The organism is Paraclostridium sordellii, assembly GCF_000953675.1.
In the GTDB taxonomy this organism is placed as follows: domain Bacteria; phylum Bacillota; class Clostridia; order Peptostreptococcales; family Peptostreptococcaceae; genus Paraclostridium; species Paraclostridium sordellii.
On sequence record NZ_LN679999.1, the window covers coordinates 1 to 57,671 of the forward strand.

Annotated in this window: 47 protein-coding genes and 2 pseudogenes (1 of these 49 running past the window's edge); 37 read left to right on the forward strand and 12 right to left on the reverse strand. The window is 25.7% G+C overall.

The features are described from left to right. Positions 1-110: 110 nt before the first annotated feature. The 4 genes from ATCC9714_RS16755 to ATCC9714_RS16770 all read right to left on the reverse strand — a co-directional run bounded on the left by ATCC9714_RS16755 (position 111) and on the right by ATCC9714_RS16770 (position 3,869). On the reverse strand, positions 111-308 hold the full coding sequence (locus ATCC9714_RS16755; protein WP_021122184.1) for an antidote-toxin recognition MazE family protein: 198 nt from the start codon (positions 306-308) through the stop codon (positions 111-113). Positions 309-318: 10 nt separating this feature from the next. Beyond that, positions 319-1,656 (reverse strand): ParB/RepB/Spo0J family partition protein, encoded by a 1,338-nt coding sequence (locus ATCC9714_RS16760; protein WP_054630241.1) that lies wholly within the window; start codon positions 1,654-1,656, stop codon positions 319-321. Between the two features lie 2 nt (positions 1,657-1,658). After that, positions 1,659-2,411 (reverse strand): ParA family protein, encoded by a 753-nt coding sequence (locus ATCC9714_RS16765; protein ID WP_021127576.1) that lies wholly within the window; start codon positions 2,409-2,411, stop codon positions 1,659-1,661. A 795-nt stretch (positions 2,412-3,206) separates the two neighbouring features. After that, a complete protein-coding gene (locus ATCC9714_RS16770; protein WP_021122189.1) occupies positions 3,207-3,869 on the reverse strand; it encodes an N-acetylmuramoyl-L-alanine amidase family protein in 663 nt (220 codons plus the stop codon). A gap of 557 nt (positions 3,870-4,426) precedes the next feature. On the opposite strand from ATCC9714_RS16770, the gene tcsL reads away from it, so the two are divergent. Continuing rightward, positions 4,427-11,521: a glucosylating lethal toxin TcsL gene (gene tcsL / locus ATCC9714_RS16775; protein WP_021122190.1), complete on the forward strand. Its 7,095-nt coding sequence runs from the start codon at positions 4,427-4,429 to the stop codon at positions 11,519-11,521. A 210-nt stretch (positions 11,522-11,731) separates the two neighbouring features. Beyond that, on the forward strand, positions 11,732-12,157 hold the full coding sequence (locus ATCC9714_RS16780; RefSeq protein WP_021122191.1) for a phage holin family protein: 426 nt from the start codon (positions 11,732-11,734) through the stop codon (positions 12,155-12,157). An 826-nt stretch (positions 12,158-12,983) separates the two neighbouring features. On the opposite strand, the pseudogene ATCC9714_RS17995 reads toward ATCC9714_RS16780, so the two are convergent. From ATCC9714_RS17995 to ATCC9714_RS16805, 5 genes and pseudogenes are all read right to left on the reverse strand, one after another. After that, a pseudogene (locus ATCC9714_RS17995) lies at positions 12,984-13,064 on the reverse strand (hypothetical protein); the annotation flags it as partial. A 60-nt stretch (positions 13,065-13,124) separates the two neighbouring features. Next, a pseudogene (locus ATCC9714_RS17810) lies at positions 13,125-14,450 on the reverse strand (TcdA/TcdB catalytic glycosyltransferase domain-containing protein). Positions 14,451-14,568: 118 nt separating this feature from the next. Continuing rightward, complete coding sequence (locus ATCC9714_RS16795; RefSeq protein WP_057577629.1) at positions 14,569-15,090, reverse strand: sigma-70 family RNA polymerase sigma factor; 522 nt, start codon at positions 15,088-15,090, stop codon at positions 14,569-14,571. Between the two features lie 1,279 nt (positions 15,091-16,369). After that, complete coding sequence (locus ATCC9714_RS16800; RefSeq protein WP_021122196.1) at positions 16,370-16,552, reverse strand: hypothetical protein; 183 nt, start codon at positions 16,550-16,552, stop codon at positions 16,370-16,372. Positions 16,553-16,718: 166 nt separating this feature from the next. Then, on the reverse strand, positions 16,719-17,942 hold the full coding sequence (locus ATCC9714_RS16805) for a replication initiation protein (protein WP_021122197.1): 1,224 nt from the start codon (positions 17,940-17,942) through the stop codon (positions 16,719-16,721). A gap of 912 nt (positions 17,943-18,854) precedes the next feature. Here ATCC9714_RS16805 and ATCC9714_RS16810 point away from each other — a divergent pair. From ATCC9714_RS16810 to ATCC9714_RS16835, 6 genes are all read left to right on the forward strand, one after another. Continuing rightward, a complete protein-coding gene (locus ATCC9714_RS16810; protein ID WP_057577631.1) occupies positions 18,855-19,241 on the forward strand; it encodes a hypothetical protein in 387 nt (128 codons plus the stop codon). Between the two features lie 614 nt (positions 19,242-19,855). Next, complete coding sequence (locus tag ATCC9714_RS16815; protein WP_021122200.1) at positions 19,856-20,968, forward strand: hypothetical protein; 1,113 nt, start codon at positions 19,856-19,858, stop codon at positions 20,966-20,968. Between the two features lie 117 nt (positions 20,969-21,085). Beyond that, positions 21,086-21,493 carry an NUMOD1 domain-containing DNA-binding protein gene (locus tag ATCC9714_RS16820; RefSeq protein ID WP_021122201.1) on the forward strand — a complete coding sequence of 136 codons (408 nt, stop codon included), beginning with the start codon at positions 21,086-21,088 and terminating at the stop codon, positions 21,491-21,493. Between the two features lie 202 nt (positions 21,494-21,695). Further along, positions 21,696-22,772: a recombinase RecA gene (gene recA, locus ATCC9714_RS16825; protein ID WP_196333225.1), complete on the forward strand. Its 1,077-nt coding sequence runs from the start codon at positions 21,696-21,698 to the stop codon at positions 22,770-22,772. A 21-nt stretch (positions 22,773-22,793) separates the two neighbouring features. Beyond that, entirely contained in the window at positions 22,794-22,940 is a 147-nt protein-coding gene (locus ATCC9714_RS16830; RefSeq protein ID WP_021122203.1) for a hypothetical protein, read from the forward strand. Positions 22,941-22,962: 22 nt separating this feature from the next. Continuing rightward, a complete protein-coding gene (locus tag ATCC9714_RS16835) occupies positions 22,963-23,265 on the forward strand; it encodes a hypothetical protein (protein WP_021122204.1) in 303 nt (100 codons plus the stop codon). Positions 23,266-23,349: 84 nt separating this feature from the next. Here the strand turns inward: ATCC9714_RS16835 and ATCC9714_RS16840 are convergent, their stop codons facing one another. After that, positions 23,350-24,327 carry an XRE family transcriptional regulator gene (locus tag ATCC9714_RS16840; RefSeq protein ID WP_021122205.1) on the reverse strand — a complete coding sequence of 326 codons (978 nt, stop codon included), beginning with the start codon at positions 24,325-24,327 and terminating at the stop codon, positions 23,350-23,352. Between the two features lie 246 nt (positions 24,328-24,573). Here ATCC9714_RS16840 and ATCC9714_RS16845 point away from each other — a divergent pair, with 246 nt between their 5' ends. Both ATCC9714_RS16845 and ATCC9714_RS16850 read left to right on the forward strand, forming a co-directional pair. Next, positions 24,574-25,062, forward strand: a complete 489-nt coding sequence (locus ATCC9714_RS16845; RefSeq protein WP_021122206.1) for a hypothetical protein — start codon at positions 24,574-24,576, stop codon at positions 25,060-25,062. A gap of 66 nt (positions 25,063-25,128) precedes the next feature. Continuing rightward, the gene (locus ATCC9714_RS16850; RefSeq protein WP_021122207.1) at positions 25,129-26,154 is read left to right on the forward strand and encodes a CAP domain-containing protein; all 1,026 of its coding nucleotides are present in this window, start codon (positions 25,129-25,131) and stop codon (positions 26,152-26,154) included. Positions 26,155-26,974: 820 nt separating this feature from the next. Here ATCC9714_RS16850 and ATCC9714_RS16855 read toward each other — a convergent pair. Then, positions 26,975-27,508: a hypothetical protein gene (locus ATCC9714_RS16855; RefSeq protein ID WP_021122209.1), complete on the reverse strand. Its 534-nt coding sequence runs from the start codon at positions 27,506-27,508 to the stop codon at positions 26,975-26,977. 40 nt (positions 27,509-27,548) lie between these two features. On the opposite strand from ATCC9714_RS16855, the gene ATCC9714_RS16860 reads away from it, so the two are divergent. From ATCC9714_RS16860 to ATCC9714_RS16990, 27 genes are all read left to right on the forward strand, one after another. After that, complete coding sequence (locus tag ATCC9714_RS16860) at positions 27,549-27,983, forward strand: hypothetical protein (RefSeq protein WP_021122210.1); 435 nt, start codon at positions 27,549-27,551, stop codon at positions 27,981-27,983. Between the two features lie 268 nt (positions 27,984-28,251). Continuing rightward, positions 28,252-28,479 carry a helix-turn-helix transcriptional regulator gene (locus tag ATCC9714_RS16865; RefSeq protein ID WP_021122211.1) on the forward strand — a complete coding sequence of 76 codons (228 nt, stop codon included), beginning with the start codon at positions 28,252-28,254 and terminating at the stop codon, positions 28,477-28,479. 2 nt (positions 28,480-28,481) lie between these two features. Continuing rightward, entirely contained in the window at positions 28,482-28,712 is a 231-nt protein-coding gene (locus ATCC9714_RS16870; protein WP_021122212.1) for a hypothetical protein, read from the forward strand. A 15-nt stretch (positions 28,713-28,727) separates the two neighbouring features. Next, a complete protein-coding gene (locus ATCC9714_RS16875) occupies positions 28,728-32,792 on the forward strand; it encodes a SpaA isopeptide-forming pilin-related protein (RefSeq protein ID WP_021122213.1) in 4,065 nt (1,354 codons plus the stop codon). Positions 32,793-32,852: 60 nt separating this feature from the next. Continuing rightward, on the forward strand, positions 32,853-33,176 hold the full coding sequence (locus tag ATCC9714_RS16880; RefSeq protein ID WP_021122214.1) for a hypothetical protein: 324 nt from the start codon (positions 32,853-32,855) through the stop codon (positions 33,174-33,176). A gap of 58 nt (positions 33,177-33,234) precedes the next feature. Next, positions 33,235-33,852 (forward strand): hypothetical protein, encoded by a 618-nt coding sequence (locus ATCC9714_RS17650; protein WP_057577633.1) that lies wholly within the window; start codon positions 33,235-33,237, stop codon positions 33,850-33,852. Positions 33,853-33,969: 117 nt separating this feature from the next. Further along, a complete protein-coding gene (locus ATCC9714_RS16890; RefSeq protein ID WP_057577635.1) occupies positions 33,970-36,072 on the forward strand; it encodes a DNA topoisomerase in 2,103 nt (700 codons plus the stop codon). 138 nt (positions 36,073-36,210) lie between these two features. Further along, a complete protein-coding gene (gene mobL / locus ATCC9714_RS16895; protein ID WP_054630248.1) occupies positions 36,211-36,714 on the forward strand; it encodes a relaxase MobL in 504 nt (167 codons plus the stop codon). 71 nt (positions 36,715-36,785) lie between these two features. Beyond that, positions 36,786-36,950, forward strand: coding sequence for a hypothetical protein (locus ATCC9714_RS16900; protein ID WP_021122221.1), 165 nt, complete (start codon positions 36,786-36,788; stop codon positions 36,948-36,950). A gap of 139 nt (positions 36,951-37,089) precedes the next feature. Next, entirely contained in the window at positions 37,090-37,320 is a 231-nt protein-coding gene (locus ATCC9714_RS16905) for a hypothetical protein (RefSeq protein ID WP_021122222.1), read from the forward strand. A 326-nt stretch (positions 37,321-37,646) separates the two neighbouring features. Then, positions 37,647-40,175: a VirD4-like conjugal transfer protein, CD1115 family gene (locus ATCC9714_RS17655; protein WP_457852422.1), complete on the forward strand. Its 2,529-nt coding sequence runs from the start codon at positions 37,647-37,649 to the stop codon at positions 40,173-40,175. A gap of 80 nt (positions 40,176-40,255) precedes the next feature. After that, complete coding sequence (locus ATCC9714_RS16915) at positions 40,256-42,352, forward strand: pLS20_p028 family conjugation system transmembrane protein (protein ID WP_054630250.1); 2,097 nt, start codon at positions 40,256-40,258, stop codon at positions 42,350-42,352. 3 nt (positions 42,353-42,355) lie between these two features. Next, the gene (locus tag ATCC9714_RS16920) at positions 42,356-42,649 is read left to right on the forward strand and encodes a DUF5592 family protein (RefSeq protein ID WP_021122230.1); all 294 of its coding nucleotides are present in this window, start codon (positions 42,356-42,358) and stop codon (positions 42,647-42,649) included. 3 nt (positions 42,650-42,652) lie between these two features. Continuing rightward, the gene (locus tag ATCC9714_RS16925; protein ID WP_054630251.1) at positions 42,653-43,258 is read left to right on the forward strand and encodes a hypothetical protein; all 606 of its coding nucleotides are present in this window, start codon (positions 42,653-42,655) and stop codon (positions 43,256-43,258) included. A gap of 470 nt (positions 43,259-43,728) precedes the next feature. After that, on the forward strand, positions 43,729-45,636 hold the full coding sequence (locus ATCC9714_RS16930; protein WP_054630252.1) for a VirB4 family type IV secretion system protein: 1,908 nt from the start codon (positions 43,729-43,731) through the stop codon (positions 45,634-45,636). Positions 45,637-45,754: 118 nt separating this feature from the next. Next, positions 45,755-45,919 carry a hypothetical protein gene (locus ATCC9714_RS16935; RefSeq protein ID WP_021127609.1) on the forward strand — a complete coding sequence of 55 codons (165 nt, stop codon included), beginning with the start codon at positions 45,755-45,757 and terminating at the stop codon, positions 45,917-45,919. 194 nt (positions 45,920-46,113) lie between these two features. Then, on the forward strand, positions 46,114-46,779 hold the full coding sequence (locus ATCC9714_RS16940; protein ID WP_021122236.1) for a hypothetical protein: 666 nt from the start codon (positions 46,114-46,116) through the stop codon (positions 46,777-46,779). Positions 46,780-46,787: 8 nt separating this feature from the next. Then, on the forward strand, positions 46,788-47,966 hold the full coding sequence (locus ATCC9714_RS16945; protein ID WP_243114994.1) for a C40 family peptidase: 1,179 nt from the start codon (positions 46,788-46,790) through the stop codon (positions 47,964-47,966). A gap of 121 nt (positions 47,967-48,087) precedes the next feature. Further along, a complete protein-coding gene (locus tag ATCC9714_RS16950; protein ID WP_021121825.1) occupies positions 48,088-48,465 on the forward strand; it encodes a single-stranded DNA-binding protein in 378 nt (125 codons plus the stop codon). 22 nt (positions 48,466-48,487) lie between these two features. Then, a complete protein-coding gene (locus tag ATCC9714_RS16955) occupies positions 48,488-49,390 on the forward strand; it encodes a coiled-coil domain-containing protein (RefSeq protein ID WP_054630253.1) in 903 nt (300 codons plus the stop codon). 379 nt (positions 49,391-49,769) lie between these two features. After that, positions 49,770-50,003 (forward strand): hypothetical protein, encoded by a 234-nt coding sequence (locus ATCC9714_RS16960; RefSeq protein WP_054630254.1) that lies wholly within the window; start codon positions 49,770-49,772, stop codon positions 50,001-50,003. 15 nt (positions 50,004-50,018) lie between these two features. Continuing rightward, complete coding sequence (locus tag ATCC9714_RS16965) at positions 50,019-50,288, forward strand: ribbon-helix-helix domain-containing protein (protein ID WP_054630255.1); 270 nt, start codon at positions 50,019-50,021, stop codon at positions 50,286-50,288. Positions 50,289-50,298: 10 nt separating this feature from the next. Then, entirely contained in the window at positions 50,299-50,727 is a 429-nt protein-coding gene (locus ATCC9714_RS16970) for a hypothetical protein (RefSeq protein ID WP_021121840.1), read from the forward strand. Further along, entirely contained in the window at positions 50,727-51,887 is a 1,161-nt protein-coding gene (gene mobP2, locus ATCC9714_RS16975; RefSeq protein ID WP_054630257.1) for a MobP2 family relaxase, read from the forward strand. Before ATCC9714_RS16970 ends, mobP2 begins: the two co-directional genes overlap by 1 nt. A gap of 34 nt (positions 51,888-51,921) precedes the next feature. Next, complete coding sequence (locus ATCC9714_RS16980) at positions 51,922-52,164, forward strand: hypothetical protein (protein ID WP_054630258.1); 243 nt, start codon at positions 51,922-51,924, stop codon at positions 52,162-52,164. Positions 52,165-52,280: 116 nt separating this feature from the next. After that, positions 52,281-54,389, forward strand: coding sequence for an LPD25 domain-containing protein (locus tag ATCC9714_RS16985; RefSeq protein ID WP_057577637.1), 2,109 nt, complete (start codon positions 52,281-52,283; stop codon positions 54,387-54,389). A 971-nt stretch (positions 54,390-55,360) separates the two neighbouring features. Beyond that, entirely contained in the window at positions 55,361-56,743 is a 1,383-nt protein-coding gene (locus ATCC9714_RS16990; RefSeq protein ID WP_054630261.1) for a KAP family P-loop NTPase fold protein, read from the forward strand. 621 nt (positions 56,744-57,364) lie between these two features. On the opposite strand, the gene ATCC9714_RS16995 is transcribed toward ATCC9714_RS16990, so the two are convergent. Next, a protein-coding gene (locus ATCC9714_RS16995; protein WP_021121829.1) for a hypothetical protein crosses the window boundary here: on the reverse strand, positions 57,365-57,671 show its 3' portion. 23 nt of this gene lie beyond the right edge of the window; 307 of the gene's 330 nt are visible here — the last part of the coding sequence; its start codon lies off the right edge, out of view — the gene reads right to left on this strand; its stop codon occupies positions 57,365-57,367.

Below are 57,671 nucleotides of genomic sequence, written 5' to 3' on the forward strand. Positions count from 1 at the left end.
ATTTAATTATTAAGAAAATAGGCCTAAGAATATATGTGATCATAAAATCATAATTATAGAAACAGTAAAATTTAACATATCAAAAAATGTGCCCCCGGGGGGCACATTTTCTAATCTTTTTTATTTACAGGCTCTATAACTATCTTCTTCCCATCATAGGTTATCTCTACCTCTCTATTATCAACTGTGAGTCCTAAATCTCTAATCCACTTAACTGGTAATGCTATCCTAGTAACCTGTGCATTTTTAGATGCAGTTCCTCCAGACTTACTAAACATTATTTTTAAATTCCTCTTTTCAATACTCATATGAATCTCCTTAATTCATCTTGCCTTGATTTATATATATATTAAGTTGTTCATTTAAAAACTCCAATTCACTTTTTAGGCTATCTATTTCCTTTAAAGTAACTTCATCAATTATTGTGTTGTTAGCCATAAGACCTGTCACTTTATTCATTTCTCGCCTTACATTTTTAAGTCGTATTTTTAATTCTTGATTTATAGATATTACACTTTCATCTTGTTTTATACTTTCAAGTTCTTTTTTTAATTCTTTATTTTCTTTCTCTATTGTACTCTTGTCTCTCTCAAATCTAGTAGCTATTTCTTTCGCCTTTTCATTAGCTATTTTATTAACCTCATTGTCTAAGTTTTGACTAGCTGTATTTAACTTCTCAATTAAATTAGATTTTTCTTTTTCTAGTTCCCATTTATCATTTTCAAGTTGAATTAATTTTTCTTCTTTTAACTCTATTTCATCTTTTATATCTATATTTTCATTAGTATATTTTTTATCTAATTCATCTTTTATTTTTTCTATTTCTTTATTTATTTCATCTGATTTTTTTTCATTTTCACTGCTTAGTTTTTGAATTTCTTTTAAATATTCTTCTCTCTGTTTTAATAAGTCTTCCTTTTCTTTCTCTAACCTCTTAAATTCATTTTTAAGATTATTTGCCTCATTTTTTGAAATACTTACTTCACTATTTATAATATCTAATATTACACGTTGATTTTCTTCACTTAAAACTGCAAATTCACTTGCATTATTTATAGTTAATTTTCCTTGCTCTAAAACTGACTTTAATTCTGGTATTAAATTTTTATTTATAGTAGTATACCTACCTACCTGTGTAGGACTCAGTCCAGTATCTTTAGATATAATTTCTCTGATTCTACCTACAGTCTCACCTTTTTGCTTTTTTAATTTATATAATTCAGTTAATCTTTGAACTTGTTTTAATTTATCAGTTTCTGAAAGTTCTCTACTTTGTGCATTAGACTGTATTAACACTATTTCACTATCTAAGTCATTTAAATCAGAAATTTTACAAGGAACTTTTTTAAATTTTTCATCACCTTTGTCTACTAATTCTTTTAGCGCTGTATATCTTCTCTCTCCACTTATAATCTCATACTTTCCCTCTTTTATAGGTCTAACTACTAAGTTATGGTTAAGTCCGTTTATAGATATATCTTCAGCTAAATCTTCTATATCTACTATTTCATAAAAGTTCTTTTCATTTCTTACTATATTATCTATATCTATGTATTCAATCTTAAAATTTTCCTTTGCCTCAAGAGTTGAAAGTTTTTCAGTATTTTTTGATATCCCGTTTAACATACCTTCACTTAAACTAAATTTTTTGGCCATATTTAAAATACCTCCGCTACTAAATCTTTATAATCTTTACTTGCATTTGAATTTTTCTTATAATGCACTACAGGTATTTGTTCAAATGATGCTTCTGTAACTGATACATTTTGACGTATTGATGTATTAAACATTTTGTCTTTTAATATACTTTTTAATGCTTTTTTTATTTCTTTATTTACAGTTGTTGCTGTATCCATAGTTACAAAACAACCCTTAAATTGTAAGTTTGGATTAAACTCTTCTTTTATTTCATCAATACTTTCAAGTAAATATTCTAATCCGTCTAATGCAAATTTATCTATCTTTATAGGAACTATCACTTCATCACTCGCTACTAATGCATTTATAGTAATCATATTTAAGCTAGGAGGACAATCTATTATACAATAATCATATTTGTCTTCTATCTTATCTAAGACTCTCTTTAATCTATTTTGTTGATTTCTAGTTACATCCAATAATATTTTCTTTTCTGTAAAAGCTAAAGATATATTACTTGGAAGTATATCTATATTTTCATACTCTGTTTTCTTAATTACACTATCTATATCTATCTCTTTATCTAGTAAAATATCAGATACGCTAAGAGCATCTATATCATAAGCCTTAAACGACATAGTTAAGTTTGATTGTGCATCTACATCAACAACTAAAACTTTATTTCCTTTTTCTGAAAGTATTGCAGCTAAGTTTATAGCGCTTGTTGTTTTTGCTACACCGCCCTTTATATTAAGAACACTTATTTTTTTCATATTTACATTACTCCTTTTAGTTTTAATTTAATTATATTTATATAATACACTATTGGGTGCAAATATACAATATGTTATTTTCAAATAAAAATGTGTCCCCGGGGGACACATTTTATAAATTTTTATTATAAATAGTAGTATATATAATCTACCTATATTATATTTTTTATATATGGTAATTTCATAAATTTAAGTAATTTATATAGTTTATATATATGATCTATACGTATATATTATACGATACGTACTATTCTAACTAATCAATTAGATTAACTATATATACTAATTTCTAATTTGTGTTTTTTAATAATATTTATAATTTAGTTAATATACTTTCTTAAAATTATAAAATATTTTGCCAACTTATTTTAATTTTTATGTAAACCTTAGCTAATATATGTATACTTCCAAAAGCAAACAAATTAAAAAAATAAGATTTGACCTTCTTAAATTTTATTTCTTCTTTTTTATACTCAGAAATAATTTTATATTAGAAATAAAATTAGAGCCATTAAAATCTATTTTTTTGGATTTTAACGGCTTTTTTACTAGATACCTTTAAATGTGTTTTTAAAGAACTAGTTGGAGTGTCTAGTGAATTAAGAAATTATTTTACTAATTCAAAGAATAAAAGTCATAGTCAGAGAAATTTATAGAAAATATAAGGACTAATCTAATCCTTATATTTTAATCTCATTATTAAGTCTGGATATTTAATGTTAAATACTTTTTTAATATGTTTTTACCTTCTTTATCAAATCTAGTAAAATATTATTAATTAAATGTTTTTTACAACTATATTATATATGCATTTGCAAATCCTTTATCTTTAGCTAATTTAACTTGATTCATAGCATTATTTTTATCTTTATATGCACCAATACAAACTTTATATAACATATCATTTGTAGGTAATTCTAATTCAAGTAACTTTATTAAATTGTTTCTAATTGCTAAAGCTATAGCTTTGATATTATCATTAACATTTAAATCTTTTTCTGCATCTATATTAGATATAAAATCGACTTCAATTAAAGATGCTGGCATCTTAGTATTTTTTAAAACTGAAAGTTCTTTGCTTAATTTAACTCCTCTATTTCTAATATTAAAAATCTTTGAAATATCTTCACATACTCCACTAGAAAACTTATTTAATTTATCATTTTCATTTGAATACTGCCAAACCTCAACACCTCTAACGCTCTTGTTTTCTGTTGAATTAATATGAATAGACAAAAAATAGTCTGCTTTAAAATCATTTGCAATTTTTGCTCTTTCCATAAGTGAAATATTTCTATCTGATAACCTAGTAAACTTAAAATCTAAATCATAACTTTTTAGTAGTTCATTAAGAATCTTTCCTATATCTAAAACTTTATCTGCTTCATGAGTTTTATTTTGTCCAACTGCTCCTGGGTCACTTCCTCCATGACCTAAATCAATAACTAATTTTTTCATAAAATCCCCCTTCTGCTTATCCAGTAATTTATTCAATTTATATCTATAAGTTAATTATAAGATTTAGAAAGTGCTTTTTTAAAAAAAAGTAAAATATATTGATTTTATAAATAAAAAATAATAAAAAATATAAGAATATAAAATTTTTATTCTTACAGTCTCTATTTCTAAAAATAATTTAATTATAAACTTAATTTCAAAACAAATATCAACAGTAACCTATGCAATTAAACGTATATAAGTTGGATTTGATAATAACAAAGCTGAAAGTGAAATAATAGATAAAAAAATATAAACTTGCAAATAGTTTTAAATAATAAATTCAAAAAAAATAAAAGTATGTTTACATATTCATATAAAAATAATTCTTACTTTATGTAAGGTCAGTTAACTTAACCTTATTTGAAATAAAAATGTTAGGAGGGAATAATATATGAAAACTTAAATTCTAAAAAATTTAATATCAATATACTTTCATAAATAAGAGAAAGAATATAAGGTATTTTACAATTTAGATATAAGTGCTAAAAAAGATGTTATATAAAGGGGGAATTTTAATGAACTTAGTTAACAAAGCCCAATTACAAAAAATGGCATATGTAAAATTTCGTATTCAAGAAGATGAGTACGTAGCAATATTAAATGCTCTAGAAGAATATCACAACATGTCAGAAAGTAGTGTAGTTGAAAAGTATTTAAAATTAAAGGATATAAATAATCTCACAGATAATTACCTGAACACATATAAAAAATCTGGAAGGAATAAAGCCTTAAAAAAATTTAAAGAATATCTAACTATGGAAGTATTAGAGCTAAAAAACAATAGTCTAACTCCAGTCGAAAAAAATTTACATTTTATATGGATTGGAGGACAAATAAATGATACCGCTATCAACTATATAAATCAATGGAAAGATGTAAATAGCGATTATACAGTTAAAGTTTTTTATGATAGTAATGCATTTTTGATAAATACATTAAAGAAAACTATTGTTGAGTCAGCAACAAATAATACTCTTGAGTCATTTAGAGAAAACTTAAATGACCCTGAATTCGATTATAATAAATTTTATAGAAAACGTATGGAAATAATATATGATAAACAAAAACATTTTATAGATTATTATAAGTCTCAGATAGAAGAGAATCCTGAATTTATAATTGATAATATTATAAAAACATATCTCTCAAATGAGTATTCAAAAGACCTAGAAGCCCTTAATAAGTATATTGAAGAATCTTTAAATAAAATTACTGCTAATAATGGTAATGATATCAGAAATCTAGAAAAATTTGCTGATGAGGATTTGGTAAGATTATATAATCAAGAATTAGTAGAAAGATGGAATTTGGCTGCTGCTTCTGATATATTACGAATATCTATGTTAAAAGAAGATGGTGGTGTATATTTAGATGTTGACATGTTACCAGGTATACAACCAGATTTATTTAAATCTATAAACAAGCCTGATTCGATAACAAATACAAGTTGGGAAATGATAAAGTTAGAGGCTATAATGAAATATAAGGAATATATACCAGGGTATACGTCAAAGAATTTTGACATGTTAGATGAAGAAGTTCAACGCAGTTTTGAATCTGCTTTAAGTTCTAAATCAGATAAGTCAGAAATTTTTTTGCCACTTGATGATATAAAAGTATCCCCGTTAGAAGTAAAAATTGCATTTGCCAATAACTCTGTTATAAATCAAGCCTTAATTTCTTTAAAAGATTCCTATTGTAGTGATTTAGTAATAAATCAAATTAAAAATAGATATAAAATCTTGAACGACAACTTAAATCCATCCATTAATGAAGGTACTGACTTTAATACTACAATGAAAATTTTTAGTGACAAATTAGCATCTATTTCTAATGAAGATAATATGATGTTTATGATAAAAATTACAAATTATTTAAAAGTTGGATTTGCTCCAGATGTTAGAAGTACTATTAACTTAAGTGGACCTGGAGTATATACAGGAGCTTATCAAGATTTGTTAATGTTTAAAGATAATAGTACAAATATTCATTTACTAGAACCTGAGTTAAGAAATTTTGAGTTTCCTAAAACTAAAATTTCTCAATTAACAGAACAGGAAATAACTAGTTTATGGTCATTTAACCAAGCAAGAGCCAAGTCTCAATTTGAAGAATATAAAAAAGGTTATTTTGAAGGTGCACTTGGAGAAGATGATAATCTTGATTTTGCTCAAAATACAGTACTTGATAAAGATTATGTTTCTAAAAAAATATTATCATCAATGAAAACCCGAAATAAAGAATATATTCATTATATTGTTCAACTACAAGGAGATAAAATCAGCTATGAAGCATCATGTAACTTATTTTCAAAAGATCCTTATTCTAGTATACTATATCAGAAAAATATAGAAGGTTCAGAAACAGCATATTACTATTCTGTTGCAGATGCTGAGATAAAAGAAATAGATAAATATAGAATTCCATATCAAATTTCTAATAAACGTAAGATTAAATTAACTTTTATTGGTCATGGTAAATCTGAATTTAATACTGATACATTTGCCAATCTTGATGTAGATTCATTATCTTCTGAGATAGAAACAATATTAAATTTAGCTAAAGCAGATATTTCTCCTAAGTATATAGAAATAAATTTACTGGGATGTAACATGTTCAGCTACTCTATCAGCGCAGAAGAGACTTATCCTGGAAAACTTTTACTTAAAATTAAAGATAGAGTATCAGAATTAATGCCATCTATAAGTCAAGACTCTATTACAGTAAGTGCAAATCAATATGAAGTTAGAATAAATGAAGAAGGAAAAAGAGAAATATTAGATCATTCTGGTAAATGGATAAATAAAGAAGAAAGTATTATAAAGGATATTTCATCAAAAGAATATATATCATTTAATCCAAAAGAAAATAAAATTATAGTGAAATCTAAATATTTACATGAGCTGTCTACATTATTACAAGAAATTAGGAATAATGCCAATTCAAGTGATATTGATCTAGAAAAAAAAGTAATGTTAACAGAATGTGAGATAAATGTTGCTTCAAATATAGATAGACAGATTGTGGAAGGAAGAATTGAAGAAGCTAAAAATTTGACTTCTGACTCTATTAATTATATAAAAAATGAATTTAAACTAATAGAATCTATTTCTGATTCATTATATGATTTAAAACATCAAAATGGATTAGATGATTCTCATTTTATATCTTTTGAGGATATATCCAAGACTGAAAATGGATTTAGGATAAGGTTCATTAATAAAGAAACTGGAAACTCTATATTTATAGAAACTGAAAAAGAAATTTTCTCTGAATATGCTACTCATATATCTAAAGAAATTTCTAATATAAAAGATACTATATTTGATAATGTAAATGGCAAATTAGTAAAAAAAGTAAATCTAGATGCTGCACATGAAGTAAATACTCTAAATTCTGCCTTTTTTATACAATCATTAATCGAATATAATACTACTAAAGAATCACTTAGTAATTTAAGTGTAGCAATGAAGGTTCAAGTTTATGCTCAATTATTTAGTACTGGTTTAAATACTATTACAGATGCTTCTAAAGTTGTTGAGTTAGTATCAACTGCATTAGATGAAACTATAGACTTACTTCCTACATTATCTGAAGGATTACCTATAATTGCTACAATAATAGATGGTGTAAGCTTAGGCGCGGCAATTAAAGAACTCAGCGAAACAAATGACCCATTATTAAGACAAGAAATAGAAGCCAAGATAGGTATAATGGCTGTAAATTTAACAGCAGCTTCAACTGCAATCGTTACTTCAGCTTTAGGAATAGCTAGTGGTTTTAGCATACTTTTAGTTCCTTTGGCAGGAATTTCAGCAGGGATACCAAGTTTAGTAAACAATGAACTTATACTCCAAGATAAGGCAACAAAAGTTATAGATTATTTTAAACATATTTCATTAGCTGAGACTGAGGGAGCATTTACATTATTAGATGATAAAATAATTATGCCTCAAGATGACTTGGTATTATCAGAAATAGACTTTAATAATAATTCAATAACTTTAGGTAAATGTGAAATCTGGAGAGCTGAAGGTGGTTCAGGCCATACCTTAACTGATGATATAGATCATTTCTTTTCATCACCATCAATAACATATAGAAAACCATGGTTATCTATATATGATGTATTAAATATAAAAAAAGAAAAAATTGATTTTTCAAAAGATTTAATGGTATTACCTAATGCACCTAATAGGGTATTTGGTTATGAAATGGGATGGACACCAGGGTTCAGAAGTTTAGACAATGACGGCACTAAATTATTAGATCGTATAAGAGATCATTATGAAGGTCAATTTTATTGGAGATATTTCGCTTTTATAGCTGATGCTTTAATAACAAAATTAAAACCACGATATGAAGATACTAATGTAAGAATAAATCTAGATGGCAATACTAGAAGCTTTATAGTTCCAGTTATAACCACAGAACAAATAAGAAAAAATTTATCTTATTCTTTTTATGGTTCAGGGGGATCTTATTCATTATCTCTTTCTCCATATAATATGAATATAGATTTAAATCTAGTTGAAAATGATACTTGGGTTATAGATGTTGATAATGTTGTAAAAAACATCACTATAGAGTCAGATGAAATACAAAAAGGTGAATTAATAGAAAATATTTTATCTAAGCTAAATATTGAAGATAATAAAATTATTTTAAATAATCATACTATTAATTTCTATGGAGATATAAATGAAAGCAACAGATTTATATCTTTAACATTTTCAATTTTAGAGGATATAAATATAATTATAGAAATTGATTTAGTATCAAAATCTTATAAAATACTTCTTTCTGGTAATTGTATGAAATTGATAGAAAACTCATCTGATATTCAACAAAAGATAGATCATATAGGATTTAATGGTGAACATCAGAAATATATACCTTATAGTTATATAGATAATGAAACTAAATACAACGGTTTTATTGACTACTCTAAAAAAGAAGGTCTGTTTACAGCTGAATTTTCTAATGAATCCATTATAAGGAATATTTATATGCCTGATAGTAATAATTTATTTATATATTCTAGTAAAGATTTAAAAGATATTAGAATTATAAATAAAGGTGATGTTAAATTACTAATAGGAAATTACTTTAAAGATGATATGAAGGTATCACTTTCTTTCACTATAGAAGATACAAATACTATAAAGTTGAATGGTGTATATCTAGATGAAAATGGAGTAGCACAAATATTGAAATTTATGAATAATGCAAAAAGTGCTTTAAATACTTCAAACTCGTTAATGAATTTCTTAGAAAGTATCAATATAAAAAATATTTTCTACAATAATCTAGACCCTAATATCGAGTTTATACTAGATACTAATTTCATAATAAGTGGTAGCAATTCTATTGGGCAATTTGAACTTATCTGTGATAAAGATAAAAATATACAACCATATTTTATTAAGTTTAAAATAAAAGAAACTAGCTATACCTTATATGTAGGAAATAGACAAAATTTGATAGTGGAACCAAGTTATCACTTAGATGATTCTGGAAATATATCTTCAACTGTCATTAATTTCTCTCAGAAATATCTTTATGGAATAGACCGTTATGTTAATAAAGTTATAATTGCACCAAATTTATATACAGATGAAATAAATATAACACCTGTATATAAACCAAATTATATTTGTCCAGAAGTTATTATATTAGATGCAAATTATATAAACGAAAAAATAAATGTTAATATCAATGACTTATCTATACGATATGTATGGGATAATGATGGTAGTGATCTTATTCTTATAGCAAATAGTGAGGAAGATAATCAACCACAAGTTAAAATAAGATTTGTTAATGTCTTTAAAAGCGATACTGCAGCAGATAAGTTGTCTTTTAACTTCAGTGATAAGCAAGATGTATCTGTAAGTAAAATTATTTCAACATTTTCACTTGCAGCTTATAGCGATGGATTTTTTGACTATGAATTTGGTCTGGTTTCTTTAGATAATGATTACTTTTATATTAATAGTTTTGGAAATATGGTATCTGGATTAATATATATTAATGATTCATTATATTATTTCAAACCACCAAAAAATAACTTGATAACTGGATTCACAACTATAGATGGTAATAAATATTACTTTGACCCAACGAAGAGTGGAGCTGCATCAATAGGAGAAATAACAATTGATGGTAAAGATTATTACTTTAACAAACAAGGTATTTTGCAAGTAGGAGTTATAAATACATCTGATGGATTAAAGTATTTTGCTCCTGCTGGTACACTTGATGAAAACTTAGAGGGAGAATCAGTAAATTTTATTGGAAAATTAAATATTGATGGAAAAATTTATTATTTTGAAGATAATTATAGAGCCGCTGTAGAGTGGAAATTATTAGATGATGAAACATACTATTTCAATCCAAAAACAGGAGAAGCCCTTAAAGGTTTACATCAAATTGGTGATAATAAATATTATTTTGATGATAATGGAATTATGCAAACTGGTTTCATTACTATAAATGATAAGGTATTTTATTTTAATAATGATGGTGTGATGCAAGTTGGATATATTGAGGTAAATGGTAAATATTTTTATTTTGGCAAAAATGGAGAAAGACAATTAGGAGTATTTAATACTCCAGATGGATTTAAATTTTTTGGTCCTAAAGATGATGATTTAGGAACTGAAGAAGGGGAACTAACCTTATATAATGGTATATTGAATTTTAATGGGAAAATCTATTTTTTTGATATCTCAAATACAGCTGTAGTCGGATGGGGTACTCTTGATGATGGCTCTACATATTATTTCGATGATAATACAGCAGAAGCATGCATAGGTTTAACAGTAATTAATGATTGTAAGTATTATTTTGATGATAACGGAATAAGGCAATTAGGATTTATCACTATAAATGACAATATATTTTATTTCTCTGAATCTGGAAAAATAGAGTTAGGATACCAAAATATAAATGGTAACTATTTCTACATAGATGAAAGTGGTTTAGTTCTAATTGGAGTATTTGATACCCCAGACGGATATAAATATTTTGCACCTCTTAATACTGTAAATGATAATATTTATGGACAAGCAGTTAAATATAGTGGTTTAGTAAGGGTTAATGAGGACGTATATTATTTTGGTGAAACATATAAAATTGAAACTGGATGGATAGAAAATGAAACTGATAAATATTATTTTGATCCAGAGACTAAAAAAGCATATAAAGGCATTAATGTAGTTGATGATATAAAATATTATTTCGATGAGAATGGTATAATGAGAACAGGGCTTATATCATTTGAAAATAATAATTATTACTTCAATGAAGATGGTAAAATGCAATTTGGTTATCTAAATATAAAAGATAAAATGTTTTATTTTGGTAAAGATGGTAAAATGCAGATTGGAGTATTTAATACCCCAGATGGATTTAAATACTTTGCACATCAAAATACTTTAGATGAGAATTTTGAGGGGGAATCAATAAACTATACTGGTTGGTTAGATTTAGATGGTAAAAGATATTATTTTACAGATGAATATATAGCAGCAACTGGCTCATTGACTATTGATGGTTACAATTACTATTTTGACCCTGATACAGCTGAATTAGTAGTTAGTGAATAAATTTAATAAAATCAAAATATTGTTGATCCTATAACAATCGTAAGAGTGATTATTATGTAGAATTAGAACAATATATAAAAGTATTTTCTAAAATAAAAATTTATCCTAAAGGATGTGAGCTACTATTAATATATAGTAGTTTACATCCTTATATCTATATGAATTCTATAATAATATAATATTATTTTAATTACAAAACTAGGAGGCATTATGAATATAACAATATCTTTTTTATCAAAAAATATATTTATAAAACTAGTGATGCTAGCTATAACATTTGATACATTATTGGGATGTTTGAGGGCAATAAAAACCCATAAATTTAATTCTAGTTTTGGAATCAATGGAGGAATTAGAAAAATAGCAATGATAGCTTGTATATTTTTTCTATCAATAGTTGATATGCTAACACAATTCAATTTTTTATTTATATTGCCACAAGAATATATTAATTTTTTTAGATTTCAACATCTAGGAATATCAGAATTTTTTTCTATGCTATTTATTTTTTATGAAAGTATAAGTATATTAAAAAATATGTATCTATGTGGTTTACCAGTACCTAAAAATATACAAAACAAAATGTATAATTTGTTATATACAATAACAGACGAAGTAAAAATTGAGGATAGATAAAAATAATGAAAATATGTATTACCGTAAATTATAATCTTTTAAAGAATTGCATATATACTAGAGACTATATTAAAAAATAGAGGCTTATATATGCTAAACTTTTCAAATTTAAAATCCCTATCATACATTGATTTCAAAACCAATAAAACCTATTTACATAGTAAGTAAATCCACTATAGTAGGTGATAATTTATTCTATAAATCTATTTAGGATTACTATCAAAAAATACATTTATAGAATATATTTTATAAATTATATTCTATAAATGTATTTTAAATTGTAGGAAAAACTTTAGAACCTAAAATACATAATCTACCTCTAAGAAACTTACATCAACTTGACTTATTCGGTATCTTTCTAGTATCTACACCTACCCCTAATATTTATTTTATTACTAAAATCAAGTCTATTTGGAAGATTAAGAAAAATTCTTTAAACCCTTACTCTCTCATTTAATTTTTTTAGTACTCCTACAATATTATTTTATATTTAAGTATATATACTTTTAATATAGAAACGTACGCACCACCTTTGGTGGCATTTATTACTATTGAAGCCTTCTGATCTATTATTAAATATATATCTATAATATGTACAACAAAAGTTTAACCTTTACCACTTCGATTTATACCTATAATTAAGTTATTTTAGTAGTAAAAAATAAAAATGATTTCTGTATATTACAGAAATCATTTTTTGTCAAACATATATTTTTAACCATCTATACCAAAGAAATATATAGCCCCATCGATAGTAAAATATCCTCCATCTGCATCTATAGCAGTATCAGGCATAAAGTAATAGGTAATACATTAATGGTATCGTTTATTGCATTGATATTAGATTTACTAATTGAATAGAATCGTATATAGTATTTAAACCAGTACTAAATAGTTGAGCATAAAGTTGGACCTTAACCTAAGTGCTTAAATTATTTAATACATATTTGTTGCTACTATAATCTATTCATGATTGAATAAAGAATGCTGAATTTAATGTATTAATATGAGGTACATATTCTAACTCTATATTCCCTTTTAAATTGTCATTGAAATCTATAATTATAAGATGTTGGTTTAAAAATTGATATCTATTTTTTACTTGTTCTATTACTAAGTTAGTAAGATATGAACCTTTTTTTGATATCAAGGCTTGATTTATAACACTTCCTAAAGCGAAAGCTATTTTTATTTCAAGATCAAATACATCTAAAATTTCCTAACTTAGAAAATATCTCAGATTTTTCACTTTTACTTTCTAACGTAATTTGAAAGTAATCTTTTAATTGTTGATCCAATTGAACAAAGTTTTTTGATGTATAATTATATATATATTTCTTATACTTCATAATAGCCTATAATTTTATTATTTCCCAACTATCTACTCCGATAGAGCTAGGTCTAGATATTGTTTTAAATAAATCTGGTTGTATCCCTGGCAACATGTCAACATCTAAATATACTCCTCCAAAATTTAGTAAGGCTAATAGCCTTACTAAATCAGATGCTGCAGCTAAATTTTCTCGATCTAATAATTCTTGATTATAGATATTTAATAATTCTTGTTCTGTAAACAAGTTATTATTTCTGATATCTAACCCATTCTTATTGCTTATTTTCTCAAATGAAGTTCTTCTATATGATTCTAGTGACTCAGAATTTTTATTGTATTCAGATACTAAATGTGATTTTATAATATCATCTATAGTAGGTTTTATAGGTTTATTAATTTCAGATTTATAATAATTTATGAACCTATTTTGCCTATCATATATAAATTCCATCCTTTTTTTGTAAAATTTCATATTATCAAATTGAGGATTTTTAATATCTTCTTCAAATAACTGTAATGTGTCAGTAATAGAATGCTAAACTATAGCTTTTTTTAGTGTATTAACTAAGAATGCTTCACCATCATACCAAACTCTAATATTATAGTCTGCATTAATATCAGACCATTGATTTATATATTCAAGGGGAATATCTCTTACTTCTCCACCTATCCATACAAAATGTAGATTTTTTTCTACAAGGCTTATATTGGAATTTTTAATAAGAATTACTTCCTTTAATATATCTTTTTTATATTAAGTAAGGCTCCATTTCTACTTGATTTTTATATTTATTTATGAAAATATCAATGGAGTCATTTAATTTTTTTAATTGTAAATATTTATTCTTATTATTAATTGTAACTAACTCATTATATTCATCTAAATTAGTTAATATAGTTTTATACTCATCTTCTCTTATATGCAAGTTTTATTAATTCATCTTTAGATATTAAAGACATGAGAACCTCCTATGATTATTATTTGGAGTACAATAATATCTCATTAATTAATGTACCCATATATTAATTAATAAGTTTTAAGCAAAATGTAAACTAAAAAAATTAATAACTTAAGCACTTAATTTATTAATTTTTTTAGTTTTTCCAAAGCTCTTAAATGTGTTTTATTTACAGCTTGTCTTGAAATATTTAATTCTCTTGATATTTCAGATTCCCTTAGTCCATGTAAATATATTTTTCTTAAAATGTTTTTTTCATTTTGAGTAAGATCTTTAATTATATCTTCAAAGATTACAGTTGATAATAAATTTGCATAATCACAATTATTTACCCATATTATATCTATATTAGTTTCATATGATTTAACTTTTTGGTGTAATTTGTTTACCTGTATAAATTTATTTTTTAGTGATTTATAAATATAATTAATGATAAATTTATCCTCTTTAAAACAATCTTTTTCTAAAGGAAAGTTATCTATTAAATTAAACATAAATAGAGATAATTCGCTTTTCATATCTTCGTAGCAACTATTTCTTTGAAATTTATTTAATAATGGATCAAACATATCTAATATATTTAAAATTTCTTCTATGTATCCACATTTATATTTTCTTATAGACTCATATAAATTACTCATAATTATGCACTCCTTTATGGTTTTTTAATAAAGAATAGTTTGTTAATTTTTTAATAAAAAATAGTTTGTTAATTACTAAGTAAACCTACATTAATATTACAAATATTAACAAATTTCTTTATAAAAATAGAGTTATAATCATATGTAAAATTATATTCAAAAAATAATCATAAAAATATACAAAATTGAATTTTTTATTATGTATTTTGTTCTATACAAATAATAGAAGCAAATCTTTATTTACTCCTAATAAAAAAGATTTGCTTCTCCTAATTTATTATTTTTATTTTTTAATCTTTGAAATTACTTATTTATCTAATATATTTATGTAGAATACTTCTTACAATACCTAATATCTTATATATGGAGTTAATATTACTGAATTTAAGATTTTCCTGTATAATACATGCTTCTTCTTGATAGCTTGGGACTTCTATGCCTCTGTTTTTTTCCTTATTTATTAAAACCTATTCTGTATTCTCTTAGTATATTTTTTTGAAAAGAATTATATATTTTATGGAAATCAACATAAGTCCATAAAATATATAATTTGATGAACATATTTAATTGTTCTATGACACATCTAAAAATATTTAAATCAACATCTAAACTGTACAAGGAATAAAAAATACCATTTACTTTATGTACAGTTTTTTTATATCAAAATAACAAGTCTTAAAATTTATGTATTTAAGACAAAATAAAAGCCCTTAGAATCCAAATAAATGGATTTTAAAGGCTTTTTTACTACTGATCTTTAAACAAGTTTTTAAAAAGTAGTAAAATATAAGTAAATTAACACTCTAAGAAAGGTTGATATCTAATGAGTATTAAAACTAAAAGATGTTTTTTTCAGTTATATTAATTTGTGCCAGTGTAGTAAGTTTTATATTTCAATCACGAAAAGGGTTTGATTTTTCCATCGCTATAATATGTGTTCCATTTGTTTTATTGTTTTTACTTAGATTAATTTTACCTGAAATAACAATATTTAATGAAACCTCTAATGAATATAGATCCTTATCTCCTATAGAAAAGTTTGGGGCATTATTAAATTTGTTATTAATATGTATTTGGGTGATTTTACAAATTTATTGCTTAATGTAATTATATAAATTTCACTTTCTATACTTTTTGGTAATATAACTACCTTAATCAGATCATATCCTGTGGTTATATTAGCTTAACTATTTTATCTTATATATACATATAAACTATACGTATATATTATATACATAAATAAGAATGTGCCCCCGGGGGACACATTCTTTACTCTTTTCTAATTTTTTAAAAACATTTTATATCTATCAATTATATCTTTAAATTGTTTTTTATCACGTTCTGCTACTAATGCAAATACTTCTACTAGCTCACTCACATTAAGTTCATACTGTATAGCTTTTATTTTCAGAGTCTTAATTCTATCAGCATCTACACTTAGTGTCAGTTTATTTTTTCCCATATTCCCATCCCCTTTGTACGTAAATCATTTCATTTATTTACTATATATATATTTACTATACGTACAGGTTAACTCCTTCATATACTCCTTAAAAAATATATTATGATATAAATCTATTTTTAATATAGCTAATACTTCAAATGAATTTATAAGACTTGCTCTTTGCTTAACCTATTTGATTTTCTAAATCGTTCCATACTTCTAAAATTTTTCCTTTTTTCGTATCCTTAGAAAAATTCTCAAACTTATCTGCTTGACTTTCTAATAGCATATTCTCCAATTCAGCGGCACTATATTTTTCAAAAGTTTGATTTATATTATGAAATCTAGTTTTCGATGTTTTTGATTTACTTAATCTAGATAAATTATCTTTAATTTTATTTTCTAAAGTTTTTTTGAAATAATTATAAGATTTAACTTTAATCTTTTCCTCATCATCCTTTTCTAGAGTTACCAAAATTGCCTCTTGCAATAATTTCTTATATGTACTGTCTTTAAAATCATAATTTATAAATTCCTTTTTGAAATTCTCTAGTGTTTTTGCCGTAAATAACTTTTTATTTGGAACATAAAATTCTTTATCTTCTTCTTTAGGCTTTGTATTTTTAATTGGTTGTTCTATTAAACTATCTTGCCCCATGCTTTCTATCATATTACTTTTATCATCTTTTTTAAAATAAACTTTTTGTTCTAAATCATAAATCTTAAATTTTATTTCACTCACTCTTCTCCCATTTTTAACTTCTTCTATCTCCAATTTCATATTTCCTATTTGATTAATTTCCTTAATCGCTTGGTTTAGAACTCTTTGCTTAAAATTTTTATATTCTGGATATTTATTTTCTACTCCTAACACAAATCTTAATTGATCTATTCGAAAACTTTTAATTATTAACCTATCTGTTCTACTCCATAATCTTAATAATTCATATAACCTTTGAGTATAAAAACTTTTAAATTTAGTTAGTATATCTAAATTCAATGGAGCATAAACAGTATAATCTATCAAATGTCTATATAATCTATGCGAAAGTTTTATATTAAAGGTTTCTTTATTTACGTTATACTCACTTCCAGCAATTAAATTATAATCACACTCTATTGTATCTCCATCCTCTTTCTTTTCAAATTCTAATGACGTTTGTTTTAAAATTTGTATTGTTTTCTTTATATTCTCCAAAGTTCTTTGATTTTTATTAGGTATAAGTTTTTTTATATCTTCTAATTTTACAGTACAACTCAGTTCCCCATTTTTTTCTTTCTGAGCTGTTAATAAACAATAGTAAAAAATTCTATTTTGTATTGCTGTCACCTCATATGATGTATGTACCAATTGCTTTGACTGCATTAATAATTCTATGCACTTATCATTGGTTGAAATATCATTCATAAACTTGTCCCCCTATTTATTTAGAGTATCAAATTGTTACCTTTAAAATAAATTATAATATTAACTATAATTTTAAAGGTAACAATTTGATACCCCTCATTCAATATAATTGATTCAAAATTATTATAAATTTATTCTCTTTATATAATTATAAATAATAAAAAACTTTAAAGCAACATTTTTTAAAAAAGGTTACCTTAAAAGTATTAAATTGTTACCCTAAAGTATTAAATTGTTACGTGAAAGTACTAAATTGTTACTTTAAAGTATCAAATTGTTACCCTAGAGTATCAAATTGTTACCTTTAAATACCTATAACGTAGTTATACCAATATCTACATCAATCGCTAAATACTATTAAATACTATTAAATATATTTAAATACTTTTTAAAAGAACAAACTTCTTTTTTTTATAACAATAAAAAGTATTAAATTTTTTATAATAAACGCCTATTATCTATTTAATAGCCAAAATGGCCAATATTTTAGTTTGATAGAAAAGATATACAATGGTGATAAAAACTTTTCTCCTAAAATAAAAAGAATTAAACCAAAAGTGACACAGCATTGTATAAATCAGACATTTGATAAGTATAGATCATATGAATTAGAAAAAATTTTACTAAAAAACAAAAATAAAAATTTAGTAAAATTAATAAAAAATCTGGACTTAGTAAGTTAAACAATAGTAATTTAAATATTATAAAATAAACTAAAAAACTTGATAATGGAGATTCTCATCAAGTTTTAGGTAGAAAGACCGTAATAGGCCTAAAAAATGTAGAATATAAGGATATATAGTAATAGTGTAAAAAATTGAGATTGAACTAAAAATCGTAGTGTAGACTCTTATAATTAAAAACTTAAATATCCAACTAATTAGATCATAATGCTAAAAGGGGGAACTAAAAATGGCTAGAAGTTTGACATACAATATCGTAAATGATGATTTAACAATGAATAATTATTTTGCATTAGTTGCTATGATTTTAAACCCAGACTTAAAGTATCAAAAAGCATTGAATTTATTTGGAATAGCAGATAAAGCAACCTTGGATGAAGAATTTATCGATGGAAATTTAAAAAAAATTAAAAAAAATAAAGAAAGATTAAGGTCAGTCAAAGTTATAGATATTGATACAGATGAAGTGAAAATATATCAGAGTTTAAAAGAAATAGAGTTTAACCTTGGAATAAAATCAAAATATATCTCAGCATACATTGCAGATAGAAAGTTGTATAAAGGTAAATACAGATTTTATAGACTTAATGAAGATGGAGCAAGTGAAAATGACTAGAAGTCAGATACTTTACACTTCGATGAGAATTTAAATATTGTCTATATTCTATTTATACTAGTATGCATTTTATTTATAATTAGATATTTTTACAAAAAAAGAGATCTCATATAAAGAGAATCTCTTTTTTTGTAAAAATATTTGAATGTTTGTCTATATATGGTTATAATTAGATTAATTAATAGTATTTTGAAATACTATTAATTCTTTTACTAAAGTCAAATTAAATTTTACTAATTAAAAAATGTAAAAATAAAAGCCTACTTAACACAGAATATATAAATGTTTGGCGACATTTATATATTCGATAGTAATATTGAACAAACCAATATTAGTATCTCGTGCCTTGTAGACTTCTGTTTACTTATATAATTTTCATTATGTAACTATAATATCATAAACTTTTATAGTTTTCAATAATTTGTAGTAATTTAGTTCACTTTTAAATACTACATTTTTACATATTTTAATTTAAATAAGTAAAATTCGATTCTCTAAAGGGATAGTTATATCTCTTTAGAGTTAGATATGAAGTTTCTAAGCCTAGATATTCTTAATATATCTAGGCTTTTTTTGTGAATAGAGAGTTTAAACATTTGAAGGGAGATTGAGTTATGAAATATACAATAGAAGGTTTTAGTCAAAGAAATGCTCTTGCAATGAAATTAAGTTTAGAAGATTTATTGTTTTTAAGATGGTTTATAGATTTTAAGGAAGATGGAGAAATGAAGGGTAAGTACATAGCTGATATAAATGATATGGGGTACTGGGTTAGTTATAAATATGTAATTAAAGAATTACCTATATTATTTTCTCAACCTCCCCATATTTCTAATTCTAATTATTTAAATTTTTCTTTTGAAGAAAAGAAAAAAGCTAATAAGAACTGGATCAATGCTTGTAAGAAAAAATTACAACGTATTTTAAGTGGTAATTTATCTAAAGTTCTTAATAGGGATTTACATAAAGAGAATGTAAAAAATGAAAAAGGTCAAAGTCAAATAAATTCATATGTTTACTTATCTATAAACAAAGCTACATATAAATTTTTAGTTAAAGATTCTTATGGTCTTTATGTTGAAAATAAAAGCACTGGACAAAAATGTCCACCAGTAAATAAAGCTACTACTGGACAAAAATGTCCACCAGTTACTGCTGGACATTTTTGTCCAGTATATCCTTCTACTAATAATATATTATATTCTTCTACTACACAGTCTAAGCAAAAATCAAAAGATTTTAGCAGTAGTGAAAAAAATACAAATGCACGATTTATAGAAAAAAATACACACTTAATTCTTTCTAAGTTTCAAGCTAGTAGAGTTGAGAAATTTGATTTAAAGAGACTAGAAAAAGCTATAGAGATTTTTAAAGAAAAAGGGGGTCAATATTTTAGCTTATTAGAGTTAATATACAAAGACAATAAGAACTTTATTCCTAAAATAAGTGTTACTCCAAAAACTACGCAACATGGAATAAATCAAACATATAAAAAATATGATGAAGATGAATTAGAGAAAATGTTATTAGAAAACCAAAATGGTAAATTTGAAAAAAGTAAAAATAAAAATGAAAATACTAATAGTGAATACACAGAAGATACTGATCCTTTGAAGAAAGTATATATAAATGCAGTTGAAAGCAATTGGGAAAATATAGGTACTGGTACATACAATATGGCTAAAAAGTATGCTATAAAATACAACAAACCATACAAAGTATTGTAGAAAGTCTATACTTTTTTAACTAAAACTTTGAAAACTTAATAATTAAATATGAACCAATATATATTTTTAAAACTCTTATTTTTTATTAATAAATATCGACAAAGGGGAGATTTCAAAATGACTAGAAGTTTGACATTTTATAGATTTAATGATGATAAAACAATGAGAAACTATATGGCTTTATTAGCTTGTATTCTAAATCCTAAGCTTACACACAGTAGAGCTGTTAGGATATTTAGCCTTAACTGTGAAGGGGATAAAAGAAACAGCCTGTATAGCGAAAAACAAGGTGAAAATCAATGTAAAGATAAACTTAAAAATCAAGAAGTTGTAAAGGTTAACCCATGTTTAGGTATAGATAAAGCCAATAAATTCAATGTTTTAGATACTAAAACTAATACATATTGTGAGTTTGATAATATAAAAAAACTTGAAAAAACACTAGGAATTAATAAAAAACAAGTTAAAAGATATTTGGAAAGTGAAGAGTTATTTTTAAATCAATATAAATTTTTAGTTGGGTAAAATACACTAAGATAATTGGAAATACTTAATTTCATAATTTGAAAATTATTATTTTAAGTTATAAAAAAATTCTTGACTGTTTGAATTAACAACCTAAACTTTGTTATTATAAAAACATGAAGAACGGATGTTTGGAGAATGAATGTTCTTAATAGAAGGGGAGCTTTTTATGGCAAAAGATAGTAAAGATAAAAATTATAATATGGGACATATAACAGATATAGAGGGCAGAAAAAAAGCTTTAGATGATGCTTTAAAGCAAATAGAAAAGGATTTTGGTAAAGGTTCGGTTATGAAATTAGGAGACACGTCTAATTTAGAGATTGATACTATATCTACAGGATCATTAAGTATAGATTTAGCAATTGGAATAGGTGGACTTCCGAAAGGAAGAATTATTGAAATATACGGACCCGAGTCGTCAGGGAAAACTACTGTAACACTTCATGCAGTAGCAGAAGCACAAAAAAGTGGTGGAATTGCAGCCTTTATAGATGCTGAGCATGCACTAGACCCTATTTATGCAAAAGCTATAGGTGTAAATGTAGATGATTTAATAGTTTCTCAACCCGATACAGGAGAGCAAGCATTAGAGATAGCGGAAGCATTAATCAGAAGTGGAGCTATAGATTTAATTGTAGTTGACTCTGTTGCAGCATTAGTCCCAAAAGCTGAAATAGAAGGAGATATGGGAGATTCTCATATTGGATTACAAGCAAGGCTTATGTCGCAAGCACTTAGAAAATTAACAGGTTCTATAAAGAAATCTAACTGTGTAGCAATATTTATAAATCAGTTAAGAGAAAAAGTTGGGGTAATGTTTGGTAGTCCCGAAACTACAACAGGTGGACGTGCTCTTAAATTCTACTCTTCTGTAAGATTAGATGTTAGAAAAATAGACACTATAAAGCAAGGTGATAAAGTAATGGGAAGCAGGACAAGAGTAAAAGTAGTTAAAAATAAAGTTGCTCCCCCATTCACACAATGTGAGTTTGACATAATGTATGGAGAAGGAATATCTAAAACTGGTGAAGTTTTAGACATAGCAACTGATAAGGATATAGTTAAGAAATCGGGTGCTTGGTATAGTTACAATGATAGTAAACTAGGACAAGGTAGAGAAAAGGTTAAGCAATTTTTAGATGATAATAAAGATTTATTAGAAGAACTTGAAAGTGAAAATACTGAAAATGTTAATTTAGATAATGAAAATAATGAGAATAGAGTTGAAAATACTATCTCTGGGGTAAATAAAATAGGAACAGATAGAATACTATAACTAGGATTAGGAAGTGATTAAATGAATATATTAGAAATAGCAGATGAACTTAGAGGATTAGCAGAAGAAAGGGCTAGAGAAACTGGAAGATCCTCACAAGAAGTTTGGAATGAAGCGGTAAGAGAGTTAGATAATATATTCAAAAACAAAGAAAATAAATCTCAATAATGTTATATAAGGGGGCTTTATTATGGAATTAAGAGAATTTAAGGAATACATGGAGGAAAGACTTGATAAAGAAAAATTTGAAAATAAACTTAGAATTTCAATTGAAGAGAAAAATAGAGAAATAGAAGAAGAACATAGAGTTAAAGATAATAATATACCTACTGTAATAAAGCAGAATTGGGATCATATGATTAAATTTCAATATGATTTAATAAGAAAAACATTATTAAAAGAAAACAAAGAAAATGATTATAAAGAGTGGGAGAAGTTTATATCAGAAAATGAGCTAGTAGAGCAGACTAATAGCTCATTTTCTGAATATTAAACAAAAATTTAAAAACTCTATAAGTTAAACTTTAATATAAAAAGCCAAAAAGCACATAAAAGATAATTAGTTAAAAATATAAGACTAATTATCTTTTATAATATTTATTACTCCTACAACATTACCAGCTATATAGTAATTATAATTTTTTAGTGGATAATGTATTGGCTCAAACTTAGGATCAGTACTGTAAGGAATAATAGTTATATGGAAATCATCAATTTCAACAAATTTTACAGTTGCTTCATTTTCTAAAAAAACAATAACAGGCTTATTTAAATTATAATTACAAGATTTTTCTACTAATAAGTAATCACCATTTTTATAAAGTCTGTTCATGCTTTCACCTTTTACTTTTAATACGAAATAATGGTCACTATCATACTTTAAGTCATATTTAAAAATATTAAATTCATCCTCAATACTATCTTCTCCAAATGTAGGAATCCCTGCTGAAACATTCCCATAACTGTATACTTTTTCTGTTTCATCTGAAGAAAAAGGAGAAGCATCTACAATAAAAACATTATTCTCATTATAAAAGTCAACATCAATAGAATTTTTACTTGATTTATATTTATCAATAGAAATGACAGGAGAAATTTCTTCTGCTATTTCAGTTTTGAAATCTTCATTATTTGTATTATTAATGTCATCTTTTATAATGTCAAAATTTGAAGGAGATGTAAAATTATTTTTTTGATTAATTGTTTCTAAAGTACAAATTATATTATCAACTTTTTTTATATTTTTAGAAAGACTGTGTTTTTTAGATTCCAGAAGATCAATAATATTATTGATATCTATATCATCAATATTTAAATTTATTAAATCATTGATATTTTTTAAATCTAAATTACATCCATCAAAAACCAAAGAATCGATAGAACAATTGAAAAATTTAGCAATACTTGCAATCATATAAAAGTCTGGATCATTACTACCATTTTCATAATTAGATATAGTCTGCCTTGAGACTTTTAAGGCTTTTGCTAAATCATTTTGAGTTAATTTTTTAGATGTTCTTAAATTCTTTAGATTTGAATTGAAGTTATATAGCAATGAAATCACCTCCTTTATATAAAGTATATATAAAAAATAATATAGTAAATACAGTGTCAAAGTAAATTGACAATAATTATGATAAAAGTATTTGACAAAGCTGTGAAAAATATGATATCTTATAGATATAAGGTAAGAATATCTTAGAAAACACGACTTTAGTAAAAGTGAAAAAATTTAAAAAAACCTCAAAATGTCCGAAATACGCAAAACCTCTCGAAGTGCGTCCATTTTTAGGAGGTACAGATGGATTTAGAAACTAAAATAAAGATTAATGATTGGTATTCATCAGGGTATAGTTCAGATGAAATAGTTTTTAAACTTAACAATAAATTCACATCAGAGAGAATAGAAGAATATATAAGTTCAAACTTAATAAAATCAAAAAAAGAACATAAATATGCTAGAAAGAAAAGAATAGAAGATTACTATATAAGAGGACTAAATGCAAAAGAGATTGCAAAACGTATACTTATAAAATCAGATACTATACAAAGACATATAAACAGACATTTATATATGTATAAAGAGCAACATTCTAAAAATAGGATTGAAAATAAGTATATAAAGAAAGCAATAGACAATACAAACAACTCATATATAAGTAATAGTTCTCTTTTAAAGCAAAATAGACAAGCATATACATACAATAAAAATTTGAATATAACATTTGATGAAAATGTTAATGGAGTAAGAACAATAGACACTCCGAAAACGTTCTATCATAACATATAGAATTTAGCACATAAACTTTGATAAAATATTTTAGGTAAAAGAAAGAATAAAGGGGGAACAAGATAAATGAGATTGAATAGGAGTAGAGTTGCAACTCTACTAATTACAGCAGGACTAACACTATCGTTAGTAGGTTGCGGGGGAAATGACATTAATAAGAAAGAGGAACAAAAGAGCAAAACTAAAGTTGAATCTAAAGTGTCGAAAAACACTGATGAAAAATCTAAGAAAAACGAAAATAAGGATGAAAAAACAGGAAATAAGGAGTCGAATAAAAAAGATAATAATGACTCTAGCAGTAACTCAAAAGATGAAAATAAGAATAGTTCATCATCAAGTAGTAATAAGAATGAAAGTAAAAAGACTACGGCTAAAGCAGAAAAGACAAGTACAAGTAGTAAGAGCAATAATAAATCAAATAATAAAACATCATCATCTAGTAGCAATTCATCAAGTAAAAAGCCGAGTTCAAGTAATACTGTAGCATCAAAGCCTAGCAGTAAACCATCAAGTAGTAAACCTAGCAATAATAAACCTTCAAGTAATAATGTAACTTCAAAACCAAATAATAATACCAATACTACAAATAAGCCTAGTAAACCAGTAGAAAAACCACAAAATAAACCAGTTGAAAAGCCGAATCCAACACTACAACCTCAACCAGAGCAAAAGCCAGTAGAACCACCTAAGCCTGTTGAGCCAACACCACAACCAACGCCAGAACCTCCAAAACCAGTAGATAGAACATGGGAGTATATGAGTGGATTAAGTCAAGAAACATTTAATGCTTTAAATGCTTTTAGACAAGCTAATGGAGTTGCACCGCTTGCATATAGTTCAAGTGAACAATCAAGAGCTAATGCACAAGCTGAATATAATGCTAGAACTGAAACAAACACACATGATGTAGACCAAATAAGCTATAAAGGTAATGCAGATTCAACAGCAAATGGATTTATTCAAGCTTGGGCTAATTCATCAGGACATAGAGCTAACATGTTGGATAGTGAATATACACAAGGAGCAGTATCTGTATATAAAGATAGTAATGGACATTATTATGTAGTAGGAAGTTTTTATTTAGAGTGGTAAAACTTTAATATAGATTTGATACACTTATTAGATTGATAATAAGTGTGTCTGTATAAGATATATACTTATATTTTGATCATCTTACCCCTTTATAATTGGTCATTCATTTTGTATATATCTTATACAGATACATTTAGAAAAGTGTCTAAGAATTTCCTTAAATACTAAATAAAAGTATTAGTTTCATAATTCCCAGGATAGAGGGTAGTAGTTGCTCTCTATCTCCCTAATAAGTATAGTTTAAACAGTTTTTCAATTCTTAATAAAGAGTGAGGCGAGAAAATTAACCCTCAACCAAGTAATTATAAATAAAAGAAGAACTGTTTAAAGTATGCTTATACATACTAAATACTAAAGTCTTTACCTAAAAAAGAGAGAAGATAAGGTTCCTCCTTCTTCTCTCACTTTAATCTTAATATAGTTTAAGATATTTTTTTTAATTAAAAGTATCTTAAAGTGTGTTAAGCACTAAAAAGTTTAAAACTATTTGTTTCAAGTTTTGAGTAGTAAAATTCAACTGTAAAATTATCAAGTATATAAAGAAAAGCACCTTATATTCGCCGTAATAAGGTGTTTTTTATTTACTATAAAACACCTTACTTTAAGGTAGGTGTTATGATGGGAAGATTGAAAAAAGGCGAAAAGAAAAAAATTCCAATATCAATTCATATAGATTTAGATATAGAAAAAAGGGTGAAGAGTATAGATAATATAATGAAGTTTTTTTCAAGGTTCATCCAGAGTTATATAAGTTATTCTAGTAGATTTAATAAAACAAGAAAAAAAGAGATTAGATCTCTCTTTCTTATAAATAGCAATTTTATTCATAAGTCATTAATGTATAACCTTGATAGTTAATAAATTTTGTATTTTTAAAACCAAACTTTTCGTAGTAAGGAATTAAGTTAGATTCACAATAAAGAGTAAGTGGAATATCTAATATTTTTTGTAATTTAATTAATTCTTTCATAAATCTAACTCCAACATTCAAACCATTTTTTAGGGCTACCAAAGAATATAACTCTAAAACTAATCTATTTTCCTCAAAAATAGAAATTTGTTGGTTTAAATTTACAGATAATGAAATTTGAGCAATTAATGTAATATCTTTGGACACTAACTCAAAGTAAGGAGAATTTAATTGATCATTACAAAATTTCAAATAGTAAGGGGCATTTAAAAGGTAAACTAAAAAATAATATAAGGTAAGTTTATCTTTGGGAACTGATTTAAGACTATTTCTAGCAGAATTATCATTATTTAATAAATCGCTAGGGATGCATAAATTTGAGTTAATATATGATTCGTGATAATTAGTTAACTTTTCTTTTAACCTTATTAAATCTTTTAACATAAATACCTCCATAAAATTTATTATATGAAAGGATTATATCATGATAAAAAATACAGAATCAATAAAAATAGAAGAACAAAACGGATATATTTATAAAGTTTTTGTTGAAGTTATATATAATTGTAAGTGTAAAAATAGAAAGTTTACGTATGAAGATATCAACATAATATATAAGAAAAATACAAATTCCTTAATAGGTAAAAACGTTATATGTGATAAATGTAAAAATAAGGTAGCAGTCATATTAGAAAATCCTAAAAATAAATACATAAAAATTGAAAATGAAATAAGATTAGTTGAAGAAATAAATAAATGTAATTGTAATAATGAAAGTATTGAAATAGATAAGGAAAAAAATATAGCATGCTTTAAATGTAAAAAAATTATAGCAAAAACAAAAGAAATTCCATTTAGTTTAATAGGAGCTACGAGAAGTAAAAACTTTCTTGAGCTATCAGCAGAAGATTATAATTGAACAATATAAATTAAGAGCAATGACGAAATACTTAGATGGTTAGAAAACTGGGAAGAAACAAAAGTATTAGTTAGTAAAAAATTAAATAATATAAAAGAAATAATAGATGATTAAATACCTATCAATTAAATTGATAGGTATTTTTTATTAAAAAATTTTTTAGGAGGTAATAAAATGAATGATTTTTGTATTATGTGTGGGAAAAGATTAAATGAAAATGGAGATTTAATTTGCATTAATTGCAAAGAGAAACTATAGGAGAAAAGTTATGGAAAAGAAGAAATACTTAAAAGAAAATATAAAATATCTAAGAAATAAAAATAAATTATCATATGATAAATTTGCTACATATGTAAAGATATCTCGCTTTGCAATAGTTAATATTGAAAAAGGATTAACAGAAGATCCTTCGATAGTAACTATTATTGCAATTGCCAAAGCATTTGATATTACAGTAGGTGATTTACTGTATAAAGATTTGAAAGGGGGTGACTAAAGTTGGAGGATATAAAAAAGGAGATAAAATTATCTAGCAATCTAAACAACTATAAAAATCAATACAATTTATCTATCCCTAAAATGTGTAAAATTTTCAATATGAATTATCAAAGAATAAAAGATATTTTGGATAGAAAACAAATAGGAAAGGTACGAACTATTGAAAAAATAGCACACACTTTAGATTTAACTATAGATAAGTTATTGTTTGAAGATATTAACTTTAGTTAGAAAGGAGATAGATAAATGGTTTTAAAGAAATTTAAACAAAAATTAGGAAAGATAACTAATAGTAAATACATGAAAAAAGTTTCATGTATAACCTTAGCATCAGCCCTTGTGATTAATACTATGGGTGGAACTATAAGTGCTTTTGCAGAAGAAATACAAAGCAAAAGTTCTAGAAGTTTAAATGTAAGGCAGGATGGTTCGCCAATGAGTTTTGTTGGAGATAGGCATGGTAACTTTCTAACATTTCCAAAGCTTAGAATGGGAGATGGGAGATTTGCCTATTGTATGGAGCATAATAAACCGACACCTAATCCTAGTGGTGTAAATTATTCTGAAGGAAGAGAATTAGATAATGGTGTAAAATATATCTTAGAATATGAACCTAATACTGGTAGTGCCGATAAGGACTATTACATTAAGGCGGCAGCCTTAAAATATTATTTAGGGCAAATTCAATGGATTAATTATGCTGTAACAGGTACAGATATAAGAGATCATATTTTAAATTTAGTTGCAGAAGCAAAAGGAACTACACTTAGAAACCTTATAAATGAAGATAGTAACATTGAGATTTTAAATGAAGATCAAGATAGTATAGACATAAAAGATAAAAGTTCAGATGCAAAACCTATAAATGAAGAAGAATCGTCAAATGATAATTCAAATGAGGTTGTTGAAATCCATAAAATGAATATAGGAAATGTAAAAGCAATGCCTAGAAGTAGTGTTTCAATAACGGCAAGTCCTCGTACACAAGACTTTAAAATAGTTGGAGATAATTATGAAACAGATTGGTACAATGTTTATATTCAAGGTGATTTAACAAGTTATAGGATGGATATAAAGGGGCAACCTAATGGAACTCAAATAATAAATCAAAATGGGCAAGTGGTAACAAGTTTAAGTAAAAATGATACAAAGTTTAAATTAAGAGTTCCTAAAGCTAATGCAAATGGTAATTTTACAGTTAAGGTACTTTTAAGAGGTAGTTTTTCAGATGAAAGAGCGGTAGAATTTATACCTAGCAATTCTAACTACCAAAAAGTTGCATCATTACAAGAAAGAAGTGTAAATGAAAATGACAGAGATTATTTAACTGCTAACTTAATAGGAAACGGTGGACTTGAAGTAATTAAAAAGAGTGAAAATGGTAATGTACTTCAAGGAGCAGGCTTTAAATTAATGAAAAATGGAGCTGATGTTAGAGGGATACAAGAAACTGACGGAAACGGTAGAACTATTTTTAATGATTTAGCACCAGGTGAATATGATTTAGTCGAAGTAAAAGCTCCTACAGGTCATGTAATAAGTCATGCTAATACAAAAGTTACTGTTAATGCAGGAACAACAAGTACAATTGAAGTTTCAAATGAAGTAATCAAAGGGAAGGTACAAGTTTTAAAAGTTGATGAGGAAACAGGTCAACCTTTAAAGGGTGCAGAGTTTGATTTAAAGAATAAGGTTACTGGTAAGGTAGTTGAAAAATTAGTAACTGGTGAAGATGGTAAGGCATTAAGTTCTTTACATCCTTTCGGAGAATATGTTTTACAAGAAACAAAAGCCCCAGATAAATATACACTTAATGGTCAAGAACACTTTGTAACTATAAGTGAACATATGAAAACTATAGAGGTAACTGCAAAGAATAGAATTATAAAAGGAAAGATTGCAGTTGAAAAATCAGATAGTGAATTTGAAGATTTAAAACTTCAAGGTGTAGAGTTTGAAATATCTAATGAAGAAGGAAATGTCGTTGATAAGTTAGTAACTGATGAAAAAGGCAAGGCTACTTCAAAATTATTAAACTATGGTAAGTATTTCTTAAAAGAAACTAAGACATTACCAACTCATATATTAAATCCTAAGATATATGAAGTTAATATAACAGAAGATGGAAAAGTATATAATTATGACATCAAAAATGATGTTATAAAAGGAAAAGTACAAATAGTAAAAGTTGATAAAGAAAATGAGGAAGTCCCTGTTAAAGGGGCTATTTTTGATGTTATCGCAACTAATGTATTTGGTGTAAAAACTGGTACAGTAGTTGATACGGTAACTACAGATAAAAATGGATTTGCTTTTACTAAGTATTTAAGAGCAGGAGATTATAAGATAATAGAAACAAAAGCACCCGAAGGGTACTGGCACTCTGAAAAAGAATATCCTGTATCTATAACAGAAAATGGTAAAGTAGAGGTAAAATATATATCAAATAAGCCGATACAAGCCAAATTAAGAGTTTTAAAGTCAGATAGCAAGGATAAACTACCTCTAGCGAATGCAGAGTTTAAAATCGTTGATAAAAAGACTGGAAAAGATGTAGAATTTACTGATTTCTTAGGTGGAATCATTCCTCATAAGAAAGCAGTTTTTAAAACGGATGAAAATGGGGAGTTTGTAACACCTCAACACTTAAAGTATGGAGAATACAAACTTGTTGAAGTAAAAGCTCCTGAAGGATATAACTTAGTAGAACCTATAGACTTCATAATAAATGAAGATATGAGTTTACAAGAAATAGAGTTATTAGGTACTATAACTACTCAAAAGGTAGAAGATACTAGAATAACTGGCAATATGGAACTTCTAAAGATTGATAGTGATACTAAAAAGCCTTTAGAAAATGTACAATTTAAAGTTACTTGTTTAGATGGTTTCATGAAAGATGAAACTTGGGACTTAAAATCTAATAAAGATGGGAAAGTATCATTAAAAGATTTAGAGTACGGGAAGTATAAAATCAAAGAAGTTAAGACAATAGAAGGTTATGTTTTAAATGAAAAACCTATAAACTTTGAAATAAAAGAAAATGGAAAAACTGTTAAGTTAGAAATGACTAACAAAATGATAAGAGGAAATGTAGAAGTTATAAAAATAGATAGTGAGAAACTATTTAATATGCCTCTTAAAGATGCTGAATTTACTATATACGATAAAGATGGTAAAGAATTAGATAAGTTAGTAACTAATATATTTGGTCATGCTAAGTCAAAAGACCTTCTATATGGTAGTTTCACTATGAAAGAAACTAAAGCTCCCGAAGGGTACAAGCCATCAGATACCGTATATGAAATAAATATAAGTCAAGATGGTCAAATAGTTAAATTCAATATAGAAAACAATGTTAAAAAGGGAAAAGTTGAAGTTATCAAAAAAGATGATAAGACTAATAAGAACTTAGCGGGTGCTGAGTTTACTATCTATGACAAAGATCATAAAGAATTAGAAAAATTAGTAACTGATAAAAATGGTTATGCTTCAAAAGACCTGAGATATGGTAGTTACACTATGCAAGAAACTAAAGCTCCTATAGGTTATGTCTTATCAGATAAAGTTTATGAAATAAATATAGACGAAGATGGTAAACTTATAACTTTTGAAATACCTAATAGTATGATAGAGGGTGAAGTTGACTTCTCTAAAACAGATGTTTCAACTGGTGAAACTATAGAAGGTGCTAAGATTGAAATAGCTGGAGTATATGAAACTAATAAATATATAAAGATAGAATTTATTTCATCTAAAGAAGGTAACAAATTTAAAGTACCTTATGGTAAGTATGAAATAAGAGAAAAAGTTGCTCCTAATGGATATGTTTTAAGTGAAGAAGTAGGAACATTTGAAATAAAAGAAAATGGGGAAGTTGTAAAGGCTGAACTTAAAAACAAGAAAATAGAAGGTACACTTAAGTTTGAAAAAATAGACTCTAAGACTAACGAAATTATAGAAGGGGCAAAAATAAAAGTTGAGTGTATAGAAGGGTTTAACAAAGGAAAAGTAATAGACTTCACTTCTTCTAAAGCAGGAAATACTATAAATAATCTTTTAGCAGGCAAATATACTATTTCAGAGGTTACAGCACCAAAAGGGTATATAAAGACTAATGAAGTAGGAACTTTTGAAATATCAGAAGATGGTCAAGTAGTTAAAGTTCAATTAGAGAATGATAAGATGATTGTGAATACTGTAAATCCAAAGACTGGGGATACAGGAGAATTATTTATATCATTAGCGTTAGCTTTAGGGGCTTTAGTTTCATTATTAGTAATAAATATTAGAAGTAAAGAGGATGTTTAATAATAAAGAAAGGGGGAGAGTAGAAATACTCTCTCTTTTATACTTATATGAGGTGATAAAGTGATAAAAGTATATATTGACGAGGTAAAAGGGATATTTGAATTAGAACATAATATGTGTTGTAGAGAGCAGTTGGTAAATGAATTAACTAAAATATTAGATATTATTATTGTCGATTGTGAAATAAAAGAAAAATTAGAATATAAAAATAAAACTTTAAAAGAAAAAGAAATATTAACTGTAAATTTGAGACAATTAATAATTAATCAAATATTAAAAATGGATTGCTCTTGTATAGAGTATTTAAGTAATAAAGAGAAACACATAAAAGATATACCATGTGAGTACTGTAAAGAAATAAACTGCAGTGAATGTATCAAATAAAAGTTTCTAGTAATCCAATCATAAGTAGTATAATTAAATTTGATTGGAGGAGATGCAAATGAACTGTAGAGGCAAAGAAACTCGCAGAAAAATTATACAAAATTATGAAATAAAACCTATTGCTCATATAAAATTGATTTCGGGTAGAAAAGTAAGAAGTTATGCAGGACATGAAATTACAGATAGTTATTATGTTTTTGACTGCAAGCATAGAATCACAGGTGAAAAAGATGTTATACAGTGTGGAGAGCCAGTAGCTAAGGATTTTCTGGAATTAATACAATCAGACCCACTTCCAATATTTAATCCTCTATCGGAAGATGGGAAATTATGTGTAGATAGTATCAATCTAAGAAATAGAAATGCAAAAACATCTTTAAAAAAGTGGAACCTAGCAGCAAAACAGCTATACAATGCTATAATGATACTTATAGTAGCATGGGATGCAAAGCCAAATACACCTCTATTTAAAATGAAAGAAGATTCAGAAAAATATTATGGATGTACACCTTATATTTCAAGAATAAAGCCAATTAACAATATATTAAAAAGTAAAAACCTTACAATTAGTAATGTAATAGAAAAGCTATCAGAAAATAATAATTTAAAAAAATATGAATTTAATTTATTAAATGATATTCTAGAATCACAAGGAGAAAAATCATTCTTAATATAATAAAAAAGGAGAGTATATATACTCTCCTTTTTTATTTAAGTGAGGGAATTAAATATGTAGTTTAGAATAAAATTTAATAAAGTTATGTAAACAAAATATAGAAAGGAAAAATTAAAAATGAAAAAAGTAATAATAGCTGAAAAGCCAAACATAGGAACCACTATTGTAAGAGCTATAGGTGGTAATTTTGAAAAGAAATCGGGATATTTTGAAAATGAAAACTACATAGTAACCTTTGGTTATGGTCACTTATTTGAATTATACTCAATGGGTGACTATTTAAATGCAAAAATTAGATGGCATTTAGAACAATTACCATTTGTACCTAGTGAATACCAGTTTAAATTAAAGGAAACTAATGGAGAAGTAGATAAAGGTATTGAAAAGCAGTTTAATACTATTAAAAAGTTAGTTAATAGAAAAGATGTAGACACTATAATAAACTGTTGTGATGCCGATCGTGAAGGTCAAGTTATAGGTCATCTAATAATATCTAAGGCTTTAGAAAGTAATAAGCCTATAAAGAGGTTATGGTTACCAGAACAAACAGAAGAAAGTATCAGAGAAGGCTTAAATAACTTAAAAGATGATAGTGAGTATAGGAATTTGCTTGATGAAGGGCTTGTAAGAACTTATGTAGATTGGTTATATGGAATAAACTTAACTCAATTAGTGAGTTGTAAAAAAGGAACTTTATTACCAGTTGGGAGAGTAATAATTCCTATAGTTGAAGTAATTGAAAAGAGAGATAGACAAATAGAAAACTTTGTTCCAACTACATATTATCAAGCGGAGCTTACTATTATAAAAGATGATACAAGTATAAAGCTAACTATAGATGAAAAATTTGAAAATGAAAGTGATTGTAAGGCATTAGTAGAGAAATTAAAAGGGAAAAGGATATTTGTTAAGGAGATAGAAAAGAAAGATGTTATAAAGCAACCTAAGAAGTTGTTTTCACTAGATAAATTACAAAATAAACTATCTAAAAACTTTAAACTAAGTGCTAGTGAAAGTTTAAAGATAATTCAAGGTCTTTATGAAAAAGGATATGTAACCTATCCTCGTACTAATACAGAGTATTTAGCAGAAGAAGAAAAGGACAAGGTTAAGAAGATCATAGATGCTTTTAACAAAGATAGCATACTAGAGTTTAAGGATAAGAAAACAATATTTGATAGTTCTAAAATAGAGAGCCATTCGGCTATAATACCAACTACTAAAGTTGCTAGTGATCTACAAGGTATGGAACTTAATGTGTATAACACTATAGTAAATAGGTTTTTATCAAATTTCCTAGTGGAAAATACTATTCTTTCCGAAACTAATATAATATTTGACTTTGAAGGATATTTATTAAAAATAAAAGGAACTGCAATCAAGCAAAAAGGTTTTTTAGTATTTGAAAATGATATGAAAGAAAAATCTATACCTAACTTTGAAAAAGGTGAAATTATAGAGCCTAATGTTGAGCCTGTAGAAAAGCAGACACAACCTCCTAAACATATTACATTGCCAGAACTAAATAACTACCTTAAAAATCCATTTAAGAAGGATGATATGACAGATGATGAAGAATATTCACTTATGTTACAAGGGGTTGAAATAGGAACTGTTGCAACTCGTGGAGATATAATTGAAAAGTCATGTAAGAATGGATATATAGTTGAGAAAAAAGGAACTTTCTATATTGGAGAAAAAGGAAAAGAACTTATAAAAGCACTTAATGATTTGAAAATAGATATGTATAAAGATAAGACTGTTGAGTTATCTAAAATACTAAAAAAAGTATACACACAAGAGTTAACAAAAGATGAAGCGATGAAGATATACTCACAAGATTTAATTAATACAGTAAATAATGCAAAATCAATAAGTGTAGATAAAATAGAAGTTCCTAAGATAGAAAGAGAGATTATAGGTAAATGTCCTAAGTGTTGTAAAAATGTATATGAAAGTGAAAAGTCATTCTATTGTGAAGGATATAAAGATAATCCAAAATGTAATTTCACTTTATGGAAAAATGATAAATTCTTTGAGAGCAAAGGAAAGAAACTTACTAAAACAATAGCAAAAGCACTACTTAAAGATAATAAGAGTAAAGTAAGTGGACTTAAAAAGAAAGATGGATCAGGAACATATACGGCAATAATTTCTATGGAAGTTGGAGAGAAATACACTAATTTTAAAATGACTTTTGATACTAAAAAGAAGAATTAAGATAAAAAAGAAATAACAATTTAGTTAAGTTCTTTTTTTATGCTGAAATTTAAAGGATTTTATTTAAAAGCATAGAATTATTTGAAAAATACAAGATAATTTAGGTTACAACAAATCACAATTAAAGGAGACTGCATTATGAATATTATTCAGTTATATTCAGCATATTTAGATAAGAGTTTTGAATCCTTTTTAAATCACATTCTAAGATATTCTAAGGGAATATATGTATTTAACGATACTAAGAATTACTTAAAGAAAAGTGATTTAGAAGAAATTAAGAATAGCTTTTACAAAACATATACAAATAGAACTGCGATACATCAAGATGTTTTTATTATTGATAAAAAGTATTTAGCAAAATATGGACTGTATAGTTATATCACAAAATCAGTAGATAATAATAAATTAATTGAAATTGTGCGAAGCACTATGGAAGATGTAAAAAATCCTAAAGATTTGGTTTGGCTTGCATGTATTAAAAATGACTATAATAATGTGAAAATCCATATAGGATCATGTAATCCAAAATTGAAATATAGAAAGCAGTCAAAGCCTTCCGAAGATATTAGATATATGAAAAGTATATTTGTTCAATATATTGAAGAAATTAACAATGAAATAGATAAAATAAGTATATAGAGAGTCTATACAAAGTGTATAGACTCTTTTTTAATAAAAAAATAATTTAGAAAAAGAAAGGAAATTTAGTTATGGCAATTGATAAAAAATTAAAGAAAAAAGTAATTTCCATGATGGAAGTTTTAGACATAGACTATGAAGATTGGTTAAATGAACAACATAAAAAGTTTAAAGAAGATAGAGAAGATGAATATGATGAAAAAGCAATTGAAATGTATAAATTATTAAATCAATAATATAAAACTATAAAAATATATAAACAAAGTACAGTACCTATTTAGGTGCTTTTTTAATGCAAAAAAAGCATATTTATGCTTTTTAAAATAAATAAAATTTAGGTATTTCTCATAAATGAGAATAGAAAGGAGACCAATTATGGTTCAAAATTTAATTAACTTTTTAAATAATTTAGTTTCACAAGGAAAAACTTTACTTCCTTACCTAGCAATAGGAGCAGTTTTAATAGGAGCCTACTTACATACTACAGGAGGTAGAGAAGGTTTAGATAAGGCTAAAAAATGGTACATTGGGGCAGCGGTAGGGCTTGTAATAGGATTAGGAGCTAACGCTATTGTTGAGTTAATACAAACTAATATATCATTCTAGTATTAAACAGAAGATAGTTATTATATTTTTAATAATTATCTTCTATATTTTCTTATTAATAAAGAAGGTGATTTTTATTGGATTTATTAAAAATTTCAAACTACATAGATAATTTCTTTGAACAGAAAAACGGAGAATTAAAATTCTCAAGAAAACTTGTAAATAAAGAGTATGCAAAGAAAATAGGATTTGCTTTATTTATCATAATAACTATAGTATTGAATCTTATGTTTGAAGCAATTTCAAATATTGGATTTAATAAGAGTCCTAATCTACTATTAGGACTCTTTCATTTTAGATTTAAAAATATATTAGTATATCTAGTTATGTACTTAATTGTAGGATTAATATATATACGAATGATTTTTAGTATAAGAGCATCATTTAAAGAAATTGACGAAGGTCAAAAGGGTACATCACGATTTGCTACTAGAAAAGAAATAGATAAGCAATACAGAGCTATTCCAATAGCAAGAGATAGTTATAAGGGTAGTGGAGGTATTCCAATAGCAAGAGGGTTTAAAGAGTTTACATTAGAAAATGGAGAAAAGAAACTTAAAGAAGTAATGTATATTGATGATAGTTCGGTTAATAACTTAATTATAGGAACTACTAGAAGTGGTAAGGGTGAAACCTTTGTAATACCATTGATTGATATATATTCAAGAGCCGAGAAAAAGTCTGCATTAATCGTCAATGATCCAAAAGGCGAAATCATTGCTATGTGTAAAGAAACATTAGAAGAAAGAGGCTATGATGTATTAATGCTTAACCTACTCCAACCTATAAACTCAATGAGTTATAATCCTTTAGAACTTGTAAAACAGGCATACAAAAAAGGTGATTATAGTGAAGCGCAACTACTTTGTAAGACCTTAACACATTCCCTATACTATAAACCAAATGTAAAAGATCCCTTTTGGCAAAACTCTGCAATGAGTTTAGTAAATGCTTTAATACTTGCAATATGTGATGAATGTATAAAAAGGGGTGAGGAAGAAAAAATCACTTTATATACTGTATCTAATATGTTATCAGAATTAGGAGGTAAAAATACCCCTAGTGATGATGGTAAAAAGGAAATAAATGCTTTAGATGAATACTTTAAAACATTACCTGCTGATTCGGTGGCGAAAAGCCAGTATGCAACAAGTTCATTTGCTGGTGGTTCAGCGAGAGGTAATATATTTTCTGTTGCAATGAGTGAGTTACAAACATATACACTTGAAGAAACTGGAAAACTAACATCGAAAAACTCTTTAAACTTTGAAGATATAGGCTTTCATAAGACCTTTAAATTAAAGGTTACTGTAAAAGATAAATTAGATAAGATAGATTTAGAAAATAATAAAGCAAAGACAATAGATATTAATAAGTTAAATGGTTTAAAGAATAAAGTCCTTGGAATAAGAGATATAGTAATTGAAAAAGTAATTGAAACTAAAGAAGATAATAGCTCATTTAAACATAAAACAAATGAAAAAGAATATAAAGAACAACTATCTTTAGAGGATGAAATTGAACAATTAGATATAAAGCAAAAATCTAATTCCTCCAATACAGATTCAAATTTAAAAAGTGAAAAAGCAATAAAGAAGGAAAAAAGAAGATTACAAAAAGAAAATCTAAAGAAAGAAATATTAAATGGTTTAAGAGCTTTTAATGTTGATGGAAAAGAAGTTACATCAGATATTACAGTTGATGTTTCAGAAGTTAATTTTAATGAAAATGGAGAATATGAAGTTTATATAAAAGTTCCTTTAGAAAGACCTAAAGCTATATTTATGGTTACACCAGACTATGATAAGAGTAACCACATATTAGCAAGTATATTTGTTAGACAAATATACTATGTATTAGCAAAAAAGGCATCTTTAAATGACACAAGTAAATGTGATAGAGAAGTTATTTTTAATTTGGATGAATTTGGAAATATGCCTTCAATTGAAGGGTTTGCAAATATTATAACAGTTTGTCTAGGTCGTGGAATTAGATTTAATATGATAATTCAAGCATACTCTCAATTAAAGAATTTATATGGAGAAGATGCTCCAACTATCGAGGGCAACTGTGGGAATCAGATTTATATAATGACTAATGAAGGTGAAACCGCTAAAAAGTTCTCTGAATTACTGGGAGATAAGACTATCATAACAAATTCAAGAAGTGGTGAGGTGTTCTCTCTAAATAAGAGCCAAACAGAATCCCTAGATGCAAGAAAACTTCTTAAATCTGATGAATTAATGAAGTTAAAAGAAGGTGAAACTGTTGTTGTTAGGGTTATTAAAAGACAAGATAATAATAGAAATAAAATTGTATCTTATCCAATATATAATAATGACGAGCATAGTATGAAATATAGATATGAATATCTAGATGATTATTTTGACAATCAAGAAAGTGTATTTAAAAATATAAAGGTCAAATCTCTACATAAAGATATTAACTTAAAGGATTTAATAATTGATTTTTCTAAAACTGCGGAGCAGATAAAAATAGACAAAGTAAATGAATTTGATAAAATAACTAAAGAATTAACTGCAAAAAAGAGAAATAAAAATTTAGATAAATCAATAGAAAAACAGTCAGAAGAAACTATAAATACAAGTTTAATTGATGGTGAAACTAATTCAATAGAAGATCTTAAGCCAGTTAAACAAGATAAACCTAAATTAGATGATAATAAAATACAAAATTTCATTGCTAATGTATCTTTAATGTTATCTAATGAAGAAATAAATGAAATAGATGCAATGAACAATAAAGAGGATATATTAGAATATTTAGGTTCAATTGAAAAAGGTGAGTATAGTAAAAGAAAATTAATAGATTTAGCATATACTTTTTTAGGTTAAAGTAAGAGAATAACATTTTAAATGTTATTCTCTTTTTCATTTATATAAATACAAAAAATATATAGAAAGGGAGTGCTTAGATGGATATCTTACAGATATTAACTAGCTATACTCCATTTTTTAAAATTGGAAATGTAATTTCTGATTTTTTAAGATGGATTTTATGGGCTTTAGTATCAATATTATGCAATCTATCAGATGGAGTTGAAAAAATAGTAAATAAGATATATTCATTGAATAATTTTTTTAATAAATCTGAGATTCAACAAATTATAGACAAATTCAAACCTGCTTTGTGGGTTGTATTAACTATATCTGTTTTGTATATAGGATATAAATTGGTTATAGATAGAGAATTTAAAGGAGAGCGTATATTTCAAAACTTTATATTATCTTTTATGGTAATACTAGCTTTACCAGCTTTTATGGTTCAAATGAATAAGATAACTTCTTCTGCTATTAACGTAGCTAATGAAGGAATAAAAGTAGAAGAACAGACAACTACTGCTAGGAGCATAATAAAGGATAATATTTATGATTTAAAATATTTGGAAAAACAAGGATTTAAACTAAATGGAGATTTAAATGATAGTAAAACGAAAACAAATAACTTAAATCCTGAAAATATATTAAGAATAAATATAAATTCAACAATTGATAGAGGATTTTTAGATAAAGAAATATTTAAAAAGAAAATTGAAATTGATGAAAATGGAAAGGAACAAGTTGTAGATTTAGAAAAATCATTCTTTGGGTTTATAGAAGAGCAGTATTACAGATTTAATTTTAACTTTTTAACTATGATAATAATGATAATTTGTTTAATAGTAACATTTGTTTTAACAAGTATAAAAATTGCTAGAATAATTATAGAATTAGGATTTAAAAAGGTATTTGCTATGATGCTTGCATTTGGAGATATAGCCTCGGGGCAAAAGTTAAAAACGGTATTAAAAGATATTTTATCATCTTTTGGGATAATTTTTGCTACATCAATACTTTTAAAACTATATATGGTAAGTACAACATGGATAAACACAATAGATGCAAATATTCTTGTGAAGATAATTTTTATAATAGCATCTTCTCTTATGGTTATAGACGGACCGAATATAATTGAAAGAGTATTAGGCATAGATGCAGGGATAAAGAGTGGTTGGAGTCTTGTTGCAGGGGCATATACAGGAGCGAAAACTATGAGTTCAATAGGAAGTAAGTTAGGAAATTCTATGTCAGCAGTTGCTGGCGGAGCTAAGGGTGTATATGATGGATTTAATTCTTCTACGTTAGAGGATGAGAGTAAATCATTAAAAGATAGTAATTCAAATAATGATTCTAAAACGAATAGCAGTGAAAGTAAATCAGATAATAACTCAACTTCTAATAACTTAAATTCAAATGAAACTGGAAGAACCTTATCTGAAGAAAGTCAAAACTCACAAGATAGTAATAACTTATCTAGTAATGAAGCATCTGATAATAGTAATTTACCTACCAATGCATCTAGTGAGGAATATTTAAATGAAAATAGTAACAATATTTCTTCTGAATATGGCGAAGCATCTTCATTGTCAGATGATATGAATAGTAATGTAGGCTCATCATATAAAGAGCAAGAAACACTTTCAGACAATGTAAATGCTAGTGATAATAATGATTTAAATAATGAATATAGTAAAGATGGTGTTCAATCTTCATTAGAAAGTGAAAATAAAGTTAATGATACATCTTTAGGTAATGAATCTAACAAAGATAGTGTTCATCAGTCATTAGAGAGTGAAGGTAAGGCTAGTGATAATAGTTCAATTAATGATAGTGTTTCTAGTAATACTAGTGATTCATCTAAAGGAAGTGACTCAAAATCTATATCAGATACAGAGCAAAAACCTTTAGATTCTAATATTAAATCAGATAATAATTTAAATAGCCAATCAATGAATGATTCATCAAATAAACCAGTTGGAAATAGTGAATCATTAAAAACTGGTAAATCTGATAAAGATGTTGTCAAAAACTCTGAAAAGTTAGAAACTAGAGGATTAGGACAATATGCAAAAGATACCCTTAAAGATAGTAAAAAAGGTCAAATTGCTAAAAAGCATTATAACCTAGGTGTAAACACAGGGAAAGCATTTAGAAACTATATGGATAAAAAGAGCGGAAAGGTGAGTAAGTAGAAAATGTATATAATTCCATCTGAAATAAATTCAGAAACTAAAATATTTAAAAATGTATATTTAATAGATATGTTATTTATGCTAGTAGCTTTTGTTTTAACTATGTCTTTTTCAAGCATAGTTAATCCAAAGGTTGTAGTACCATATTATATTTGTTCTTTTGTACTTACAATATTTTTAGTATTGAAAAGCCAAACAAATCCTGGCTTAAGAAACTACAAAGCTATTTATCTAATGATAATAAGATGTAGAGGGACTTATCAATCTTTAGATTGGAATACAGAAAGAGAGGGCTAATATATGAGTGAAAAACTTTCAAGAAAAGAATTAAAAAGACTAAAAAAAGAAGAAAAACAACAAGCTAAAATAGAGAAAAAAGAATTAAAGGAAGAACATAAGAAAGTAAAAAAGGTAGCAAGTGATTTGCTACCTTTTTTAAATATAGCAGATGATGGATCTATTCAAACTAAATATGGATATATGGAAATATACCAAATTGATACTAAGGATTTAAATTCTCTAACAAGTGATGAAGTAAATATACATATAAACGAACACACTACCTTTTTAAGAGGATATAGTGACGATATAAAAATAATATGTATGAGTTATCCAGTTAATACAGAAGTTCAGCAAAAACATTTATCAAATAAAATACAAAATACAGATAATCCTATATATATTAAGTTTTTAAATAAGAAATTAGAACGATTAAAATTACTTGAAAAATTAAGAACTAATAAAGAATTTTATTTTGTTTTATATTTTGAAAATGAAAGAGATAAAAGAGAAAAAGAAATATATATTCAAAGGAGAGCAAATAGAGCTATGGGTATAGAGCCGATAGATATAGATAAAAAAGTTAAAATATTATATAAATTAAATAATCAAAATTCTAAAATATAATTTACATTTATGATATAATAAATAACGGAACTGAAAATCTATAGAGTGGTGTTTCCATACAACCTCAAATTCCTACGGTAAGCAGGAAGGAGGTGTAAACTGTATGGAACCAAAGATTATCCTTGGTGCGATTAGCACTATATGTATTGGTCTTTTGACTAATTACATATATGATAAATTAAAAAGCCACTCTGCGTCGACGAAAACTAAGAGTGGCGTTTTTGAACTTAATATAATAATTAAGTTCAGAAAAAGATAGATTATTAACTTATATTTATCAGGAAACATCACTCTATGACGAAATAGATTTTCAGTTCCTTTGTATATTTATATTATATCACAAAATACAAAAATTAAAACATTCCAATATAGGTAATTTAAAGAACTATGTAATTTTACATAGTTCTTTTTTAATGCAAAGATTTATTACATTACAAATAAAGATAATTATTGAAAGGATGATAATAACTATGATAAAAGATAGTAAATTTAATAAAAAAGAATATAATCCATATTTTTTAACAGAAATACAACCACAAGGTGGAATAAAGTTTGATGAAAAAATTATAAAAAAAGGTGATGGATATGAAACAGTTATAAGTGTTTTTGACTATCCTAATCAAGTACAAGAATTTTGGATGGAAAGGCTTATGTCTATAAAGGATGTAATTATTACTGTAGATATTGGAACATATAACAAATCTAAGGTATTAAAGAAAATAGAAAGTTCTTTAAATGAACAAGAAAGCAGATACTATACAGATAAAAGTCCAATAAGCAGAATTAAATCTCAAAATACATATAATCACTTAACTTCATTAGCAAGTGATGTAACTGGAAATAATGAGGTTGTTAAGTTAGTAAATGTAAGATATTTTGTTTCAGGAACTACAGTTGAACAAGTAGAAGAAAAGGTAAAAGATGTAATATCTGAATTATCATCTATAGGTTATAAAAGTTCTGTATATGTAAATGAACAAGAGTATGAATGGTGTTCTTTATTTAATGGGTATTCAGAACAAGAGAGATTTAAAAATAGAAGAAAAGGTAAGGCAATTCCTTCATCTACATTAGGTGCTGGGTATCCATTTCATTATACTAGACTTGATGATCCAACAGGAACATTCTTAGGAACAACATTTACTAGAGGTAATGTTATATTTGACTTATTTACAAAGACAAAGAAAAGAAAATATTATAATGCAGCCATAGTTGGTACTATGGGAAGTGGGAAATCAACTTTATTGAAATTATTAGTTGAAGATAACACTATTCAAGGACAAACAATAAGAATACTTGATGTTGTTGGTGAATTTACTACATTGGTAAAAGCATTAGGTGGTAAAGTAATATCTCTTGATGGTAAAAGTGGAATAATAAATCCTTTACAAGTTTTAGCAACTATTACAGATGATAAAACTTATGAAGTAGATAATAGGCTATCATTTTTTACTCATATATCTAAAATATCTATGATGTATAAGTATTTATCACAAGATTGTTCATCTGTAGAGAGTATGGAGTTTGAAATGCTATTAAATAAGTTCTATAAAGCATTTGGTATAGATATAGATAAATCTACTGAATATGCACCAGATAAATATCCTATTTTTGAAGATTTATTAAAGTTTGTACGTAAAGAGTTATATTCTGATGAGAGTAAAAAACAAATAAGAAGTGATATATCTGCTAATAGACAAATTGTATTAGAAAAGATTATATTAACTTTAGATAGTACGATATTAAATTATGGTTCATTATTTAATGGTATCTCTGATATATCATCTGATTTGACAAATGAACAGTTAATATCATTTGAACTTAGAAACTTAAACAGTTTTGATAAAAGAATTTTTAACGCTCAAATATTTAATATATTAACTATACTTTGGAATAACTCATTAGTCCAAGGTAGAAAAGAAATGGGTGATTTCAATAGTGGTAAAAAGACAATAGCTGAATGTAAAAAGTATATGATTCTTATAGATGAAGCACATAAAGTTATAAACTCTAACAATGAGTTAGCAGTTGACTATTTAACTAGCTTTGAAAGAGAGGCAAGAAAATATTTTGGTGGATTAATATTTGCTACTCAAAATATTCGTGATGTAGCTCCAAATAACTTAAATGATCCTATATTTGAAAAGATAAAAACTTTATTTGAATTAACTCAATACAAGTTTATAATGCAACAAAGTAGTAACTCCTTAAAAGTATTAAAAGAAGTATTTGAAGGTCAAATATCAGATAATGAATTAAAGAAAATACCATATTTAGAACAAGGCCATTGTATTTTATCTATTGATGGATTAGAAAATATTTTATTTAATATAGAGGCTACAGAAGAAGAACTTGCACTATTTGGAGGCGGAGCTTAAAATTCTAAAATATAATTTATATTTATGATATAATAAATAACAGAACTGAAAGTCTATAGAGTGGTGTTTCCATACAACCTCAAATTCCTACGGTAAGCAGGAAGGAGGTGTAAACTGTATGGAACCAAAGATTATCCTTGGTGCGATTAGCACTATATGTATTGGTCTTTTGACTAATTACATATATGATAAATTAAAAAGCCACTCTGTGCGAGAGAGTGACTTAGAACTTAAAATTAAGTTTTCATTTATAGAACTTAATTTTAAAACTAAAAAACATTAATTTTTAATGGGAACATCACTCTACTTCCACATAGATTTTCAGTTCCTTTATATATTTATATTATATCACAAAATATATAAATTAAAACATTTCAATATATGTAATTTAAGAACTATGTAATTTTATATAGTTCTTTTTTTATTATTTTATAACTGTAATATAATCTAAAAAGCATAAGAAAGGAGAGTATTATTTTGTATAAAAAGATAAGTATTTTGTTATTTATAATAACTATTTTATTAGGTGGAAAATTATTTATAGTTTCAAAAGAATTGAAAGATACAAAGAACGAATTAAAACGTCAATCTGTAAAAAAAGAAGAAACTATAAAAGATGAAAACACCAATACTGAAACAAATAAAATTGAAAATACTAAATCTGAATCTAATAAAAATGATGAGATTGAAGTAAATGACATAACTAATCCAATTGAGGGATTAAGTAGAAAAGATAATAAGGATGTTAGAAATACAGTTATAACTTTTGTAAAAGCATTCGCTAATTATTGTGATAAAGACGATAATGTTGAAAAGCGAATACAAACAAGAATATATAATGTAAAAGATTTATTGTCTGAAGAGTTATATAAAAGTACAAGAGCAGGTGTTGAGAGTGAAGCAATGCATCAAGGTAAAGAATTTACTTATAGAAAATTAGAAGGTATGCGAATTTATGAAGCATATCAAGAAGGAGATAAAGTTCATATTAATTTAGAAACTTTTTCAACTTATTATGATATTTTTATGAAACCTCAATCTATACATAAGTCTAATAGATACTCTACATCTGACTTTAAATTTACCTTGGTAAAATCTAATGATAAATGGATTATACAAGATTTTACTGAAACTTTTAAGTAGGTGATATTTTGAGAGCACATATTATAGAAAAACAAGCCTTAGAAGTTAATAGATTAAAGAAAATAATAAAAACGATAGCTGTTAGTCAGCTATCGTTTTTATTATTGGCTATTTTTGCAGTTGGTGTAATGGTAACTATTTTTATTGGTGATGCATCTAGTAAATCTAATGATGATTGGATTTCAGGAAGTTTAAATGGAGTACCACAAGAATTTATTCCATACTTTAATGAAGCATCTAGTATATATAATATTCCTAATTACATATTAGCAGGGGTAGCTAAACAAGAAAGTAACTTCGATCCAAACTGTTCATATGGCGGTGCATTTGGTATTATGCAAGTTCAAAAGTATGACGCTGGAAGTGGAAAAGATTTGTGGGCATATCTAATTAATGGTGGATTAGGAGAAGTGTATAAAAATGCTGGATATTCTTTTAGTTCTAGTGAAGATATGTGGAATCAGTTTCTAAAAGATCCTAGAGCACAAATAATAGGTGGAGCTTATGAAATAAGATACTATGCAAATTATGTTTTGTGGAAACAAAAGAAAGTTGAAAAATTAGATTACAACAATAATGAAAATATGAAACTCATAACTTGGGATGAATCAGATAAAGATACAGTTAGAAGAGTTTTTGCATGCTATAATGGCGGACCTGGTTATGGAATGAGTGTAGATTTAGATAATGCACAATTTGATTATCCTAATAAAGTATTTCAATATGCAATGGAATATAAAGGAAATGGCCTTGAAAATGGAAATGGAAGTTATCCAGGTGGAAATGCAATAATTGAAAAAGCAATTGCTACTGGGCAAACGATAGTTGGAAAATCTCCTTACGTTTGGGGGGGAGGTAGAACACAAGCCGATATAGATGCACGACGTTTCGATTGCAGCTCATTTGTTCATTGGTGTTATGCATCCGCAGGAGTTGTTTTAGGTGATTATAGAGTTGTTGTAACTGATAGTTTAGTAAAAGAAGGTAAAGCAGTTTCACCAAAAGATATGAAACGAGGGGATGTGATTTTCTTCAATACATATAAATATAATGGTCATGTTGGGATATATCTTGGTAATGGAAAATTCATTCATGATGGATCAACTGGCGGAGTACAAATAAGTGAATTAGGTAATCCTTATTGGAGTAAAGTTTTTAATGGAAATGTACGAAGAATTGTAGAATAAATAATAAAAATTTCATAATACTAAACATCCAAAGTAAAAAATAAACCTCTTAGAATTGATTTTAAGAGGTCATGTTTTTTACAAAATTATTATTAAAAAAAATATATAAGGAGGAATTTTTATGAACTCGGTTTGTTTAACTGGAAGATTAACTAAAGAACCTAATTTAAAATATTTACCTAACAATGGTTATGCAGTTTGTGAATTTGATGTAGCAGTAAATACATATAAATCTAAAAAAACAGATTACTTTACTATTCAATGTTGGAAGAATTTAGCGGAGATAACTTCTTCTAATTTAGATAAAGGTCGTAAAGTTTCTATACAAGGTTTCTTAAAAAATAATCATTGGAAAGATGAAAATGGTAAACTTCATAAAGATAATTTAGTAGTTGCAACTAGGATTGAATATTTAGATTTTCCCAACGATAAAACAAAAGAAAATTTAGAATTTCAACCTATGAATATGGATTTAGTAGATGGCGAATTGCCATTTTAAAGTTTAATTAGGAGGTATTTTTATGAAAGATAAGTTAATAAAATTAAATGAATTTTTAACTGATAAATTTGCATTTTTAAATAAAAAATTAAAATCTAAAAATTCATTTATATATTATATAGTAGTAATTTCTACAGTTGTTTTATATACATTTTTCTTTAACTCAAACACAGTTTTTTCAAATAAAGGTGGAGCAGACTATACAACTCCTTTATTTGAAGCAAAACAAGTTAATAACTGTAAAGTTGAACTTAGAAGTAGAAAATATGATGAGAAAAAACATCTAGTTGAGTTTTATGTTTATTCATCTGATGCTACTGATCTATCAAATCCAACATTAGATTTTGATTTAAAAGAAATAAATAATCCTATGGAAAATATTAAGCTTAATATACGAAGATTAGATAAAAATAATTATGTTGTTAGAGCAAATGTCCCTAAAAAAATATCAGTATTATCTTTAGGAGTTGCTACCTTTAATCCACTTGATGCAAGTGTAGAAGGTGGAAAAGACAAAGAAAAATCATCAAATAATGAGTTGAAAAATTCAGTTAAGTTCTATTCAGAGTATGATGATTTAGAAAAAGTAAATGACTTAAAAGAGAAAACATCTAACCAGTATTTAGCCGAAGGTGCTACTTATGAAATTAGAAGTTTGAATAAAAAAATAGAAGAAAACAAGAAAACAATAGATGAAAAAAATACACTAATTGATAAGTATAAAGAGAATATAAATCGTTTATATGAAGATAAAAACTATCAAACTGAAACTGAAAAACAGGACACAGATACTAAGATTAAGAGTATCGAAAATATTATAAAAAATGAAAAAGATAATATAAATAAATTAGTAAAAGATAACGGAGAGTTACAACAAAAATCTAAAAAACTAAGCCAAAAAATTAGAGAACTTTCAAGAAAATAGAATTTAATTTTATAAAATTTATTTTCAAAAATAACAGTAAGTTTAAATTTTTTTGCTTAAAAATTTTAAAAGCTAAAATTTAAAAGTTATTTTTGTGGGGGTGAATTAAGGGGTGATTGGGGGTTAACTGGGGGGTGTTTAGGGGTGCATATGGGGGTGTAATGTAAAAAAAGTGACCCTACGGTTTTTTAAGGCTCTTTTAGAGTTTTGCTAGGCTTTGCCTAGCTCCCTAACTGGTTTAGGGACAAAAACTCCTTATGCTCTTTTTTTGTTGAGGAACGAAATAAAAAAACTTCCGATGCCCTTCAACGAGTTATGAATTTGAAGTTTAATTTATAACTCGTGCCTTTAAAGTTTTTTAAGAAAGAAGGTAATGTTTATGAATATAAATATTTATAATGTATCTAAAAATACTGTAAATAAAATAGATGATATGGCTGAAAAAAAAGGTGTAAGTAGAAATGAATTTTTAAAAAATTATTTCACTAATATTGCGATACAGGACAACTTGTTTAATGTGTTTAATAGAAATGAAAAGCTATTAAAGAAACTAGAATTTTCATTAAATGAAAATTCTAAAACGTTAAATAAAATAAACAATGAAATTCTATAAGGAGTATAAATTTATATGGAAACACAAGAACTGAAAATTAGAGATTTACCAAAAGATGTTGTAAAAAAAATAGATAGACTTGCTAAAAAAAATAATATGAAAAGGTCAGAGTTTTGCAAAAAAGCATTAGATAATTTAATTGAGTATGACCTTGTTTCAAGTTATGAGTATTTATTTGAAGAGTTAATAAAAAAGAATACATATGTACTAGATTTAAATACAAAAGTTCTTAGAACTTTTTGTGATGAAAATATAATTGATTTAGATAAATTTATTTTAGAATAGAGGTGTTAATATGAGTGAACAGCAAAGCAATTTAAATAAAAAAGAGAATTTTTATTTATCAAAAGATGAACTTGATTATATATATGAAGTTATGAGAAACAATTCATTAAAAAAAAGTGAAGCATTAAAAAAAATACTAAAAGAGCATAAAGCAAGTTCATACTTGGATAAAGAAGATATACATAAAAAGATTGCTGATAATATTTATAAAAACTTCAAAGATCAAGTAGGTAAAGACATAAACTGTGCTAAAATAACTGATAAGAATGTTCAAATTTTGATAGAAATATTTAATGCTTTCTTAGTTAATAATGCAAAGGAATGTAGTAAGCCTATAACTACAGATCAATTTAAATCTCCTATTTTAGTTATGGCTGAAAAGGAAATTGAAAATAGAATAAATAAAAACCATAAAATGGCTAAAGGAACTCTTGTTTAATGTTAAAGAAAAAAACTAGACCTGCAGTTGTTTTTAAATCAAAGTTCATAGTACATACAGATAAAAAATTCAAATCATATATTGATTATATTAATAGAGATGATGCAATTAGAAATGGAGCTTACCAACAATATTCATTATATAATGAATACATGGGGAATCCAGAAAAGACAACTGGAATTTTTACAAATGATAGCAACTGTCTTACTCAATCCGAAAAAGATTTAGTTAAGGAAAAGTTCTCTTTAGCACAAGAAAAGAAAAGTATAATGTGGCAAGAAGTATATAGTTTTGATAATGAATGGCTTAAAAAACAAGGGCTATATGATCCTAAAACAAAGTTTTTAGATGAAGATAAAATTAAAAATGCAATAAGAAAGTCAATAGAGTTTTCACTAGAAAAAAGTGGAATGAAAGAAACTGCATTATGGAGCGGAGCTATTCATTACAATACTGATAATATACATATTCATGTTGCCATTTGTGAACCTAACCCAACTAAAAAAAGAGGTAAGAGGACTCAAAAAACGCTTGATACTATGAAAAGTAAATTTATAAATCATTTACTAGATTTTGATGAAGAGTACAAGGAAATAAATAAAGTTTTAAGAGAAAATTTAGTTAAATCAAGTAAGGACTTTGATATTTCTAAAGATGCTACAATGAAAAAATTAATGAATGAAGTTGTAAATAATTTACCTCACGATAGTAGGCATTGGCATTATAATTATAACACTATGAATGATGCTAAAGTTCCTCTTAATAAGCTAATAAAATACTATATAGATACATATAAAAAGGATGAATATATGGATTTAATTAACAAGTTAGATAAGCAAGAAAAGGAACTTGAAGAGGTATATGGAGTAGGTAAAAGAAAGAAGTTTAAAGACTATAAGCAAAATAAAATAGATGAATTATATACTAGAATGGGGAATGCCTTTTTATCTGATTTAAAGGTTCAATTGAAACAGGAAAAGAGAAATCAATTAAAAAAACAAAGATTATCTAATGATAATTTCTATAAAAAGCAAAATCAAATTTATATGACTAAAAAGACTTTATACCATATAAAAAGGTCTTTAGGTGATGAATTTGATAATGTAAAAAACCAATCATATTATCAATCTTTACAAAATGAGATTGAATATAATAGATAAAAACAAACTTAACTTTGAAAGGAGATTTATTTTTATGTACGCTGATGTTAATGAAGAAAATGAAAGAATGGTTGATGATTTTTTCAACTCAAAGAAACCAAAAGCTTATATTATTGATTTAAATGTTGAAGAGGATTATTTAGTAATTGAAGATATGAATACAAAAGAAAGATTAGAAGTTGATAGAGGATTAGGTATGTCAGAAGTATTTTCTTTACATGATTTACCCGTATATACCTGTTATGACAAAGAAAAGAAAATAACTGTTAATCCTTAATTTTTAAGTATTAAAAAACTAAATATTTTAATTAGATAATAAAAATAGAGATAAGACTATTAAATAGTTTTATCTCTATTTTTTTATACATTTTTATATAGAAAGGTGATAAAAAGATGAAGATAAATACTGAATTAATTAAAAAGACTTTAAATGATTATAAAAAGGATATTTTAGATATTTGTACTTCTGATAATATAACTATTGATACTCTTTCTACTAAAATAGAAAGTATAAAAGATAATGTAAATACATTTTCTACATTAAGTTTATTTATAGATGATCCTACATTTGTAAAAGAAACTACGGCATTAAGTTTAATTAGTGAACGACTTATAGAGAATCAATTCGACTTCTTTGAAAACAAAGATTTCAAATCAAGTTTAAGCGACTCTTTATGTAATATGGGAATAGATTTAAATACAGATCCTACTCCCAGTAACGACAATTTAAATAATTATATCGTTGATAATGATATTAATAAAGAAATTCAAAATACAGTTGATAATAATTCAAATCCTGTTGAAAGTGAAATAAATTTAAATAATAAAAATGAAGTAAAAGATAAAAAAGAACTCTCTAAATCATTAAATGATTTAACTCCAAAAGAGAAAGTTGACCTATTGGTTGAAACTGCAAATGATACAATTTCTTCATACTTTCAAAGTCCCGAAGATATGAAAAAATACTTGGATTTTATGTCTAAATTCTACAAATACTCTCCTAGAAATATTGCATTAATAGAAAATCAATTTATGGTAGCTAAAGCCGTAGGCTCTTTTAAATTTTGGAAGGATAATGGATTTACTGTGAATAAAGGAGAAAAAGGTATTAAAATTTTAGTCCCTACCAAAGTAAAATATATCATATTAGATGATGAAAATATAAAACAACTAAAATATGCTACAAAAGAAGAAAAAGAGAAGGTTAAAAAAGGAATATTGCAAACTATAGAAAAGCAATATTACAAAACGGGATATGTATTTGAAATCTCTCAAACTAATGCTACTGAAAAAGATTTACCGAAACTTTTCCCTAATAAATGGTTAGATGGAGAAGTTAAAGACTATGATAAGATGTATAAAGCTATGGAGAAAATAGCTGATACAATAGGTGTTAAAATTATTGAACCTATAGAAGAAATGGGAGTTGCTAAAGGATATAGTTTGCCAGAAACTAAGGAAGTTGCATTAAACCCTCGTAATAGCCAACTTCAAAACGTTAAAACTTTATTACATGAATTAGCTCATGCAAAGTTGCACAATATTGAAACTAGAAATAATTACTCTAAGCAAGAAAGAGAATATCAAGCAGAAATGATTGCATATACTACTTGTTCCTATTTTGATATAGATACATCTGATTATTCTTTTGATTATATTTATAATTGGACAAAAAATATGGATTTTGATGAAAGTATTAAAATAATAGAAGAAGTTAAAAAAACTTCTACAGAGTATATACAGATAATAGAAGATTATTTAAATGATGAACCTTCTATGGATATGAGTTCTAATGATGATGAAAAAGAAAAAGAGAAAAATATTACTGAAAATATTGATATTAACGAAGTTGAAAATCATAAAAGCAAAGATAATTTGCTTTTAAATATTGATAATATTTATGTAAAATTTACATCTAGTAAGTCAAATACAATAGAAAAAGACGATATTTATGACTTTGATACTGCAAATGAGCTTGTTCGTGTACTAAATGAAAAATATTCATACTTAAAAACTCCTATGCAAACAAATTTTGAACTTCATATTGATGAAAACTGTTCAAACCCATTTTATTCAGGAAGTATTGAATTAGGCAACGAAAATGAATATGATTTAAAATCAAACTTAGATAGAATAACTAATAAGGATACTATTTATGTGAAATTTTTATGGTCTGAAAATATTAATATACAAGAAAACTCTATATTTGAATTTAATAAGGCAAATGAATTACTTGAGATTTTAACTAAACTCCATCTTGCAGAGAAGATACCTGGCTATGATAAAACTAAGTTTGAGTTACACTTTAATAAAGAGTGTACTGATAAATTTTATACTGGACGATTTGACATAGGAGATGGGGAATACAATAATCTAAAAGAATACCTTTATGATAATTCATGCAACTCAACTAAAGAAATATTATCTGAAAGATTAGGAATAAAGGATAAAAAGAAAAATCAAAGTATAAACAAAGATATTGATATGGATTTTGAGTTATAAATTTAGTTGAATTTTACACTTAAACTTAAGTATATTTATTATAAATAGATTTTCTTCTTAACTTATATTTAATCGATTTTACCCTTTAAAAAGCAGATTTTATAAATCTGCTTTTTTTTATTGAGTAAACAACCTAAACAAGTTTATAATTAAATTACATCATAAATTTTTAATTGTATGGTTATTATCGATCTCATACAATTTTCTTCTAAATTATTGGTTCTTAATAAAAAAGGAAAAGTATTTACTTTTCCTTTTTTATTTAACTTAATCTAAGGTTTTGATATATTATATATAGGCACTTTTTAACTCATGTTTAAACTGTTTTAGTATAAATAAAAGAGTAGTTAACAATTAAGTTAACTACTCTTTTACTTATACTAGAATATTGTATATATAACCTAAACATATGTATAATTTTATATGAGTTCAATATTTATATCATACTATATTAATCTCATAAGATATTTTTAGAGTATCTTTTAGGTTGTTTCGACATTTTGATAAAAAGGCAGTTAACTTAGTTGTTAACTGCCTTTTTATTTGAATAATTTGAAAATTATAATTAAACAATATATAATATAAATTGTAATTTATTTAACAAAATACCTTTTTATTAAATAGCTGAGAGAGGTCTCGGCTATTTTTATTGTTGAATAATATATTTAAACTTTGATACAATTAATGTGATTTCTTTATATCTTAATGGATACATATTTATATCTAATAAAAGTAGTCAGGAAAGGTCTTGACTGCTTTTATTATTATTAATAACTTTATAAGTAGTTGATATTATTTATTTGGCCCATTCGGTGAAATTTTTATTATAGTATATATTCTATTTGTAATAACTATATAATATTGGCTATAAAAGCATTAAAAAATATCTAAATAGTTAAAATTTGGCTAATACATGAAATTTAATATATAATAAATTAAATATAATGAATAATCTAAGGGGGTATATTAATATGAATAGTCAAAGTTTAAATTCATTCACTAATGATTTATTTAACAGAAAAATTATTGCTGAAAATTTAATTAAGATAATAGAATCTCAAGATAAACCAATGGTTATTTCTTTAGATTCTGATTGGGGAACAGGTAAAACAACATTTGTAACAATGTGGAAAAACTTATTAGATAATGATGTTAACTATAGTTCAAAATTTAATACTCTTTATTTTAATGCATGGGAGCATGATTATATAAAAGATCCTTTACTTGCAATTTTTTCAGAAATAGAATCCCAAATAAAAGAATCTGATTCAAAACTTAAGCAACAACTAGATAATGTTAAAAATAAAATTAAGCCATTTACTAAATTAGCAACTACAACAGGAATAAAAATGTTAACTGCTGGGGCATTAAATTTAGATAATGTAAATTTTGGTGATTATAACGAATCTCAATTAATTGATTTAGCTGGTAAACTTGGTGATTTAGCTATAAAAGAAATATCAGCAAGTAAGAAGGTTAGATCCGAGTTAAAAAAAGAAATGGTCGAATATCAAAATGCTACTGAAAAAAAAATTATTTTCTTTATTGATGAATTAGATAGATGCCGACCTAGCTTTGCAATAGAGCTACTAGAAGTCATTAAACATCTATTTGACATAGATAATTTTGTTTTTGTAATATCTATTGATAAGGAACAGTTATCCCATTCTGTATCAACTATATATGGCCATAATATGGATACTGTTGGATATTTAAGAAGATTCTTTGACTTAGATTATAAATTACCTAAAGTAGATATTAAAAAATATATTGATATTAAAAGTTCAACTGCTTTTGATGGATATTATAATGTAGATTGCTTGAAAGTTTTTATAAAAGAGCTATTTGCATCCGAGAAATTTTCACTACGTGATATAGAAAAAGCTTTTTATTACATAGAATTACTACTTCCATTAATTAAGCCATTTAACAATAATACTACTTATAAAAATACATATATTGCAGTAATAAGTTATCTCTATGCAACTCTTATAACTACTAAAATTAAAAAACCTATTGTCTATAAAAAAATAATATATGCTGATTATAACTTAGATAATATGTTAATAAATTTCAAGACACCTGATTTTAGCAATTATGGAGATTATATTGGTGAATGGCATCATGAACCACTTCAACGTTTAATTAACCCTCTTTTGGAAATGTATTTGGATTTAAACTTAAAAGTAAGTTCAATAGAAAATATCTATAATTTCTCATCAGAAGATTTTATGATTGGACTTAAAAATGAAGACGGTTCTTTTATATATGATTCTAAGTTTGATTTGTTAAATCTATTCAAAGGAAAAGATTACACTATACATGATAAGTTAGAGTTTATTGAGGGATTCTAAACAATAAAATAGAGGGGGATACTCTCCATTTTATTGTTTAGATTCATCTTTTAAGGATTTTACTTCATCTACTGTCAATCCAGTTTTTTAAGCTATTATTTCTATAGATAATATGTCTATTAAACAAAAAATTTATTAACAAAGCATATAAAATAAATGCTATTGTATCAATTTTTATTTTTTACTTTATCAAAATTTTAAATTTAACATTCTACAGATAGTAACTATCACTTAAATTTCAGTTTAAGGACATTCTTACTAGACATCTTTAAACAAATTTTTAGGGAATAGTTATATATAATAAAATCATTAATCTAACTTTAATTTAGGAGAAATCTATGAAATCTAAAAAAATATATAAATATTTACTATATCTCATAATTTTGATCTATGGATTAAAAGCTATTTATAATATATATTCTAAAAATCACTTAGAAATGGTACAGAATATAGGTCTTGTTTTTGTATTTTATTGCATTTTAAAAGTAGCTCAGAATAAAAATTATTAAGTTGGTAACAATTCTTAAAAATTCACTTTAGAGTATAATTACATATTTTAAATAAAGTTAATGCCCTTAAAATATATATAACTGGATTTCAAGGGCATTTTTACTATATGTCTTAAAATTTAGGAGATTTGAAAATAAGCTTATACACATACACGAATATAGTTAATATTGCAATTATATTTGTGATCCACGATATACTCTCTATTATTGAGAAATATATAGATAATATACAAATTAATCCTTGTATAATAACTATAAATCCTATAGTTATATTTATTTTAAAGTTAAAATTAATATAACTATCTTTATCTTTAATTTTATCTATATTGACCATATTATTTTTAATTAATCTTATATCTCGAGTTCTTTTTAACTTTAATGATGAATGAATAAGAAATGCACCTATTACAATAAGAAAT

Excerpts from the sequence above, each read along its gene's own strand:
- ATCC9714_RS16970 (WP_021121840.1), top strand. The coding sequence starts at position 50,299 with ATGAGTGAACAGCAAAGCAATTTAAATAAAAAAGAGAATTTTTATTTA.
- ATCC9714_RS16835 (WP_021122204.1), top strand. The coding sequence starts at position 22,963 with ATGGAATTAAGAGAATTTAAGGAATACATGGAGGAAAGACTTGATAAA.
- ATCC9714_RS16925 (WP_054630251.1), top strand. The coding sequence starts at position 42,653 with ATGAGTGAAAAACTTTCAAGAAAAGAATTAAAAAGACTAAAAAAAGAA.
- ATCC9714_RS16755 (WP_021122184.1), bottom strand. The coding sequence starts at position 308 with ATGAGTATTGAAAAGAGGAATTTAAAAATAATGTTTAGTAAGTCTGGA.
- mobL (WP_054630248.1), top strand. The coding sequence starts at position 36,211 with ATGAATATTATTCAGTTATATTCAGCATATTTAGATAAGAGTTTTGAA.
- ATCC9714_RS17650 (WP_057577633.1), top strand. The coding sequence starts at position 33,235 with ATGAACTGTAGAGGCAAAGAAACTCGCAGAAAAATTATACAAAATTAT.
- ATCC9714_RS16960 (WP_054630254.1), top strand. The coding sequence starts at position 49,770 with ATGAATATAAATATTTATAATGTATCTAAAAATACTGTAAATAAAATA.
- ATCC9714_RS16815 (WP_021122200.1), top strand. The coding sequence starts at position 19,856 with ATGAAATATACAATAGAAGGTTTTAGTCAAAGAAATGCTCTTGCAATG.
- ATCC9714_RS16765 (WP_021127576.1), bottom strand. The coding sequence starts at position 2,411 with ATGAAAAAAATAAGTGTTCTTAATATAAAGGGCGGTGTAGCAAAAACA.
- ATCC9714_RS16865 (WP_021122211.1), top strand. The coding sequence starts at position 28,252 with ATGGAAAAGAAGAAATACTTAAAAGAAAATATAAAATATCTAAGAAAT.
- ATCC9714_RS16860 (WP_021122210.1), top strand. The coding sequence starts at position 27,549 with ATGATAAAAAATACAGAATCAATAAAAATAGAAGAACAAAACGGATAT.
- ATCC9714_RS16965 (WP_054630255.1), top strand. The coding sequence starts at position 50,019 with ATGGAAACACAAGAACTGAAAATTAGAGATTTACCAAAAGATGTTGTA.
- ATCC9714_RS16920 (WP_021122230.1), top strand. The coding sequence starts at position 42,356 with ATGTATATAATTCCATCTGAAATAAATTCAGAAACTAAAATATTTAAA.
- ATCC9714_RS16935 (WP_021127609.1), top strand. The coding sequence starts at position 45,755 with ATGGAACCAAAGATTATCCTTGGTGCGATTAGCACTATATGTATTGGT.
- ATCC9714_RS16915 (WP_054630250.1), top strand. The coding sequence starts at position 40,256 with ATGGATATCTTACAGATATTAACTAGCTATACTCCATTTTTTAAAATT.
- mobP2 (WP_054630257.1), top strand. The coding sequence starts at position 50,727 with ATGTTAAAGAAAAAAACTAGACCTGCAGTTGTTTTTAAATCAAAGTTC.
- ATCC9714_RS17655 (WP_457852422.1), top strand. The coding sequence starts at position 37,647 with ATGTACTTAATTGTAGGATTAATATATATACGAATGATTTTTAGTATA.
- ATCC9714_RS16830 (WP_021122203.1), top strand. The coding sequence starts at position 22,794 with ATGAATATATTAGAAATAGCAGATGAACTTAGAGGATTAGCAGAAGAA.
- ATCC9714_RS16770 (WP_021122189.1), bottom strand. The coding sequence starts at position 3,869 with ATGAAAAAATTAGTTATTGATTTAGGTCATGGAGGAAGTGACCCAGGA.
- recA (WP_196333225.1), top strand. The coding sequence starts at position 21,696 with ATGGGACATATAACAGATATAGAGGGCAGAAAAAAAGCTTTAGATGAT.
- ATCC9714_RS16805 (WP_021122197.1), bottom strand. The coding sequence starts at position 17,942 with ATGAATGATATTTCAACCAATGATAAGTGCATAGAATTATTAATGCAG.
- ATCC9714_RS16930 (WP_054630252.1), top strand. The coding sequence starts at position 43,729 with ATGATAAAAGATAGTAAATTTAATAAAAAAGAATATAATCCATATTTT.
- ATCC9714_RS16955 (WP_054630253.1), top strand. The coding sequence starts at position 48,488 with ATGAAAGATAAGTTAATAAAATTAAATGAATTTTTAACTGATAAATTT.
- ATCC9714_RS16890 (WP_057577635.1), top strand. The coding sequence starts at position 33,970 with ATGAAAAAAGTAATAATAGCTGAAAAGCCAAACATAGGAACCACTATT.
- ATCC9714_RS16905 (WP_021122222.1), top strand. The coding sequence starts at position 37,090 with ATGGTTCAAAATTTAATTAACTTTTTAAATAATTTAGTTTCACAAGGA.
- ATCC9714_RS16950 (WP_021121825.1), top strand. The coding sequence starts at position 48,088 with ATGAACTCGGTTTGTTTAACTGGAAGATTAACTAAAGAACCTAATTTA.
- ATCC9714_RS16800 (WP_021122196.1), bottom strand. The coding sequence starts at position 16,552 with ATGGGAAAAAATAAACTGACACTAAGTGTAGATGCTGATAGAATTAAG.
- ATCC9714_RS16820 (WP_021122201.1), top strand. The coding sequence starts at position 21,086 with ATGACTAGAAGTTTGACATTTTATAGATTTAATGATGATAAAACAATG.
- tcsL (WP_021122190.1), top strand. The coding sequence starts at position 4,427 with ATGAACTTAGTTAACAAAGCCCAATTACAAAAAATGGCATATGTAAAA.
- ATCC9714_RS16810 (WP_057577631.1), top strand. The coding sequence starts at position 18,855 with ATGGCTAGAAGTTTGACATACAATATCGTAAATGATGATTTAACAATG.
- ATCC9714_RS16795 (WP_057577629.1), bottom strand. The coding sequence starts at position 15,090 with ATGAGTAATTTATATGAGTCTATAAGAAAATATAAATGTGGATACATA.
- ATCC9714_RS16780 (WP_021122191.1), top strand. The coding sequence starts at position 11,732 with ATGAATATAACAATATCTTTTTTATCAAAAAATATATTTATAAAACTA.
- ATCC9714_RS16875 (WP_021122213.1), top strand. The coding sequence starts at position 28,728 with ATGGTTTTAAAGAAATTTAAACAAAAATTAGGAAAGATAACTAATAGT.
- ATCC9714_RS16985 (WP_057577637.1), top strand. The coding sequence starts at position 52,281 with ATGAAGATAAATACTGAATTAATTAAAAAGACTTTAAATGATTATAAA.
- ATCC9714_RS16845 (WP_021122206.1), top strand. The coding sequence starts at position 24,574 with ATGGATTTAGAAACTAAAATAAAGATTAATGATTGGTATTCATCAGGG.
- ATCC9714_RS16850 (WP_021122207.1), top strand. The coding sequence starts at position 25,129 with ATGAGATTGAATAGGAGTAGAGTTGCAACTCTACTAATTACAGCAGGA.
- ATCC9714_RS16990 (WP_054630261.1), top strand. The coding sequence starts at position 55,361 with ATGAATAGTCAAAGTTTAAATTCATTCACTAATGATTTATTTAACAGA.
- ATCC9714_RS16855 (WP_021122209.1), bottom strand. The coding sequence starts at position 27,508 with ATGTTAAAAGATTTAATAAGGTTAAAAGAAAAGTTAACTAATTATCAC.
- ATCC9714_RS16760 (WP_054630241.1), bottom strand. The coding sequence starts at position 1,656 with ATGGCCAAAAAATTTAGTTTAAGTGAAGGTATGTTAAACGGGATATCA.
- ATCC9714_RS16980 (WP_054630258.1), top strand. The coding sequence starts at position 51,922 with ATGTACGCTGATGTTAATGAAGAAAATGAAAGAATGGTTGATGATTTT.
- ATCC9714_RS16900 (WP_021122221.1), top strand. The coding sequence starts at position 36,786 with ATGGCAATTGATAAAAAATTAAAGAAAAAAGTAATTTCCATGATGGAA.